General features: G+C 51.1%; 46 protein-coding genes and 1 other annotated feature (2 of these 47 cut by a window edge). Of the genes, 44 read left to right on the top strand and 2 right to left on the bottom strand.

All coding sequences use genetic code 11. The annotated features are described in order from the left end of the window. The 18 genes from pfkA to FYJ45_RS10680 all read left to right on the top strand — a co-directional run. On the top strand, positions 1-866 hold the 3' portion of the coding sequence (gene pfkA / locus FYJ45_RS10760) for a 6-phosphofructokinase (RefSeq protein WP_021639676.1). It extends 109 nt beyond the left edge of the window; the window shows 866 of its 975 coding nt (coding positions 110-975); the start codon falls outside the window, past its left edge; the stop codon is at positions 864-866. Between the two features lie 135 nt (positions 867-1,001). Further along, a complete protein-coding gene (locus FYJ45_RS10755) occupies positions 1,002-2,345 on the top strand; it encodes a TrkH family potassium uptake protein (protein ID WP_021639678.1) in 1,344 nt (447 codons plus the stop codon). Positions 2,346-2,369: 24 nt separating this feature from the next. Next, positions 2,370-3,023, top strand: coding sequence for a potassium channel family protein (locus FYJ45_RS10750; RefSeq protein ID WP_154464573.1), 654 nt, complete (start codon positions 2,370-2,372; stop codon positions 3,021-3,023). Between the two features lie 24 nt (positions 3,024-3,047). After that, positions 3,048-3,824: a TrmH family RNA methyltransferase gene (locus FYJ45_RS10745; RefSeq protein ID WP_154464572.1), complete on the top strand. Its 777-nt coding sequence runs from the start codon at positions 3,048-3,050 to the stop codon at positions 3,822-3,824. Positions 3,825-3,879: 55 nt separating this feature from the next. Next, positions 3,880-4,674 carry a pyrroline-5-carboxylate reductase gene (proC, locus tag FYJ45_RS10740; protein WP_154464571.1) on the top strand — a complete coding sequence of 265 codons (795 nt, stop codon included), beginning with the start codon at positions 3,880-3,882 and terminating at the stop codon, positions 4,672-4,674. 360 nt (positions 4,675-5,034) lie between these two features. Further along, entirely contained in the window at positions 5,035-6,072 is a 1,038-nt protein-coding gene (locus tag FYJ45_RS10735) for a cell wall hydrolase (RefSeq protein WP_154464570.1), read from the top strand. A 144-nt stretch (positions 6,073-6,216) separates the two neighbouring features. After that, complete coding sequence (locus FYJ45_RS29565) at positions 6,217-6,432, top strand: hypothetical protein (RefSeq protein ID WP_195841775.1); 216 nt, start codon at positions 6,217-6,219, stop codon at positions 6,430-6,432. Between the two features lie 34 nt (positions 6,433-6,466). Continuing rightward, positions 6,467-7,735, top strand: a complete 1,269-nt coding sequence (locus FYJ45_RS10730) for a cell wall hydrolase (protein ID WP_195841774.1) — start codon at positions 6,467-6,469, stop codon at positions 7,733-7,735. A 164-nt stretch (positions 7,736-7,899) separates the two neighbouring features. Beyond that, positions 7,900-8,343 carry an NfeD family protein gene (locus FYJ45_RS10725; RefSeq protein ID WP_021636802.1) on the top strand — a complete coding sequence of 148 codons (444 nt, stop codon included), beginning with the start codon at positions 7,900-7,902 and terminating at the stop codon, positions 8,341-8,343. 1 nt (position 8,344) lies between these two features. After that, on the top strand, positions 8,345-9,268 hold the full coding sequence (locus FYJ45_RS10720; protein ID WP_035322126.1) for an SPFH domain-containing protein: 924 nt from the start codon (positions 8,345-8,347) through the stop codon (positions 9,266-9,268). A gap of 201 nt (positions 9,269-9,469) precedes the next feature. After that, the gene (gene argF, locus FYJ45_RS10715) at positions 9,470-10,462 is read left to right on the top strand and encodes an ornithine carbamoyltransferase (RefSeq protein WP_154464568.1); all 993 of its coding nucleotides are present in this window, start codon (positions 9,470-9,472) and stop codon (positions 10,460-10,462) included. 45 nt (positions 10,463-10,507) lie between these two features. Continuing rightward, entirely contained in the window at positions 10,508-11,527 is a 1,020-nt protein-coding gene (locus FYJ45_RS10710; protein ID WP_154464567.1) for a biotin--[acetyl-CoA-carboxylase] ligase, read from the top strand. A gap of 204 nt (positions 11,528-11,731) precedes the next feature. Beyond that, entirely contained in the window at positions 11,732-12,112 is a 381-nt protein-coding gene (locus FYJ45_RS10705) for a DUF6145 family protein (RefSeq protein ID WP_021636806.1), read from the top strand. Positions 12,113-12,126: 14 nt separating this feature from the next. Then, positions 12,127-12,897, top strand: a complete 771-nt coding sequence (locus FYJ45_RS10700) for a type III pantothenate kinase (RefSeq protein ID WP_021636807.1) — start codon at positions 12,127-12,129, stop codon at positions 12,895-12,897. A gap of 81 nt (positions 12,898-12,978) precedes the next feature. Further along, complete coding sequence (gene dusB / locus FYJ45_RS10695; RefSeq protein WP_154464566.1) at positions 12,979-13,935, top strand: tRNA dihydrouridine synthase DusB; 957 nt, start codon at positions 12,979-12,981, stop codon at positions 13,933-13,935. Positions 13,936-14,074: 139 nt separating this feature from the next. After that, the gene (locus tag FYJ45_RS10690; protein WP_154464565.1) at positions 14,075-14,881 is read left to right on the top strand and encodes a hypothetical protein; all 807 of its coding nucleotides are present in this window, start codon (positions 14,075-14,077) and stop codon (positions 14,879-14,881) included. A gap of 201 nt (positions 14,882-15,082) precedes the next feature. Next, the gene (greA, locus tag FYJ45_RS10685) at positions 15,083-15,565 is read left to right on the top strand and encodes a transcription elongation factor GreA (RefSeq protein WP_154464564.1); all 483 of its coding nucleotides are present in this window, start codon (positions 15,083-15,085) and stop codon (positions 15,563-15,565) included. A 404-nt stretch (positions 15,566-15,969) separates the two neighbouring features. Then, positions 15,970-17,928: a right-handed parallel beta-helix repeat-containing protein gene (locus FYJ45_RS10680; protein WP_154464563.1), complete on the top strand. Its 1,959-nt coding sequence runs from the start codon at positions 15,970-15,972 to the stop codon at positions 17,926-17,928. Between the two features lie 229 nt (positions 17,929-18,157). Here FYJ45_RS10680 and FYJ45_RS10675 read toward each other — a convergent pair whose 3' ends face one another. Both FYJ45_RS10675 and FYJ45_RS10670 read right to left on the bottom strand, forming a co-directional pair. Then, positions 18,158-18,799 carry an SGNH/GDSL hydrolase family protein gene (locus tag FYJ45_RS10675; protein WP_195841776.1) on the bottom strand — a complete coding sequence of 214 codons (642 nt, stop codon included), beginning with the start codon at positions 18,797-18,799 and terminating at the stop codon, positions 18,158-18,160. Between the two features lie 74 nt (positions 18,800-18,873). Then, the gene (locus FYJ45_RS10670; RefSeq protein WP_154464562.1) at positions 18,874-19,791 is read right to left on the bottom strand and encodes a dihydrodipicolinate synthase family protein; all 918 of its coding nucleotides are present in this window, start codon (positions 19,789-19,791) and stop codon (positions 18,874-18,876) included. A gap of 318 nt (positions 19,792-20,109) precedes the next feature. On the opposite strand from FYJ45_RS10670, the gene FYJ45_RS10665 reads away from it, so the two are divergent. From FYJ45_RS10665 to rpsL, 26 genes are all read left to right on the top strand, one after another. Beyond that, positions 20,110-20,811: an N-acetylmannosamine-6-phosphate 2-epimerase gene (locus FYJ45_RS10665; RefSeq protein WP_154464561.1), complete on the top strand. Its 702-nt coding sequence runs from the start codon at positions 20,110-20,112 to the stop codon at positions 20,809-20,811. A 121-nt stretch (positions 20,812-20,932) separates the two neighbouring features. Then, a complete protein-coding gene (locus FYJ45_RS10660) occupies positions 20,933-21,382 on the top strand; it encodes a YhcH/YjgK/YiaL family protein (RefSeq protein ID WP_276892698.1) in 450 nt (149 codons plus the stop codon). A 30-nt stretch (positions 21,383-21,412) separates the two neighbouring features. Next, positions 21,413-22,306: an ROK family protein gene (locus FYJ45_RS10655; RefSeq protein ID WP_154464560.1), complete on the top strand. Its 894-nt coding sequence runs from the start codon at positions 21,413-21,415 to the stop codon at positions 22,304-22,306. A gap of 8 nt (positions 22,307-22,314) precedes the next feature. Continuing rightward, on the top strand, positions 22,315-23,163 hold the full coding sequence (locus FYJ45_RS10650; protein ID WP_276892696.1) for a MurR/RpiR family transcriptional regulator: 849 nt from the start codon (positions 22,315-22,317) through the stop codon (positions 23,161-23,163). Between the two features lie 222 nt (positions 23,164-23,385). Next, positions 23,386-23,721, top strand: coding sequence for a transcriptional regulator (locus FYJ45_RS10645; RefSeq protein ID WP_009256204.1), 336 nt, complete (start codon positions 23,386-23,388; stop codon positions 23,719-23,721). Positions 23,722-23,736: 15 nt separating this feature from the next. Continuing rightward, a complete protein-coding gene (gene glf, locus FYJ45_RS10640; RefSeq protein WP_154464558.1) occupies positions 23,737-24,861 on the top strand; it encodes a UDP-galactopyranose mutase in 1,125 nt (374 codons plus the stop codon). Between the two features lie 173 nt (positions 24,862-25,034). Continuing rightward, a complete protein-coding gene (locus tag FYJ45_RS10635) occupies positions 25,035-26,666 on the top strand; it encodes an acyl-CoA carboxylase subunit beta (protein ID WP_154464557.1) in 1,632 nt (543 codons plus the stop codon). A gap of 219 nt (positions 26,667-26,885) precedes the next feature. Next, the gene (locus FYJ45_RS10630; RefSeq protein ID WP_154464556.1) at positions 26,886-34,385 is read left to right on the top strand and encodes a non-ribosomal peptide synthetase; all 7,500 of its coding nucleotides are present in this window, start codon (positions 26,886-26,888) and stop codon (positions 34,383-34,385) included. Positions 34,386-34,443: 58 nt separating this feature from the next. Continuing rightward, positions 34,444-36,321: a sensor histidine kinase gene (locus tag FYJ45_RS10625; RefSeq protein ID WP_207708414.1), complete on the top strand. Its 1,878-nt coding sequence runs from the start codon at positions 34,444-34,446 to the stop codon at positions 36,319-36,321. Beyond that, a complete protein-coding gene (locus FYJ45_RS10620; protein WP_154464554.1) occupies positions 36,318-37,829 on the top strand; it encodes an HD domain-containing response regulator in 1,512 nt (503 codons plus the stop codon). Before FYJ45_RS10625 ends, FYJ45_RS10620 begins: the two co-directional genes overlap by 4 nt. Beyond that, positions 37,826-39,487: an AMP-binding protein gene (locus tag FYJ45_RS10615; protein WP_154464553.1), complete on the top strand. Its 1,662-nt coding sequence runs from the start codon at positions 37,826-37,828 to the stop codon at positions 39,485-39,487. The genes FYJ45_RS10620 and FYJ45_RS10615 overlap by 4 nt, the downstream gene beginning before the upstream one ends. A 13-nt stretch (positions 39,488-39,500) precedes the next feature. After that, positions 39,501-39,728, top strand: a complete 228-nt coding sequence (locus FYJ45_RS10610; RefSeq protein WP_021636827.1) for an acyl carrier protein — start codon at positions 39,501-39,503, stop codon at positions 39,726-39,728. Further along, entirely contained in the window at positions 39,729-40,397 is a 669-nt protein-coding gene (locus FYJ45_RS10605) for a 4'-phosphopantetheinyl transferase family protein (RefSeq protein WP_154464552.1), read from the top strand. It abuts the gene before it with no gap. A gap of 567 nt (positions 40,398-40,964) precedes the next feature. Beyond that, positions 40,965-41,114: a 50S ribosomal protein L33 gene (rpmG, locus tag FYJ45_RS10600; RefSeq protein ID WP_009256180.1), complete on the top strand. Its 150-nt coding sequence runs from the start codon at positions 40,965-40,967 to the stop codon at positions 41,112-41,114. A gap of 29 nt (positions 41,115-41,143) precedes the next feature. Then, positions 41,144-41,350, top strand: coding sequence for a preprotein translocase subunit SecE (gene secE, locus FYJ45_RS10595; protein ID WP_021636830.1), 207 nt, complete (start codon positions 41,144-41,146; stop codon positions 41,348-41,350). A gap of 15 nt (positions 41,351-41,365) precedes the next feature. Continuing rightward, the gene (gene nusG / locus FYJ45_RS10590; protein ID WP_021636831.1) at positions 41,366-41,884 is read left to right on the top strand and encodes a transcription termination/antitermination protein NusG; all 519 of its coding nucleotides are present in this window, start codon (positions 41,366-41,368) and stop codon (positions 41,882-41,884) included. A 145-nt stretch (positions 41,885-42,029) separates the two neighbouring features. Next, a complete protein-coding gene (rplK, locus tag FYJ45_RS10585; protein WP_021636833.1) occupies positions 42,030-42,455 on the top strand; it encodes a 50S ribosomal protein L11 in 426 nt (141 codons plus the stop codon). An 89-nt stretch (positions 42,456-42,544) separates the two neighbouring features. After that, the gene (gene rplA, locus FYJ45_RS10580) at positions 42,545-43,234 is read left to right on the top strand and encodes a 50S ribosomal protein L1 (RefSeq protein ID WP_021636834.1); all 690 of its coding nucleotides are present in this window, start codon (positions 42,545-42,547) and stop codon (positions 43,232-43,234) included. A gap of 124 nt (positions 43,235-43,358) precedes the next feature. After that, a complete protein-coding gene (locus tag FYJ45_RS10575) occupies positions 43,359-44,684 on the top strand; it encodes a CapA family protein (RefSeq protein ID WP_235930754.1) in 1,326 nt (441 codons plus the stop codon). Between the two features lie 21 nt (positions 44,685-44,705). Then, positions 44,706-45,836 carry a DUF6709 family protein gene (locus FYJ45_RS10570; protein WP_154464551.1) on the top strand — a complete coding sequence of 377 codons (1,131 nt, stop codon included), beginning with the start codon at positions 44,706-44,708 and terminating at the stop codon, positions 45,834-45,836. A gap of 20 nt (positions 45,837-45,856) precedes the next feature. After that, positions 45,857-47,707 (top strand): hypothetical protein, encoded by a 1,851-nt coding sequence (locus FYJ45_RS10565; RefSeq protein ID WP_154464550.1) that lies wholly within the window; start codon positions 45,857-45,859, stop codon positions 47,705-47,707. A 102-nt stretch (positions 47,708-47,809) separates the two neighbouring features. Continuing rightward, positions 47,810-47,958 (top strand) — a sequence feature (ribosomal protein L10 leader region). Between the two features lie 84 nt (positions 47,959-48,042). Beyond that, positions 48,043-48,609: a 50S ribosomal protein L10 gene (rplJ, locus tag FYJ45_RS10560; RefSeq protein WP_154464549.1), complete on the top strand. Its 567-nt coding sequence runs from the start codon at positions 48,043-48,045 to the stop codon at positions 48,607-48,609. Positions 48,610-48,664: 55 nt separating this feature from the next. Continuing rightward, positions 48,665-49,042 carry a 50S ribosomal protein L7/L12 gene (gene rplL, locus FYJ45_RS10555; protein WP_021636840.1) on the top strand — a complete coding sequence of 126 codons (378 nt, stop codon included), beginning with the start codon at positions 48,665-48,667 and terminating at the stop codon, positions 49,040-49,042. Between the two features lie 349 nt (positions 49,043-49,391). Beyond that, the gene (rpoB, locus tag FYJ45_RS10550) at positions 49,392-53,252 is read left to right on the top strand and encodes a DNA-directed RNA polymerase subunit beta (RefSeq protein ID WP_021636842.1); all 3,861 of its coding nucleotides are present in this window, start codon (positions 49,392-49,394) and stop codon (positions 53,250-53,252) included. A gap of 77 nt (positions 53,253-53,329) precedes the next feature. Beyond that, a complete protein-coding gene (gene rpoC, locus FYJ45_RS10545; RefSeq protein ID WP_021636843.1) occupies positions 53,330-57,049 on the top strand; it encodes a DNA-directed RNA polymerase subunit beta' in 3,720 nt (1,239 codons plus the stop codon). A gap of 403 nt (positions 57,050-57,452) precedes the next feature. After that, positions 57,453-57,671: the 5' portion of a 30S ribosomal protein S12 gene (gene rpsL / locus FYJ45_RS10540; protein WP_009256158.1), read on the top strand. 201 nt of this gene lie beyond the right edge of the window; 219 of the gene's 420 nt are visible here — the first part of the coding sequence; the start codon lies at positions 57,453-57,455; its stop codon lies beyond the right edge, outside the window.

Raw genomic sequence — 57,671 nt, 5'->3', positions numbered from 1 at the left:
AGGTAAAGGGAATCAAGAGAGGCTATCAGGGCCTTTTAAATGAAGAAATCGTGGATATGCAGGCCCGCAGCGTTTCCGATATCATTCAGAGAGGCGGAACCGTGCTGGGCACAGCCCGCTGCCAGGAATTTAAGACGGAGGCCGGACAGAAGAAGGGTGCGGAAATCTGCCATAAGCATGGCATCGACGGTCTGGTGGTTATCGGCGGGGACGGCTCCTATCAGGGAGCGCAGGCTCTCTCGCGTCACGGCATCAACACCATAGGCCTTCCCGGCACCATTGATTTGGATATTGCCTGTACGGATTATACGATCGGGTTTGACACGGCGGTGAATACGGCCATGCAGGCAATCGATAAGGTAAGGGACACCTCATCCTCCCATGAACGCTGCAGCATTATTGAGGTAATGGGCAGGAATGCCGGTTATATTGCCCTCTGGTGCGGTGTTGCCAACGGCGCGGAGGATATCCTTCTTCCTGAAAAATACGATTATAATGAGCAGAACATCATCAACAACATCATCAACAACAGAAAACGGGGCAAAACCCATCATCTGATTATCAATGCGGAGGGTATCGGACATTCCACCTCCATGGCAAGAAGAATCGAAGCAGCCACAGGTGTGGAAACCAGGGCGACGATCCTGGGCTACATGCAGCGAGGCGGAAGCCCTACCTGTAAGGATCGCTATTATGCCTCCATTATGGGCTGCCTTGCGGCGGATATCCTCTGCGAGGGTAAAACTAACCGGGTTATCGGTTACCGCCACGGCGAATTCCAGGATTTTGACATCGAGGATGCGCTGGCAATGCAGAAGGATATTCCGGAATACGAATACAGAATCAGCAAGCTGCTTGCAATTTAAGAATGCTGAATCAGAAAGGAAATAAAGGCGTCCGGTGTGAACCGGCGCCTTCCTGTTTATTCCCGCGGCCTGTTTACGGGGACTTAACAGAAGGTAACTGTGCGGGACTTAAACAGTTACGATGGAAGATTAATTATGCTGACTAAGAAAAAACAGAAAATGCCGTATACCAGAATGCTTGCCCTGGGCTTTGCCCTCATTATACTGATGGGAGCGCTTCTTTTATGCCTCCCGGTTTCCACCCGCAGCAGGGAATGGATGCCCTTTCTGGACGCCCTGTTTACGGCTACCTCGGCCACCTGCGTGACCGGTCTGGTGGTGGCGGATACCTATCAGAACTGGAGCCTGTTCGGACAGCTGGTCATTTTGACCCTGATACAGATCGGAGGCCTGGGCTTCATCACTATCGGCAGCTATATCGCGGTCCTTTTGAAAAAGAAAATCGGGCTGAAGGAAAGGGAGGCCATCCATGAAAGCGTGAGCACCATTGAACTGGCCGGCGTGGTAAAGCTGGTCCGCAAGATTGTGATGGGCACCTTTGCCTTTGAGCTGACAGGCGCCCTGCTGCTATCCATCCGCTTTGTGCCGCAGTATGGGTTCTGGAGAGGCTGTTATATGGGGATTTTCCATGCGATTTCAGCTTTCTGCAACGCCGGCTTTGACCTGATGGGCAGAAATGAGGCTTACAGCTCGCTGGTGGCGTATGAAGGGGATATCCTGGTGAATCTGACCATTATGGCCTTGATTATAATCGGCGGGGCAGGCTTCCTTGTCTGGGATGATATCCACAGAAACAGACTGAATTTCAAAAAATATCTTCTGCACACCAAGATCGTACTGATTACCACAGGGATCCTGATTTTCGGCGGAGCCCTGCTTTTTTACCTGATGGAAAAGGACAATGTGCTGGCCGGAATGAATGTCAGGGAGAGGATTTTGGGCTCCCTGTTCAGCTCGGTAACGCCCAGGACTGCGGGCTTTAACAGTGTGGACACCGCCGCGCTGAAGGATTCCAGCAAATTTTTAACGATGGTTCTTATGTTTATCGGCGGCAGCCCCGGTTCTACGGCGGGCGGCGTGAAAGTGACCACTGCGGTCGTCATGGTTCTTTCCACCATAGCCATGGTGCGGGGGACCCATGGAGTCAATATTCTGGACAGACGTCTGGAGGAGAGCGCGGTAAAGAGAGCCAGCGCCATTGTTACCATCGACCTGGGACTGGCCGTGGCAGCGGCCCTCATTATCATGTCGGCGCAGCCGCTGAAGCTTTCGGACGCGCTGTTTGAGGTGTTTTCCGCCATTGGGACGGTGGGAATGACAACGGGAATTACCAGGGAACTGGTGCCGTTGTCCCGTATCGTCATCATTTTGCTCATGTACTGCGGCAGGCTGGGAAGCCTGACCTTTACCCTTGTTTTTGCCAGAAGCAAGCCGGAGCCTCCGGTGAAGCAGCCGGTGGAAAAAATTGTGGTGGGATAATTCTAAGGAGGATAAATAATTACTATGAAATCTATGCTTGTTATCGGTTTGGGGCGTTTTGGGCAGCATCTTGCCTCCAACCTTCTCGACCTGGGAAATGATGTCATGATAATTGACAGTGATGAAAGGAAGCTGGAAGGCCTTGTTCCCTACGCTACCAGCTCCAAAATCGGGGACTGCACGAATCCTGAAGTGCTGCGCAGCCTTGGAATCGGCAATTTTGACGTGATTTTTATCTGTATCGGCACGAACTTCCAGAGCAGCCTGGAAATTACCAGCCTGGTAAAGGAAATGGGCGGAAAGCATGTGGTGAGCAAGGCGACCAGGGATATTCAGGCCAAATTCCTGCTGCGCAACGGCGCGGACGAGGTTATTTATCCGGAAAAGGATATTGCCGAGCGCTGTGCGGCCAGGTTCAGCATGGATAATGTGTTTGATTATATTGAAATCTCTTCCAAATACGGTATTTATGAAATCAGCCCGTTGAAGGAATGGGTGGGCAAATCCATCCGGGAATCTAACATTGCGGCGCGCTACCGCGTTACGATCATCGGGATTAAGAAGGAAGGCTGCGAATCCCACATCATGCCCTCTGCGGATGATTTCATAGAGGATGGGGAGCATCTGATTGTGCTTGCTTCCCACGAGACTGCCAGAAAGCTGTTAAAGCAGCTGTAGGCCGCAGAAAGGCAGGAACAGTTAATGATTACATCGGCATCCAACACCCGTGTTAAAAAAGTGGCCGCGCTGAACCAGAAGGCAAAGGAGCGCAGGCAGGAGGGCAAATACGTGGTGGAAGGCGTGAAAATGTTTCTGGAAGCGCCGGAAAAAGAAATTGAAGAAATATATGCCATGGAAGGCTTTCAGAATGCGGCCTGTATGGAGAAGCTGGCCGGACGTCCCTTTGAAACCGTGTCGGAGGAGGTCTTCCGCAGGATGAGTGATACCGCGGCGCCGCAGGGAATCCTGTGCGTAATGCGGCAGAAAAAATATGCGCTTGCAGACCTTCTTGCAGCAAAGAACCCGCTGCTCATGATTCTGGAGGATATCCAGGATCCGGGCAATCTGGGGACCATATTGCGCACCGGGGAGGGCGCCGGAATCGGAGGCGTTATCATGAGCCGGGAAACGGCGGATATTTATAATCCCAAAACCATACGTTCCACCATGGGAAGCATTTACCGGGTGCCGTTCGTCTATGTTTCCTCCCTGGAGGAGACGTCAGTGCAGCTGAAGGCAGCGGGAATCCGTCTGTTTGCGGCACATCTGAAGGGAAAAAGCTGGTACGACGGCGAAGATTACCGGAAGGGCAGCGCCTTTTTGATCGGCAATGAAGGAAACGGCCTGCGGGAGGAAACCGCCGCGCTGGCCGATACCTATATCAAAATCCCCATGGAGGGTCGCGTGGAATCTCTCAACGCCGCCATGGCATCAGGGATTCTCATGTATGAGGCGGCAAGGCAGCGCCGCGGAGGATGAAAACAATGCACCGGGAAAAAGGACAGAAAGCGGAAGCAATCAGGAAGGAGCGAATATGACAATAGGATTCATCGGACTTGGAAATATGGCCCGGGCCGTCATCGGCGGCATGCTGGACAAGGGTATCGTAAAGCCGGAGGACATCTGCGGCAGTGCGAAAACGGAAGCTACCAGAAAAAAAATGGAGGACAGCTGTAAAATCCGTACCGCATCCTGCAACAGGGAAGTGGCGGAACAGGCGGAAATACTTGTGCTTGCGGTAAAGCCCCAGTTTTTTGAAGAAGTCATTGAAGAAATAAAAGGTATTTCCTGGGAAGGCAAAACGATAATCAGCCTGGCGCCGGGAAAAACCATAGCATGGCTTCAGGAAAAATTCGGACAGAGGCTTCCTGTGGTCAGATGCATGCCCAATACGCCTGCGCTGGTAGGGGAAGGCTGTACGGGCGTCTGCGCCTCACCGGAGGTCGGTTCAAAGGCCCGGGATACGGTGCTGGAGATTCTCGGAAGCTTCGGAAAGGCGGTGGAGGTTTCTGAGAAAATGATGGATGTGGTGGGCGCAGTCAGCGGAAGTTCCCCGGCCTTTGTTTTCCTGTTTATCGAGGCCCTTGCGGACGGGGCGGTAGCGGAAGGAATGCCCCGGGCGCAGGCCTATGAATTCGCGGCCCAGGCGGTGCTTGGAAGCGCGAAGCTGGTTCTGGAAACCGGCAGCCACCCCGGAGAACTGAAGGATATGGTATGCTCTCCCGGAGGCACGACCATTCAGGGGATAAAGATGCTGGAGAAAAATAATTTCCGCGGCACAGTAATGGATGCGGTCATTACCTGTGTGGAAAAATCGAGAAAAATGTAATAATTGTAACAATTAGATAATCTTCTGAAGAAAATCTTAAGAAAAGTTGCTCCCTGCGTAGAAAAAAGTACGCGGGAGCAACTTTTTTGCAATAAAATATTAAGAAAAAAAGAATAATATGTAAAAACTATGTCGAAATAATATAAAAAATAATTGTTAAAACATAAATTTTACTTCCTTATAATATTGATTTAAAGCGCAAAAGTGGTCGAAAACCCTGAGTTTTAGCGGATTGTATTGAGGGGTTGACAAATGGGCATAATGTTGATATGATATCAGACGTAACATTTGTTAACAACTTTGTAACAATTGTGAAAAAGTTCCCACTGACCCAGGGAACGCTGAAATTGGAGGTTATTTATGAACACAAATGGCAGAAGGTTGTGGAAGCATGCTGCCGGATGGCTGACAGGTATTATGGTGCTCAGCTCCGCATGCGGAACAACCGCTATGGCAAATGGTGTGATGCTGGTTGAAACGGCCAGTGTGGCAGATGTCCATGCAGAAGCTGATGATACCTCTCCGGTGCTGGCAACGTTATCCGGGACACAGGCTAAGGTCCTTGAGAACAGCGGCAGATGGATGAAGGTACAGGTCGGTGATATCACCGGCTGGGTGGAAAGCGAGCACCTGACAGACGGCAGTGATACATTAGATGATATCGCGCCGGTAAACCCGGAGGAAACACAGAATCCGGGCGATACGGAAGAGCAGACAGAACAGACACAGGATTTACAGACAGAAGAGACCCATCCCGCCGACACAGCCGCTCAGGACAGAATGTCTGAGAGCAGTTCGAACGGAACCGATTCTGCGGCTAAGGATAACTTCGCGGCTGAAGAAGCGGCAAGGAAAGCAGCCGAGGAAGCGCAAAAGGCCGCGGAAGAAGCGGCAAGAATCGCAGCCGAGGAAGCACAGAAGGCCGCGGAAGAAGCGGCAAGAATCGCAGCTGAGGAAGCACAGAAGGCGGCCGAAGAAGCGGCAAGAATCGCAGCCGAGCAGGCGCAGGCAGCCGCGGTTCAGGCGGCACAGCAGGCGGTTATCGCGCAGTCGGGCGTTACCCCCCAGGATGTGGAGCTGCTTGCAGCGCTCATCCAGTGTGAAGCCGGCGGCGAGCCCTATGTGGGCCAGGTTGCGGTTGGCAGCGTGGTTATGAACCGTGTGGAAGCTGCAGAACATCCAAGCAGTATTCCGGATGTTATCTATGCGGCCGGCCAGTTCAGCCCGGTAAGGAACGGAAGCCTTTCCAGAACCCTTTCCACCGGCGATATCAGTCAGTCCTGCAGACAGGCGGCCATTGAAGCGCTTGCAGGTTCCGAGCCTGTAGGAGATAAGCTTTATTTCCGAAGGGTAAACGGAAGACATGGGCAGGTCATCGGCAATCATGTTTTTTATTAATTGAATAGTAACTGTTCAGTAGGGCGAAAATATTGGATGTTCTGAACTGTTACATTGGATAAAACGAAACAGACAAAAGAGCAAAAGGCGGTTGGAGTATATATTATCCAGCCGTCTTTTTTTCTTACCTGCCACAGGCGGCATATGAAAAATAAGTTATCAACAATAACAGTTGAACTCCCTGGTGTTGTTACTGCTAATATGTCTGTTTTTTTACAAAACTTGACAAATTTTGCAACAATTGTTAACATGTTTGTAATATCTGGCGGGAAGCGGAGCGGAATTAGAAGGCTGTCCCGCGGCGGGAATTATGGAACAGCTATTTTTCAATATCTTATCTGTGCCGCAGAGGCGGCATGAGGGGAAGTGTAAAACACTTTACAGGGGTTATACTATGAAAGTATTGAGAAAACACAGCATTGCATTTTTTATGAGGCGGACGCTGCTGTTTGCCGCCGTATGTATGCTCATGGCAGGGATACAGTCCAGCGCGCAGGGAAGCAGCGGAGAGCGGCTGGGGGCGGGCGTTGCGGAGATCCTGGATGAGGAAGCGGATGTACCCGATTTACAGAACGCGGATACGGATGCTACGGAGAAGGACGGGGAAAAGGATATCCTTATTGCCGAAGCCCTGCAGACAGGCACCGTGGGAGAAGCGGTGATTACCGACAGAATACCTGGCGGAGAAAAGGCCGTGGAGGAAGCGGCGGATACGGATTGCGATCTGGTTATGGCCAACGTGTCCAATACGCTGAATGTAAGACAGGAGCCGGACGAGGAAGCGAAGAAGGTAGGCTACCTTTACGCGGACTGCGGCGGGACGGTACTGGAAAGAAAGAATGGCTGGACGAAGCTGAAATCAGGTGACCTTACCGGCTGGGCCAAGGACGAATTCCTTTTGTTCGGACAGAAAGCGCTGGAGGAGGCTAAGAAGGTGGGGAGAACGGTAGCCACGGTTACCGGAGATACTCTGCGTATCCGTAAGGAGCCTGCGGCCGATGCGGCGGTATACGATCTGGCTGCAAGAGGAGAAATTTTCCGGATAGTGGATGCGGGAGAGCTGGAATTCAGCGACGGCATCCGGCTGAATGCAGATTGGGCGGCCGTGGACTACGAAGGCCGCACCGGTTATGTGTCTGCAGACTACATCACTGTGGATTTCGAACTGGACGAGGGTGAGACTCTGGAGGAAATAGCGGCAAGGGAAGCTGCACAGAAGGAAGCCCAGGCCCAGACCCTGCTTCAGGCGCGGGATGGGAAGGCATTGGAAAAAGCAGGACGTACAGGCGGCAGAAATATAGAAAACTCAGGCGCAGTGCCTGCAGGGACCAGCGATGCTGTTCTGCTGGCGGCGCTGATCCAATGTGAAGCGGGAAGCGAAATTTATGAAGGACAGCTTGCGGTAGGCGCGGTGGTAATCAACCGGGTGAAAAGCGGTTCCTACCCCAACAGTGTTTCCGGGGTTATCTATGCATCCGGACAGTTCGGCCCTGCGGGAACCGGCAAGGTAGCCAGGCTCATCCAGAGCGGAAATATTAAAGCCAGCTGCCTCCAGGCGGCCAACGAGGCTCTGGCAGGCTCCACAAATGTGGGAACCGCCACCCATTTCAGACGTGCAGGCAGCCGGGAAGGCATTGTTATCGGCAATCATGTATTCTGGTAAAGGATGCTTTGTATAAAAGGCGGCGGCAACCGCCCAAGCAGGGACACGAACAGGGTGTGAACAGTAACGGGACTGCAGCATTGCGTCCATCGGCCTGAAACAAATGATTGAATATCTTTTTATTATATAGTATTATGTAGGAAAGCCGAAAAGGAGGGATTTGTATGAACCAGGTTGTATTCTGGCTGATTTTGCTTATTATTCTGGTTGCCATTGAGATTGCAACTATGGGTCTTACCACCATCTGGTTTGCGGGCGGAGCATTCGTCGCAATCATAGCAGCGGCTTTCGACGCACCGTTGTATGTGCAGATAACGTTGTTTCTGAGCGTGTCGGTGGTGCTTCTGCTTTTCACAAGACCGATCGCAATGAAGTATTTTAACAGAGACAGGATCAAGACCAACGCGGAAAGCCTGATAGGCAAGCAGGCTATTGTCACAGAGGAAGTGGATAACCTGATGGCCGCCGGCACGGTAAGCGTGGATGGACAGGAATGGACCGCCAGGAATGTGATGGACGGTGTGAAGCTTCCCAGGGGAACCATCGTGATTATACGCGCCATCAGCGGGGTCAAACTAATCGTAGAAGAAAGAAATGAGGGAATGTAGTATGGCTGGAGCAATTGTGCTGTTAATTATTCTTGTACTTATCATCATCCTGCTGGCATCATGTATCAAGATTGTACCGCAGGCTCAGGCATATGTTGTGGAAAGGCTGGGCGCCTACCAGGGGACCTGGAGTGTGGGCCTGAAATTAAAAATGCCTTTTATTGATAAGATTGCCAGAAAGGTGAACCTGAAGGAGCAGGTGGTTGATTTCGCTCCCCAGCCGGTTATCACCAAGGACAACGTTACTATGCGGATAGATACGGTAGTATTTTTCCAGATTACCGATCCCAAGCTGTATACCTATGGCGTGGAAAATCCCATCATGGCTATTGAGAACCTGACGGCTACCACGCTTCGTAATATCATCGGCGACCTGGAGCTGGATCAGACCCTGACCTCCAGAGAGACCATCAATACCAAAATGCGCGCGTCCCTGGACGTTGCCACCGACCCCTGGGGAATTAAAGTAACCAGAGTCGAACTGAAGAATATCATACCTCCGGCGGCCATCCAGGACGCCATGGAGAAGCAGATGAAGGCGGAACGTGAAAGACGTGAGTCCATCCTCCGGGCGGAAGGTGAGAAGAAGTCCACCATCCTTGTAGCGGAAGGTAAGAAGCAGTCCGCGATTCTGGAAGCGGAAGGCGAGAAGCAGTCTGCCATCCTTCATGCGGAAGCTGAGAAGGAGAAGATGATTCGGGAAGCGGAAGGTGAAGCGGAAGCTATCCTGAAGGTACAGCAGGCCGCAGCTGACGGTATCCGTTTTATCAAAGAAGCAGGAGCGGATGATGCGGTGCTCAAGATCAAGAGCCTGGAGGCCTTTGAAAAGGCAGCTGACGGCAAGGCGACCAAGATCATTATCCCATCCGAAATCCAGGGACTTGCAGGAATGCTGGCCTCTGCCAAGGAAGTGCTCAATAGCTGACAGCAAATACCCCGCGTAAGAAGCGGGGCATTTGAACCCCGTGCAGCCGCCGGGTGGGCGCGTTGACGCGTCCGTCCGGTTCGTTGTACGCGGGAATAAACCGGTAACTATATAAAAGACATGGATAAGTCTCACATCAAAGACGATCAGGATGTGGGACTTTTTCGTCAGAAGGAATGGAGAAAGAGAGGAGAGACTGCTATGGACTTAAAAGGACGTCACTTTTTGAAATTAATGGATTATACGCCGGAGGAGATTACATACCTGCTGGATCTGGCTGCTGATTTGAAGGACAAGAAGAAAAAAGGCATTCCGGTCAATTGTTTCCAGGGGAAGAACGTAGCCCTGATTTTTGAAAAAACAAGCACCAGGACCAGATGCTCCTTTGAGGTTGCCGCCCATGATCTGGGCCTGGGAACCACCTATCTGGATCCTTCAGGCTCCCAGATTGGCAAGAAGGAAAGCATTGCCGATACTGCCAGGGTGCTGGGAAGAATGTATGAAGGAATTGAATACCGCGGCTTCGGACAGGCGATTGTGGAAGAGCTGGCCGCTAATGCGGGAGTTCCTGTATGGAATGGCCTGACCAATGAATTCCATCCCACCCAGATGTTGGCGGATCTTCTGACCATCAGAGAGCATCTGGGCCGTATTAAGGGCGTAAAGCTTGTATACATGGGCGATGCCCGCTATAATATGGGCAATTCCTATATGGTGGCCTGTGCGAAAATGGGCATGCATTTTACTGCCTGCGCGCCGAAGGCATACTTCCCGTCCCAGGAGCTGGTGAACCAGTGTAAGGTTATTGCATCGGAAAACGGCGGAAGCATCACCCTGACCGAGGATGCCATGGCGGGAACCAGGGATGCGGATGTCATCTGCACCGACGTATGGGTATCCATGGGTGAACCGGACTATGTATGGGAGGAGAGGATCAGCCTGCTTTCCCCGTATCAGGTGAATAAAGCGATTATGGACAATGCGGCAAATGCTATTTTCATGCATTGCCTTCCTGCGTTCCATGATCTGAATACGAGGATCGGAAAAGAGATAGGGGAAAAATTCGGCATCAGTGAAATGGAGGTTACCAACGAGGTGTTTGAATCCCCTGCCTCCGTGGTATTTGATGAAGCGGAAAACAGGATGCATACTATCAAGGCGGTCATGGCGGCCTCACTTGGTTATGAATTCTGAAAATAACAGGCAGGCCAAAAACCTCAAAGGAGCGCTGACGGATATATGAAATCGGAAATACTCACCCTGCTGAGAGAAGGAATGCGCAGGGGGAATGCACAGGACGGAAGCCAGGAATATATATCGGGACAGGAGCTTTGCAGCCGGTTCGGCGTTTCCCGCACCGCTGTATGGAAGGTGATGAACCAGCTGAAGGCGGAGGGCTATGAGATAGAAGCGGTACAGAACAAAGGCTACCGTCTGAAGGCCTCCCCGGATGTGGTGGGGGAAAATGAAATCAAAAGCCGTTTTGAGAACCGGGGAGAAGGTCATTGGGCGGGATGCCGCCTGATGTATTTCCCGGAAACGGGTTCTACGAATATCGATGCCAAAAAGGCGGCTGAGGAAGGTGCGCCGGAGGGAACGCTGGTGGTGACGGACTGCCAGAATACGGGCCGCGGCCGGAGGGGACGAAGCTGGGCCTCCCCTAAGGGATGCAATCTCTATTTTACCCTCCTGCTGCGCCCTGAATGCAAGCCGGAGCAGGCCTGCATGCTCACCCTTGTTATGGCTCTTGCCGCGGCGGAGGCTGTGGAGGAGCTTGGCATTAAAGCTGGCATTAAATGGCCCAACGATATTGTAGTGCACGGCAAAAAGGTCTGCGGCATCCTGACGGAAATGAGCGCGGAGCCTGACTACATCCATTACGTGGTCATAGGCTGCGGCATCAACGTCAATCAGATGGATTTCCCGGAGGAAATCAGGGCAACTGCAACGTCCCTTGCCCTGGAAAAAGGGGAAAGGATCACCCGTTCCGCCCTGCTTTTGTCCATCATGGAGCATTTCGAAAGGGCTTATAATAAATTTCGGGAAACCTGGAATCTCACGGCCCTGCTCCCCGCATATCACAGCTATCTTCTGAATAAGGATGCCCGGGTGCGGGTCCTTGACCCGAAAGGCGAATTCTGTGGCACGGCCAGAGGCATTAACGAAGCAGGGGAGCTTCTTGTGGAAAAAGAAGACGGGGAGCTTGCCAGGGTATACGCCGGCGAAGTTTCCGTACGCGGCGTGTACGGCTACGTGTAATATTTGGTAACAGCTCAGGACGGCGGGAATATTGGTGCATAAGCGGGCGTTAAGCCTGCTTATAAGACCATTTATGCACCAATATTTACATCGGATGAACATCCGATGCTTTTTGAATGGCAGAGCCATTCAAGAAGATGCGCCCTCCCGGACAGTTACTATAATGCGTGAAGTAACAGATTATAAAAGACAGGCGGACAGAACATGGAAGAAAGATGGAAAACCGGCAGAACGGAGGACGGGCGCATGCTCCTGTGCGGCGCCAACTCCTATGAGCAGAAATATTATTTTAACCCTGATTTTAACAAACTGCCCCAGTCCGTTCAGGACGAGCTGCATATTCTGTGCGTGCTTTATACTGAGGAAGTGGGCGGTATTTTTACCATACTCTTTGAACCGGACGGCGGCGTGACCCTGGAAACCACGGCTGCTGAAGAGGATTTCCTCTATGATGAGGTGAGCAGCGGGCTTCTTCTGGGTGAAATCAGAAGAAAAAGAAGGGAACTTCTTGAGTCCCTCAGCCTTTATTACAGAGCCATGGTGCTCCATGAAAACGTAGCGGATTTTCTGGATGAAGAAGAATAGAACAGGAGAACAGCATGATATTAGTAATTGATGTAGGCAATACCAATATTACCTTCGGCGTATACGAAGGGAAAAAATTAGTCACCACCTTCCGCATGATGTCCAAGCTGCCCCACACCTCGGACGAATACGGAATGAGCATCAGGCAGCTTCTGATGTTTGACGGAATCTCCAAAGAGCAGATTGAGGGAACCATCCTGGCAAGCGTGGTCCCCAATATCATGCATTCCCTTGTGGGCGGCATTACGCGCTACCTGGGAACCCCGCCCCTCATTGTAGGAGCAGGCACAAAGACCGGTATCCGCATCATCACCGAAAGCCCCAAGGAAATCGGCCCCGACCGTATTGTAGACGCAGTGGCAGCCTATGAAAAGTACGGCGGCCCCGTCCTTGTTCTTGACTTCGGGACGGCAACCACCTATGACTATGTCACTGCAGACGGCTGCTTTGCTGCGGGCATTACGGCTCCCGGCATCCGTATTTCTGCCAAAGCCCTCTGGGAAGATACGGCCAGGCTCCCTGTAGTGGAAATTAAGAAGCCCAAAAGCATCCTGGCCCAGGAAACCATCTCCAGTATGCAGGCAGGCCTTGTCTATGGCCAGATAGGACAGACCGAATATATCGTCAATGCCGTGAAAAAGGAAACCGGCTTGCCGGATATGAAGGTAGTGGCTACCGGCGGCCTGGGCCGTATTATTGCCGACGAAACGGACGTCATAGATATCTACGACGCCGCCCTTACCATGGAAGGCCTGCGTTATATTTACGAAAAGAACCGCAGATAGCTTCACGGATTATCGGATTCCGAAGCAGCCAGACGGGACAATATTCTGGGGCGTCATCCCTCTCATGAAAGGAATGTAAAGATGGCAAAAGTGCAAATTGGCAATGTGACTTTGGAAAACCAGGTATTTCTGGCACCAATGGCAGGCGTAACCGACCTGCCATTTCGTCTGCTCTGCCGCGAAATGGGAACCGGCCTCGTATGCAGCGAAATGGTGAGCGCCAAAGCCATATATTATAAAAACAAGAATACGGAAAGCCTTTTGGAAATCGATGAAAAAGAACGCCCTGTATCTCTTCAGCTCTTCGGCTCCGATCCGGAACTGATGGCGGAAATGGCAAAAAGAATTGAAGAAAGGCCTTTTTCCATTCTGGATATCAATATGGGCTGCCCCGTACCCAAGGTTGTAAATAATGGAGAAGGTTCCGCCCTCATGAAAGATCCTCTTCTTGCAGGAAAAATTATTTCGGCCGTGGCCGGAGCGCTTCATAAGCCCGTAACCGTTAAAATCAGGAAGGGCTTTGACGACAGCTGCGTCAATGCGGTGGAAATCGCCCGTATTGCCCAGGAAAGCGGCGCCGCCGCTGTAGCGGTGCATGGCAGGACAAGAGAGCAGTATTACGCCGGACAAGCGGATTGGGACATCATTGCCCGGGTAAAGGCGGCGGTAAGCATACCGGTAATCGGAAACGGTGATGTGACCGGACCGGAAGCGGCGGAGCGCATGCTGAAGGAAACAGGCTGCGATGCGGTGCTTATCGGACGGGCTGCCAGAGGAAACCCATGGATTTTCCACCGAACCATTCACTATCTGGATACCGGGGAGCTGCCGCCCAGTCCACCAATAGAGGAGGTGCGGGAGATGATGCTGAGGCATGCCGCCCTTTTGACGGAGTATAAGGGAGAATATACGGCTATCCGGGAAATGCGCAAGCATGTCTGCTGGTATACGGCCGGCTATCCTCATTCCGCCAGGCTGAGGGAACGCATCAATGAAATGGAGACAATGCAGGATCTGGAGGAGGTCATCCGCGGCTGAGCCTGTGCAAAGCCATCTTCCGAAAGCTGTCTTTTAAAAATCGCTTTTTGAAAATAAAAAATCGCTGCATGAAAACAGGGCGAACGGCATACCCTTAACCATGGTATATATAGATGCTTTTTTACCCTGGGACAGGGATATGGCAAAAAGAGCCCGGCATACCGGGAAGGGATTTATCCGGCGGCGGATCATGGGAAACAGGCCATTGGAGTGGACCGTTTTAGAGGAGGAAATACAGTTCAGGTTTCACATGCTTCCCGAAGGCTGGATGAAAAAGACAGAAAAGCTCTGCGGACGGCTGTTGGAGGCTGTGGCCGAAGCTGCGGGAGGAAATCAGATCTGGATGGCGCCGGAGCTTAGGAATATCCTGGGAAAAACTAAGGCCGGTGCGGTATTTAGTTCCCTGCCTGTTCCGGAGCCTGCGTTAATGCGCCTTCTCTGGAAGCAGCAGGGATTCTTTCCGTATATGACCATAATTATGCCTGATTTCGGGAAGGAAGACTTTTATGAGGAAATAGAAGCGGAGGCGGAGCTTGTCAGGGAATTTCTGGAAGGTGATTATGACGGGCTGAACGGCCTTTTGCTGGTCAGCCGGGCGCTGGAGGGCGGCCTGCAGATCTCCCTGGAGGAGGAAGTCCCTTACTACAGCCATATCTATCAGGATACGGGACTCCCGGTCATCTGCGCGGGCAGCCCGGCTGTTGCGGGTTCCCGGGGAAGCATATGTATTGATATGCGGCCCGGTTACAGGATTGCGTTCCGCCGTCTGCCGGAAAATACGATCTATCTGGATATGACCTCGGAGGCGGAGAAGGAACGGCTGCTTTGTGCCAAAAGAAAGGATATTTCTTATGTGAGTGCTTTGAATATTCTTGACACTTATGTGAGAAAAAGGTATAATACGAACCGTTACCAGGAGTCTGATGATAATCAGCCGTATAAGTAGAAACGTTTTTACAGACTGCGGAACGCGGAATATGGTCAGACAGTTAAATTGAAGACTAGATGAGGCAGGCGGAACGGATATGGCAATGCTTATGTGAAGGCACTGCCATATTCTAATGCTGACCGTAAATTATAGTATGTCCGTTCCGGCAGGAGCGCGGGCGGGAAAAGGAATCTGCAGGAATAAGAAAGGGAGAGAAACATGGAAGAGAAGAAAAATATCCTTACCTATGAAGGACTTCGCAAGTATGAGGATGAGCTGCACAACTTGAAGGTGGTTAAGAGACAGGAAGTGGCTCAGAAGATCAAAGAGGCAAGAGAGCAGGGCGACCTCTCCGAAAATGCGGAATATGATGCTGCAAAGGACGAGCAGCGCGATATCGAAGCAAGAATTGAAGAGCTGGAGAAGCTTCTGAAGAATGCGGAAGTGGTCGTGGAAGACGAAGTGGATCTGGAGAAGATCAACATCGGCTGCCGCGTTAGAATTCTGGACATGGAATATAATGAAGAAATGGAATACAAGATTGTCGGTTCCACCGAGGCAAACAGCCTGAAGGGAAAGATCTCCAACGAATCTCCCGTAGGCAAGGCTCTTATCGGCGCTAAGGTAGGGGATATTGTAGAAGTGGAAACGCAGGCAGGCACCATCACATATAAGGTACTGGAGATTCAGCGTTCCAACTGATGCCGGAAGAATTTCAGTATGACAGGTTTATATGCTTTTAAGGACACTTTCAGGAGAAAATCTGAGAGTGTCTTTTTTATGATTTTACTTTTTCTTTCATGGAACTGATTGAGTTATTGGACCAATTATTTGATGCAATAAATGAAACAGATAATTTACCGGTGTAGAATCTATTCCTGGATGATGATAATATAATGAATATTTATCTGAAGGATGGCACGAGGTTTTCATTGTTTATCAATAACTATGGACAATGGTGGATGCAACAGCCCTCCTGATACTTCCGCCCGTGTATAGCAAAAAGTGACAGGTCTCCCGCAGTAATTGCGTGGACGGGCGCCTCTTCCTCCTGTATGCTATAGTCAGCAGAAAAATTGCCGCGGTGCGGCAGAATGGAGGAAATAATGAACATAGAATATCATGTATCGGTAAACGGATGCGACCGTGCTGAGGGGAGCAGGGAAAATCCGTTTCGGACAATCTCCAGAGCGGCGGCCATAGCGGAAACCGGCGACAGAGTCATCGTCCATGAGGGCGTTTACAGAGAATGGGTGAAGCCTGCCCATACCGGCTACAGTAATATCAGCCGTATCACCTATGAAGCGGCTGAAGGAGAAAAGGTAGTCATCAAGGGATCCGAAAGGATTCAGAACTGGGAGCAGATGGAAGGGACGGTTTGGAAGGCCGTTGTGCCCAATACGCTTTTCGGTGACTATAATCCCTACCAGGAGATTCTGGGAGGGGACTGGTTCCTTTATCCCTGTGCGGATGGACCGGAGGGATACTGTATCCATACGGGGGATGTATATCTGAACGGGAAATCATTTTTTGAGGCAAAGAGCCTGGAGGATGTGAAGAATCCTGTGATTCGTACGGAAGGCTACAATCCCCCGTGGACAAAAAGGACGGAGCCTATCCTGCATCCGGAGGATACCGTTTACCAGTGGTATGCGCAGGTAGATGAGGAAAATACCACAATTTACGCTAATTTCCAGGGCGCGGATCCCAACCGGGAGCTGGTGGAAATCAATGTGAGGAAATGCTGCTTTTACCCGGAAAAGCCGGGGATGAACTATATTACGGTACGCGGCTTTGAAATGGAACAGGCCGCCTGCCCCTGGACGCCGCCTACGGCGGATCAGCCCGGCCTTCTTGGAACTCACTGGAGCAAGGGCTGGATCATTGAAAACAATATTATCCACGATGCCAAGTGCAGCGGCATCAGTATCGGCAAGGAAGCCTCCACAGGACATAACCTGTGCACCAGAAGGCACCGCAAGCCGGGCTATCAGTACCAGATGGAGGCCGTATTCCGCGCGCTGCAGATTGGCTGGAGCAAGGAAAAAATCGGCTCCCATATCATCCGTAACAACGAGATTTACGATTGTGGACAGAACGGCGTGGTGGGCCATATGGGCTGTGTATTCAGTGAGATTACCAATAACCACATATACAATATTGCCGTAAAGCATGAATATTTCGGTTATGAAATCGCGGGAATTAAGCTTCACGCTGCCATTGATGTGCAGGTATGCCATAACCACATCCACAACTGCACGCTGGGCGCCTGGTTTGACTGGCAGGCACAGGGCACGAGGGTCAGCAGCAATCTGTTCTATGAAAATGATAGGGATCTGATGGTAGAGGTTTCCCATGGCCCTTACATGGTTGATAATAACATTTTTGCCTCTGATTATAACTTTGACAACATTGCCCAGGGCGGCGCGTATGTGAATAACCTGTGCTGCGGCACCATGCGCAGGGAGCCGGTACTGAACCGTTCCACGCCTTACCATTTCCCTCATACCACGCAGGTAGCGGGAACCACGCTTGTTTATGGCGGGGACGACAGGCTGTATCAGAATATTTTCCTGGGAGGCACTAAGACCTACACGGAACAGTCCCTGAACGGGACCGCGGGCTATGACGGCTCCCCCGTTTCCCTTGAGGAATATGTGGAAGAGGTAACCGCCCTTGGCAACGGGGATGTGGAAATGTTTGAAAAGGTAAACCAGCCGGTATTTATCAATGGCAACGCTTATCTTAAGGGAGCGCCGGCCTTTGCCAGGGAGGAAGACAATTACCTGAGCGATGGCGATCCGCAGGTTAAAATTTCGGTGGAGGGAGACAGCGTTTACCTGGAAATGAATGTGGAAAAGGATATGCTTTCCATCCCTACGGAAATTATTGATACGGAAAAACTGGGAATGGTCCGCCTTGTGGAAGCGTCGTTTGACGATCCTGATGGAAATCCGATTGTACTGAATAAGGATTATCTTGGAAAAACCAGAAAAGCAGGCTCTCCGGCAGGACCGCTGGAGGAGCTGAAGGAAGGCTTCAACCGGGTTAAGGTCTGGGGATAAGAGACTGACATCAGGGGCAGGCTGTGGATAAATAACAGAAATCAGGCAAAGCCCTGAAAAAAACAGTGTCACGCACAAAGCCGGTTGAGAACCGCAAAGCTGCATGGCACTGTTTTTTGTGATAATGACCTTAAAAAAGTGATTCAGAAGTGCTAAAATCCATCGCCGAAGGCAATTAAGGAAGGATTCTGGCAGTCACTGTGAGGGGAGACAGTGACAGGGGATGCTTTCAAATAATGGATGGGATCAGCTCAGCCAGCGCACGCGCCAGAAGCTCATGGCTTTTTTTATCCAGATGCATATAATCATTGGGATGCATCCGTATCCCGTCAATGGCGCCGGCGTCCAGGAAGCCGCAGCCAATCCGTTTTGCCAGGTCTTCGTACCAGAAGGCCAGCTGCCTTGATTTCTCCACACAGCCCGGCCCCATTTCATTGGCGGCGGAGGTTGATGCGTAGCCCTCCTCAATCGGGGCGGGAGCGATAAGCAGCAGCCTGGGGCCGCTCCGGAAGGCGCCCGTGGTGGACATGGCTTTGCCTGCCAGGCGTTCCAGCCCTTTGGCGATGTTCTCTGCATTGCAACAGAAGCGGGCTTTCGTGTCATTTGTCCCCAGCATGATAATCAGCAGATCCACCGGCTCATGTGTCAGCAGACACTGGGTAATGGCGGACAGGCCGTTCAAACCTTCGAACAGGGGATCGTCAAAAACGGTAGTCCTGCCGCTCAGTCCCTCCTCCATCACCCGGTATTCATTTCCAAGGTACTGCTCCAGCAGACAGGTCCAGCGTTCCTCCTCACTGAACCGGCCTCCGGTCTGCGAACAGTAGCCATGCGTATTGGAGTCGCCAAAAGCGACAATGGTCTTTTTCATCTTTCCCTCCTGCATATCGGATATCTGACTGCGATACTTCATCAGTCTGTTCCAGTATTAAATATCAGATCTGCCTACCATTTTTTTGTTTCCTCCACAGCGTTGCGTATATCCTGATAGAGGCTGATAATCGCCGGATCCTTTTCGTCAACAGGCAGGAAAGGGAGCCTGGGATCACCGATGTCCACGCCGTCCAGCCGGATAATGGTCTTGCATGCGCCGTGCATGGAAGGGAAGGAGCACAGCCGGTAAATAAATTGTGTTATCTTAATCTGCAGCTGCTGCGCCTTTGCAATTTCCCCTCTGCGGATCAGATCTTCCAGCTTCAGGTACAGCTCTGGCATGGAACCGTAGGTTCCGCCGATTCCCGCATCCGCACCCATCAGCCTTCCGGCGAGATACTGCTCGTCCGGGCCGTTGAAAACAATGAAATCCTCACCGCCGGCCTGTTTGAAGCGGAGGATGTCATGGCAGGGTTCTGAGGAACATTTTACGCCTGCAACCCGCTCGTTGGCAAGCATCCGTTCAAAAAGTTCCATGGAAAGATTAAAACTGGTCAGCTGCGGTATATTATAAATGAAAAAGGGCAGGTCGGCGGCTTCCGTAATTACCGTCCAGTGGCGGTATACGCTTTCCTCGCCCAGATGATAGTAAACGCAGGGCACCGCGCTGGTTGCATCCGCGCCGGCCTTCTGCGCATGCCTTGCCAGCTCCGCCGCATGCCTGGTGTCAGGACAGCCCACATGGACTATAACGGCCATTTGCTCTCCGGCCTCTTCTTTAACCGCTTCCACTACAGCCATTCTTTCCCGGCTGTCCAGCAGAAAACCCTCGCCTGTGCTTCCGCATACATAAAGGCTCTTAATGCCTTTATTAATATAGTAGCGGGTAAGCCTTCTGGCGGCGGCCAAATCCACCTCGCCGGATTTGGTGAAAGGGGTGTTGAGCGCTACGGTTACATTGCGGAAGCGTGATACATCGTATTTTGACATGAATTTTTCCCTCTTTTCTTTTTGCCTGTGTAAATTGTTCAGTAACCTGGCAGTTACCTGTTATTCAATTTTATGGCTTTTTTCAGATGAGGAAATTATAGCATTATGATATGGTGAAAACAACAAAATAAAAGATTTTTCTTTCATTCGTATAATATTGAAAAAATTTTCCGTATATGCTATAGTCGGTTTATACGAAAACACAAAAAAATATCAACTGCAAATCAGGACGATACGTCCAAAACCATGGAAGCTTAACCGGACAGCATCAAAGGCTCTGATTTGTATGCGCGCCTCAGGGCGCAGATGGGAGTAAAGATGACACAACAGGAAATTATGGTTCAGATTCATGGTAAGCTGATTGTATCCTGCCAGGCGTTAAAGGAAGAACCTCTGTACAGCTCCTACATTATGTCACGTATGGCATATGCGGCCATGGAAGGAGGGGCGGCCGGAATCAGGGCAAATACCGTGGAAGATATTACGGCAATTAAAAAGACGGTAACGCTTCCTGTGATCGGTATAATAAAAGAAGTTTATCCCGGCTGCGAAATCTACATAACACCGACAATGAAAGAGGTGGATGCGCTGGCTTCCTGTGGCTGTGAAATTATTGCCGCGGATGCTACGATGCGGCTTCGGCCGGACGGGAAAACCCTGGATGAATTTTTTAATGAAGTACGGAAGAAATATCCGGCTCAGCTTTTTATGGCTGACTGCTCCACAATAGAGGAAGGAATGCACGCGGCTCAGCTCGGCTTTGATTTTATTGGCACCACACTGAGCGGCTATACCTCCTATACGAAAGGGATCCGGCTGCCCGATTATTCCATGATGAAAACGCTGGCGGAGGAATGCGGCAGACCTGTGATTGCGGAAGGCGGCATCTGGTGTCCTGAGGATCTGGGCAGGGCGCTTGACACAGGCGCTTTTGCGGCAGTGGTGGGTACGGCGGTGACAAGGCCCAGGGAGATAACAAGACGTTTTGTACAGGCGATTGCCATGAGAGAGGCAAAGTGACGGAACCTTTTTTCAGAAATGTAACAATGGACTGGAACTGTATGGCAGAAGGCTGTCCGGCCTTTTCCTGCAGTTCTTTTTTGACCGGAGCCATTTAGCGGGGCGGAAACGGAGGAAGACTGTGATTTATGATACACTGGACAGAATCGGAGAATACAGAGGGATGGGAAAGTGGCTTGACAGAGCTATAGATTTTCTGGAAAATACGGATATGGAGAGGCTTCCGTCCGGCAGAACGGAAATAGCGGGAACGGACTGCTTCATCAACGTAATGGAGACGGTGACAAAGGAGGAAACGCAGGCGGATTTTGAAGTCCACAGAAAATATATGGATATCCAGATTGATCTTGAGGGAATGGAAGAAATCCAGATCGGAGGAACCACAGAGGTGGAAAAATTTCCCTACTCAGAAGAAATGGATTTTGGCACCGTATTGTGTGAAAAGAAAGCGGCCTGTCTCCTGGGCCGGGGCCGGTTTATTCTGTGCATGGCGGGAGAACCGCATAAACCGGGTGTGGCGGCAGGAGAACCGGGCCGTTTGAAAAAATGCGTGATAAAGGTAAGGGTATAACTGCGCAAAAGCGTGGGGATGGGAGCAAATATGAAAATTGCGGTGCTGGATATCGGGGGAACTTCTATAAAGGCGGGTACATATGAAAACGGCAGTCTCAGGGATTGCAGGGAATTTGCTACGGATGCGTACCTGGGTGGGGAAAGCGTCATGAGGAAAGCGATAGGGATTCTGAAGGGCTGCTGCGGTTTTGAACGGATAGGAATCAGTACGGCGGGGCAGGTGGATTCTTCCGCGGGGGTGATACGCTTCGCCAATTCCAATATCCCGGGGTATACAGGGACACGGATTCGGGATATAATGGAAAAGGAATTCCGGGTGCCGGTGGCCGTGGAGAATGATGTGAACGCCGCGGCACTGGGAGAAGCGGCATTCGGCGCTGGACAGAGCTTCCGGGATTTTCTGATGCTCACCTATGGAACAGGCGTGGGCGGCGCGGTGGTTATGGACGGCGGCATTTATACCGGCGGCAGCTTTTCGGCAGGAGAAGTGGGCGGCATGGTGGTTCATGGCGGGCAACGTGATGCGGAAGCTGATATTTTCAGCGGCTGCTACGAACGGTACGCGTCCGTCACGGCGCTGGTTAATGCCGCGGGGAAGCTGGACGCTTCACTGACGGACGGCCGGCATATTTTTGCCAGGATTGGGGAACCACAGATCCGGGAAACCGTGGACAGCTGGATTGATGAAATCCTTTACGGGCTGATAACCTTAATACATATTTTCAACCCTCCCTGCGTAATACTGGGAGGCGGTGTGATGAGCCAGACATATATTATAGAAGAGATCCGGAAAAAACTGGGAAAGCAGATTATGCCCAGCTTCCGGGATGTGGTCATCCTGCCTGCGCAGCTTAAGAATACAGCCGGCTTGCTGGGAGCGGGCAAATGCGCGGAAGGAGCGGATACTCTGCATGGAAAGTGAGGGGCAGTGTGAACAGCGACAATTTTATCCTACAGATTAAGGCATCCTACAATCAGTTCACCAAGGCGGAAAAAAAGGTGGCTGATTACGTCATAGCAAACCAGAGCGGTGTGCTGTATATGTCGATTACGGATTTGGCGGATGCATGCAGGGTGGGCGACACCAGTGTGTACCGGTTTTGCCGTACCATGAAGCTCCAGGGCTATCAGGAATTTAAGATGAAAATGTCCTTAAGCCAGGCGGCGGCAGCGCCGGCAAAGCCTTCCCCGCAGGCGCCGTATGACAATCTGGGAAGCATGGCTGAGAAGATTATGGAGCTTCATATGGAAGCGATTAAGGAAACCTACATGCTTCTTGACAGGGATAATTTTGAAAAAACGCTGGATATGTTTGAAAAGGCGGAGCGGGTTCATTTTTTCGGGATCGGCGACAGCCTTCTGACGGCAGAGGAAGCCAGGAATAAATTCCTCCGCGTTACCAACAAGGTAAGCTGCATTACGGATCCCCATATGCAGTCCATGGCGGCCTCCCTCTGCGGCAAGGAAGATTTGATTGTGATTATTTCCTATTCCGGGGCGACCAAGGACAATATCCATGTAGCCAAGGTGGCGAAGGAGTCCGGCACCCGCATTGCCTGTATTACCCATTTTAAAAAATCTCCCCTGACTGCTTACTGTGATTCCATATTGCTGTGCGGCTCCAATGAAGGCCCGCTTGAGGGTGGATCCATGCAGGCCAAAATGAGCCAGCTTTATCTCATTGATCTGCTGTATCAGGAATATTATGAAAGAAATTTCAGGGAATGTAAACGAAATAATGAAGCAACATCCCAATCGGTGGTGGAAAAATTATATTGAAGATGTATGAAATGCGAAAAATTTTACGGACGGTGGCGAAAATCAGTCAGAACAGTTACAGTTTTTGCCTCTTCAGGGCCATTTTATAGCAAATTATGACCAATTTATTAAAATATTCGAAATTTTGTTTATTTTTCAAAAGAAATGTTGCAAAATGAAAGGGAGATAGTGTACAATAATCAATGCAAAACCTAAGGGCTAAAAGATAATGGAGGGATTGAAATGACCAAAGCACAGATCTTAAAAAAAGAAATTCTAAGCCAGTACAGAAGCGTAAGGCAGTTTGCATTAGAAATGCAGATCCCTTATAGTACTCTGGTTACGGCGCTGGAGAGAGGGATTGACGGAATGGCTTACGGCACAGTCATCAAAATGTGCAACAAGCTTAACCTGAATCCGGTAGACTTCAGTTCTCTGGAAAGAGATACTACCATTAGTGAGCAGCTTCTTGAGAACCGCGTTATGCAGTACTACGTGAAGCTGAATCAGGAGGGAAGGGACAAGATTCTCGGCCTGATGGACGACTTTGTACAGATCAAGAAATACAAAGCAAAATAATGAGGGAGATTATCCATGCATTATGATTATCTGATTGTCGGAACAGGGCTGTTTGGCGCCTGTTTTGCATACGAGATGCAGCGGGAGCGCAAGACCTGTCTGCTGATCGACAAAAGAGAGCATATTGCCGGGAACATCTACACGGAAGAAAGTATGGGCATCCAGGTACATAAGTACGGTGCCCATATTTTTCATACCTCCGATAAGGAGATATGGGATTATGTAGGACAGTTCGCGGAGTTCAACAATTACATTAATTCACCCCTGGCAGTGTATAAGGATGAGCTTTATAACCTGCCTTTTAATATGAATACATTCAGTAGGATGTGGGGAATCCGGACGCCCGCAGATGCCAAGGCCATCATTGCGGAGCAGATCAGCGATCTGCATATCGGAGAACCGAAGAACCTGGAAGAACAGGCTCTTTCCCTGGCGGGCAGGGACGTCTACGAGAAGCTGATTAAAGGATATACAGAGAAGCAGTGGGGGAGGGACTGTACCCAGCTTCCTGCGTTTATTATCAAGCGGGTGCCCCTGAGGTTCCGTTATGATAATAATTATTTCAATGATCCTTATCAGGGAATACCCAAGGGCGGCTATACCGCCATTGTGGAGAAAATGCTGGCGGGCAGCGACGTGCGCACCGGCATTACCTACCGGGATTTCCTGAAGGAAAACGAAGAAAGCGCGCAGCCGTGCACCTGGGACAAGGCTCTCTATACAGGAATGATAGATGAATATTTTGATTATTGCCTGGGCGCTTTGGAATACCGTTCCCTCCGGTTTGAAACACAGGAGCTTCCTGATGTGGATAACTTCCAGGGAAATGCAGTGGTCAATTATACGGAACGGGAGGTCCCCTACACCCGGATTATTGAGCATAAGCATTTTGAATTCGGGACACAACCCGGTACGGTGATTACCAGGGAATACCCTGCAGAGTGGCGCAGAGGGGACGAACCATATTATCCGGTAAATGATGAAAAGAATACAAAGCTGTATGCCGGATACCTGGAACTGGCTGGAAAAGAAAAAAATGTGCTGTTCGGCGGCAGGCTGGGGCAGTACCGTTATTATGATATGGATAAGGTCATACGGGCGGCGCTGGATATGGTTCGCAGTGAGCTTGCGGCAGAATAAATCCCGGTTACGAATAGGCTGTTTTTCGGACTGTAAGGATAAAAGTATAAGCACGGCTGAAAAAAAGATTGCACTTTTTTCACGCCGTGCTATAATATTATTTAAATAATTTGAATATCAAACTATTAAATATTCAAATATTTAGATTAACAAGAAATTCAGGAGGACTGCACATGAATTGGGAACAGGCGAACCGGAATCTGGAAGAAAGAAGACAGAAGGCGCTGCTGGGCGGCGGACAGTCTAAGATAGATAAACAGCATGCGGGAGGAAAGCTCACCGCGCGGGAGAGGCTGGAGCTTTTATTTGATCAGGGAAGCTTTGTGGAAACAGACGCTTTTATCGAATCCAGGATTGATGACTTTGATCTGGATAAAAGAAGGGTGCCGGGGGACGGCGTGGTGACCGGCTACGGTTATGTGGACGGAAGGCTTGTTTTCGCAGCCAGTGAAGACTTTACGGTAATCGGCGGAACGTTGGGCGAATATCATTCCATGAAAATCTGCCGTCTGCAGGATATGGCGATGGAGATGAAGGCCCCGCTTGTATGCATCAATGACAGCGGCGGAGCCAGAATTGAGGAAGGCATCAGCTCCTTAAGCGGCTATGCGGGCATGTTCCTGCGTCATACCAAGGCCTCCGGCGTGATTCCCCAGATTGCGGTGATTCTTGGCCCCTGCTCCGGCGGCGCCTGCTATGCGCCCGCTATCTGCGATTTTATTTTCATGGTGAGGGAGACCTCCAAGATGTTCATTACCGGGCCGAATGTGGTGAAGACGGTTATCAATGAGGAAACAACGGTAGAAGAGCTGGGCGGTGCGCAGGTGCATGCCAGGAAGAGCGGCGTTTCCCATTTTACCTATGATACGGAAGGGGAGTGCCTGATGGGAGTGCGAAAGCTCCTGAACTACCTGCCTTCCAATTTTGAAGAAAAAGCGCCGGTCATCCGTCCGGAGGAAAAAAAGGCGCTGGCAAAGAACGTAAATAAAGTGCTGGAGCATGTGGGGCAACTGGGCCGGCGCATCCACAGCGGGAAAAAGGGGACGGAGAATCCCTGCGCCGGGCTGGAAGAGATTGTGCCGGATAATTCCAGGCGTTCCTATGATGTAAAGGAAGTCATTGCATGTGTTGCGGACCGGAACAGCTTCTTTGAGGTGCAGCAGGAATTCGCTCCCAATGCAGTGGTGGGCTTTGCCAGGATGGAGGGGGAAACTGTGGGCTTTGTGGCGAACCAGCCTGCGGTCATGGGCGGCTCCCTGGATTACCATGCTTCCGATAAAATTGCCCGCTTCATCCGTTTCTGCGACTGCTTCGGCCTGCCCATTCTGACGCTGGTGGATGTGCCCGCCTTTTTGCCGGGAACCGCGCAGGAACACAGCGGAATCATCCGCCACGGAGCGAAGGTGCTGTATGCGTATTCCGAAGCTACTGTGCCCAAGATTTCACTGATTATGAGAAAAGCCTACGGCGGCGCTTACATTGCCATGAACTCCAGGGAAATGGGCGCGGACTATGTCTATGCCTGGCCCATTGCGGAGATTGCGGTTATGGGCGCGGAAGGCGCGGTCAACATCGCCTTCAAACGGAAAATAAAGTCCGCTTCCGATCCGGAGGCCATGCGCGCGCAGTGCATCAGGGAATATGAGGAACGTTTTTTGAACCCCTATGTGGCGGCGGCCAGAGGCTTTGTGGATGAGGTGATTAAGCCGGAGGAGACAAGGGAAAAGCTGCTGTGCGCACTGAAGGCCTTCCGGGGAAAGAAGGAAGAGGACCCGAAGAAAAAGCACGGCAATATCCCTCTGTAAGGATAACATTCGGGCAGGAATGATATTACAGTATTAAGTAAGATATTTCTTTTTATTATACAGCGCGTTTTCCCACAATATAGCGAATTACGTTGCTTTTATGCAGAAAAAACGGTATAAATATAATGTGTGCATAATAGATAGCGTCTCCCTGCGGGGGACAGAGGAGTGACTGGTGCCCGGTTTTTCCGGCACTGGTTAAAAAGGACGGGAAAAGCATTGGATTCAGAGAAACATAAAGTATTTGCCCTGTCCAGAAGCCAGCAGAATATCTGGAATCTGGAACAGGCTTATCCAGGGACATCAATCAATCATATCAGTACGACAGTAAGTATTCGGGGCAGGATCGACTTCGCGCTTTTACAGGAGAGCATCCGGCTTGTTTTGAAGGCGGACGCTACGCTGCGGACCCGGATCACGCTTCAGGACGGAAAGCCTGTGCAGTATTTTGCCCCCTGCGGTGAAGAGCGTTTTGATATCTATGATTTTTCCCATACGGATCAGGAAGGAATTGAAAGCTGGGAAACTGCGATGAGCAGGGAGGCGCTTCCGGTATTGGATGCCCCCCTGTATCGTTTTGCCCTGTTTGGGGCAGGGGAAAATAAAGGCGGCATCTTCCTGAAAATTCATCATATCATTTCGGACGGCTGGTCCCAGATGCTGGTGTGCAACCGGATCGCGGAGACTTACCTGAAGCTGCTTGCGGGAGAGAGGCCGGAGCCTTACCAGATCCCGGACTATGAGCTGCATGTGAGGGAGGAAGAGGATTACCTTTCGGGCAGAGCTTACAAGAGGGATTTGGAATATTGGAAGGAACAGGTGGAAAAGGCCGGAGAACCTTCCGTTATCAAGTCTGTAAAAAGTGCCGCGGTCAGCCCTGTGGGGCGCAGAATGAGCTTCCGCCTGCCGCAGGTGCTTAATCATGCCGTTTATCTGTACTGCCTGAACAACAGGGTGGCGCCCTTTGCCGTATTCTATATGGCGCTGGCAATCTATTTCCGGCGTATCGGCGGGGCTTCCCGGTTTACCATCGGCGTTCCTATTTTCAACCGTACCAGCTATGAATTTAAGCAGAGTACGGGGATGTTCGTAAATACCCTTCCCTTTTTTAATGAAATACAGGACGAATGGACGTTTAACCAGTTTAACGAAGAACTGATGGAGGCGTGGTTTGAACTGCTGCGCCATCAGCGCTTTCCCTTTTCCCATATCCTGGAGCTTGCCCGGGAAAAAGGAGACGGGACGGACAGGCTTTTTTCAGTTGCGCTCTCTTACCAGGACAGCAAGGTATATGAGAGCAGGGATGCTTCTGTGGTATTTTCCGGAAGGTGGCACTACAGCGGCTGCCAGGCGGAGCAGCTGTGCATCCATCTGAGCAATATGGAAAGCCATAAGCAGTATTGTGTGGATTACGATTATCTGTCCCAGTTTTTTACGGGAGAGGAGATTGCCGGGCTCCATGAAAGCCTGGTGAATATTCTTATGGAGGCCCTGCATAATCCCGACAGGCCCCTGTGCCGCCTGGCCGTGCTTGGCAGGGAGGAACGGGAAAAGGTTCTCTATACCTTTAATAATACGGAAAAATATCTGGAAGAAAAAGATCTATATCAGGTCTTTGAACAGACGGTTTCTGATTATCCGCAGCGTGTTGCGGCTATTTGTGGTGGGAAAAAGCTGACCTATTCCGGGCTGGCAGAGCAGGCGGGCGTTGTTTCCCGGGGGCTGAACCGTATTTTCGGGGAAGAAAAAGGGGTGGCGGCCATTCTGCTTCCCCGCACCTTTGCGCTGTTTGCCGCATTGATGGGAGCTCTGCGTTCGGGGAATGCGTATCTGCTGCTGTCCACGGAGCTTCCGGCTGGGCGGATTGGGGATATTTACCGCAGGAGCGGCGCGGGCGTGCTTATTACGCATGGGACGCAGGCGGGACGGCTTGGCACAGAGGCGGAGGATATGCGGCTTCTGCTGATGGAGGATCTGGAAGAGGGGCGTTTTTATCCTGACGGGGAGGAGGAAGCGCCGTTTCGGGCAAAGCCGGAGGATCTGGCTTATGTGGTATATACCTCCGGAAGCACCGGGGAGCCTAAGGGTGTGGAAATCACCCAGCGCAGCCTGTTTAACCTTGTAAAGGCCATGGGGCCTGTTTACGGAAAGGGAGCGGTTCTTTCCGTCTGCAATGTGGGCTTTGACGCGTTTACCCTGGAAAGCACGGCCGCCCTTTTAAACGGCAGGACGGTGGTGCTGCCGGGAGAGGAGGAGCAGGAATCCCCGCGCCGGTTGGCGGAGCTGATTGCCGGCTATGGGGTGGGCTTTCTGTCCATAACGCCCTCCCGCCTGACCGCTTTTTTAAGGGATCCCTCCTTTTGCCGGGCCATGAGACAGATGGAACGGATTATATGCGGCGGGGAAGCTTTTACCGGGGAGCTTCTGAAGCTTTTGAAAAATTGTACCAATGCCAGAATCTACAATCAGTATGGTCCTTCGGAAACCACGGTGGCGGTGAGCATGAAGGAACTGGGGGAAGCGTCCTTAATTACCGTCGGCGGGCCGCTTCCCGGCTGTCGCATGTATGTGCTGGATCGGTGGATGAATCCACTGCCGACAGGCGTTTACGGACAGCTGTTTATCGGCGGCGTCTGTGTGGGAAGAGGCTACAGGAACGCACCGGAGCTTACGGAAAAAAGCTTCCTGGAGAATCCATTTGAAGCAGGGGAGCGGATGTATGCCACAGGGGATATCGCCTGCTGGACGGCGGAAGGGGAAATTATGCTGTCCGGAAGGCTGGACCGCCAGGTGAAGCTGCGCGGACTGCGCATCGAGCCGCAGGAGACGGTGGACTGCATTGCCTCTTACCCGGGAGTGAGGGAAGCGGCGGCGAAGGTGCTGGAACTGAACGGCCAGCTGATCCTGGCCGCCTATTACTGTGCGCCGGAGGAAATCCCGGAGGTGGAGCTGCTGGCGTTTGCCGCTTCCCGGCTGCCGAAATACATGATTCCCTCCTGTGTGATCCGTCTGGAGGAAATCCCGCTCACCTCCAGGGGAAAGGTGGACGAGGACAGGCTGCCTGCGCCGGAGGAAAAGACGGAAGCCATGGATGGGACGCAAGACGGGCTTTCATTGCAGATCCTGGAGATTTTCCGGGAGGTGCTGGCGCAGCCGGAGATGGGAATCGAAAGCGACTATTTTCTGTGCGGCGGGAATTCCCTGAATGCCATGGAGGTGCTTGCCGGAGTGGAAGATGCTGTGGGAAGGCGGCTGCGGATTTCCGATCTGTATGCCTGCCGTACGGCAGGACGTCTGGCCCGGTACATCGGCGGGGAAAAGGAAGCGGTGAAAAAGCCGGTGTGGCAGCTGCAGCCCGCGCCCGGCCTGGACCGTTATCCTCTGACTCCCATCCAGCAGGGAATTTATGTCCAGTCCTGCATGGCGCCGGAGAGCTTCACCTATCACATGCCGGGAGCCTTTTGTCTTAAGAAGCCTGTGGATGCCGGAAGGCTGGCGCAGGCATTTGAAAGGCTGATTGCCGGGGAACGGATTTTCCGTACGGCCTTTGTCCAGGAGGATGACGGTATTTTTGCAAAGGTAATGCCGGAGGCGGCTTTTACGCTTGCACAGCTTGAAGGGGATACCCTGGAGCAGGCGGCATCGCTGTTTATCCGGCCGTTTTCCCTGGAAAAAGCGCCCCTGCTGAGGGCGGGCCTGTGGCGGGACGGGGAGGGCACGCAGTTCCTTTTCCTGGATGTGCATCATATTATCGGGGACGGGATGAGCACGCCCCTGATGCTGGAGAGGCTGAACCGCTGCTATGAGGGCGGGGAAGCTGTTTCGGGAGACGTGGATTATCTGGATTACGCTTATTGGCAGTCCCGGGACAGAATGGAAGAAAAAACCACTGACAGGGACTACTGGAGGGAGCATTTGTCTCCTCTGCCGGAGCCTTTGCTTCTGCCTGCGGATAAAACACGTCCATCGCAGTTTGATTATCAGGGGAAAAATTATGCGCACCGCATTTCCCGGGAATTGAGCGGCCAGTGCACGCAGTGGTGCAGGCAGAACGGCATTTCGCCCTACATGCTGTTCCTGGGAGCATACGGTATCCTGCTTTCCGCGGCTGCGGGGAAAAAGGAGCTGCTTGTGGGAACGCCGGTGGCGGGCAGGAATCAAAGGCAGCTGCAGGAAATCTGCGGACCGTTTATCAGTACCATGCCTTTGCGTCTGCGGGTGGACGCAGAGGAGGAAACCGGCAGGTATCTGCAGCAGATCAGGCAGGAGGTAACAGGGATGCTGGAGCATCCGGACTGTTCCCTGGAGGAAATGATCTCCATGCTCGGGCTTCCCAGGACCTTATCCGAAAACCCGCTGTATCAGGCGGCCTTTTCCATGCGTCCCTTTGAGACCGGCAGTCTGACGCTGGCGGGAGAGGCAGTGGAATATGTGCCGCTGTTTACGGGAGCGGCAAAGACAGAGCTGTTCGTAGAACTGGTTTTTGAAAAAGAAGAATACCAGCTGCAGTTTGAGTACGCCTCTTCTCTGTTTGAGGAGGAAACCATACGGCTGTATGGCAGAGGCATGGAAAGCATTGTAAGGGGGCTTACGGACGGAAGCGCGGAAAAAATCCGTGAGGTGCCCATAGTGGATGTGGCCGATCGGATGGAGCTTTTTGAAATTCCCAATTACAGGTATATGCCGTATCTGAACCAGCCCATCCATCAGATGATACGCAACCGCGCCAGAATGTATCCGTCGGAAACGGCGGTGATCTGGCATGGGGAAAAAATAACCTGTCAGGAGCTGGACAGGCGTGCTGGCTCCGTTGCCTGCGGGCTGCATGCAGCCGGGGTAAGCAGAGGTGACCGGATAGGGCTTTGTTTTGGAAGGACGCCTGAGCTTCTGGCCGGTATGCTGGGAATTCTTAAGGCCGGCTGCGCTTATGTGCCTCTGTCCCCGTCCCTTCCGGCAAAACGGACGGACTATATCCTGGAAACGGCGGGCGCGGCGTTTGTGCTCTGTGATCAGGAAAGCAGGGAAAGCCTTGTTAATAAAACCGTGCTTCCCGTGCTTGTTTCTTCTCAGATGGACAGTGGTTCCTGGGAGGAAACGGGCGTGAACGGGGAGGATTTGATCCATGTTCTATTTACCTCAGGCTCCACCGGCAGGCCAAAGGGAGTCATGCTGCGCCACCGCAGCCTGTCCAATCTGTTTGCCAACATGAAAATGCTCATGGCGGATGTGAAAGGGCCGGTGCTGTGTACCGCCAACATGATGTTTGACATTTTTATTGTGGAAAGCCTGTTCCCGCTGGCGATGGGGAATCCTGTGGTCATGGCGGATGAAGAGGAGATGGTGCTTCCCTGGCGGCTGGCGGAGCTTATTGGCGCCACCGGAGCAAAGTTTATGCAGCTGACGGCCTCACGGCTGCAGCTGTGCCTTGGAAATGAAGCGTTCCGGAACGCGGCGTCTGGCCTGAAGCTGGTAATTTCAGGCGGGGAACCGTTGACGGAAACGCTGGCGGAGCAGTTCTTTCGGATTTGCCCGGAAAGCCGGCTGCTGAATATGTACGGCCCTACGGAGGCGGCGGTATGCGCCACTGTGGAGGAGGTGGCGCCGGGAAAAGAAATCACCATCGGCCGTCCCCTTTCCAACTGCAGGGTATATCTGCTGGATGAGGAGCGAAACCCGGTGATGCCCACTGCGGAAGGAGAACTGTACCTGGCCGGGGAAGGTATTTCGGAAGGCTATATCGGACGTGAGGATTTGACGGAGGCGGCCTTTTTCCCGGATATTTACTTCCCGCAGCAGCGGATGTACAAAACAGGTGACCTGGGTCGGCTGCGCGCGGACGGAAGGGTTGTTTTCCTTGGCCGCAGGGACGGGCAGGTAAAAATCAACGGCCAGAGAGTGGAGCTGAGTGAAATTGCCAACGCCATGCTGGAATCGGGGGCGGCTGCCCGGGCGGCGGTGATTCCCGTGGAAAAACCGGACGGGGCGTCGGAGCTGATCGCTTTTTATACGGAAGCGGAGGATGGCGGCGGGGATGCGGAACGCTTGCGTCGGTGGCTGCGCGGCTGCCTGCCGGATTATATGGTGCCTTCCTCTTTCTGCCGGCTGGAAAGTCTTCCTATAACAGATAATGGGAAGACGGATCTGCTGCTTTTAAAGCGGGAGTGGGAAAAAGGCGCGTTTACCGAAGAAAGGACAGCTGCAGCGGAAAAGCTTCCGTCTGAGGAGGCTTCCGTTAAATTTTCTGAAACATATCCGGCAGGATCTTCTGCGGAGCAGGCGGGGAAAATGTCGGTGAAACCTGAAACAGAGGAGAAAATCCTGCAAATCTGGTCGGCTATTCTGGGAAGAAATGACATTTGTGCGGAAAAATCCTTTTTTGAACAGGGCGGAACCTCTCTTGGGGCGCTCAGTGTGCTGAGCAGATATTTCAATGAGGGCATGGAAATGACGATGGCCCAGTTTTATGAAAACCCCACGGCGGCAGCCCAGGCGAAGCTGCTATCCGGGAGCGGGCTGCACAGGGACGACAGGGAGCGGGAGGCGGAATATCCCGCGCAGGTTCCTGCGGCCCCGGCGATTTTGCCCGGCCCGCCCGGTTGGGAAGAAAAGGCGGTGCTTCTCACCGGAGCCACAGGCTTTTTCGGTGCGCATTTGCTGAAGGCGCTGCTTTCACAGAGCGGAACAAGGATTATATGCCTTATAAGGAACGGGGATATTGCCAGACTGCGGGAGACACTGTCCTGGTATTTCGGCGCCGGCTGGACGGCGGCCCAGATGGGACGCATCCGGGTTGCGGCAGGGGATTTATCCAGGTCCCTTTTGGGAATGGAGCGTCCGGAATGGAACCGGCTGGCGGGGGAAATCCGGGCCGTATACCACTGCGCGGCGGACGTGAGGCACTATACTGCCAATGAGCAGGCCTTTCTGGATACCAATGTGGGAGGCACGGAAACGCTGCTTGCGCTGGCAAAAGAGGCGGAAGCCGTATTTTATCATATATCCACAGCCAGCATCGGCGGGGATTTCCTGCGGGAGCATCCGGGGGAGGACGCGGTCTTTACGGAAGCGGATTTTTACATCGGACAGAACTGGGAGGATAATGTTTATATCCGGAGCAAGTTCCTGTCGGAGGCGGCGGTTTACCGTGCCATGAGGGAAGGACTGAATGCACGGGTCTACCGGCTGGGCAGAATTACGGGACGCTGCTCGGATCATGTATTCCAGAAGAACCCGGAAAGCAATGCGGCGTTCCTTCTTATGAGGGCGATCCACTGCGTGGGGGCAATATCCCGCTCCATGTCCTGCCTGGCGGTTGATCTGACGCCGGTGGACTGGTGCGCGGCCGCGGTGCTGGCTCTGTGGGACACGGAAGCCACAGCACTGCATCTGATGAATCCCTGCCCGCCCTCCATGTCCCAGGTGGCACAGCTTCTTGTGCCAGATCTGGAAATCGTGCCGGATGAGGCTTACGGCGGATTGCTCCTGCAGCGGATGAATGATGAAAACAGGGATATCCTGGCGCCGCTTTTGGATTATGTCAACCGTATGAAAACCTCCGGCGCCGCGGTCCGTGTAGAATGCAAAATAACGCAGGAGATGCTGAAAAAGGCAGGCTTTGACAGAAAGCTTCCCGATGCGTCTTATCTGATTGAAGGCTTTGCCGGACTTTTTCCGGTGAATAAAATGCCCACTAAAGAGGGCAGATGGGAGCAAAGGTGAAATGCATTTCACCCTCCCTGAATAATATGCCCGCCAAAGCGGGCAGATGGGAGCAAAAATGATATCTGATTTTTCTGCCGCCATCTTTTTAACGGCGCTGATTGCAATCATATTATTTTTTATCTGGAGTTTTAAAGTAAAAAGGCTTCAGCTAATCCATAAATTTTACCTCATGCTGGCTGGCTCCTACGGACTGTGCGTTATTGCCCTGCTGGGGATGAAGCTGACGAAGCCGGATAATACGTTAGCGCTCATGTTCTGGGATGCCTGGACCAATACTATGGGAGCGCTGATGCCGGTATTCTGCCTCTGCATTGCCCTGATTTTTGTCAAGGGCTGGGAGCAGATGCCAAGGAAAAGCATGTGGCTCTTTTTTATCCCGCTGCTTACCATTCTTGTGGTGTGGACCAACCCGCTGCACCACCTGCATTACCGGGTTTTCTCCACCATTAGAAGCGAGATAGTGTTCGGGCCGTATATTGCGGTGACAGGGCTTTACAGCTGGCTCTGCCAGCTGGTCAGCCTGACGCTGATGATTAATTTCGCACTGCATAACAAGAGCAGGCTTTATATGCTGCAGTGCCTGATGTTTACCATCGGCTGCCTGTGCCCGCTGACGGTGAGCGTGGTGGCTACGGTCACAAGCACCCTGTCCATAACGGCCACGCCTCTGAGCTTTATCGTCACCATTGTGTTAAACGGCATCGCCATATACCAGCTGCATATTCTGGATATCAGGCCAATCGCCATGCAGCGGGTGCTGGACTGGATTTCCGATTGTTATTTGGTGCTCAGTGAAAGCGGCGTGGTCATCAGCTATAACAAGCCCTTTGAAAAAATCCTGGCCTCAGGCTACGGCATTACGGAAAGCAGGTATTTGAGCGACTGTGTGAAAAAGGAGGATGTCTATAAAAAGACGGCAATCTACAACCTCCTTACAGCCGTTTCCTCCTGCCAGGAAAGCGGCTCCACCATCACCTACGAACAGGCGATCACCATTGATTTCGGTGAGGGCACCAGGAAAAATTATTACGTGGTGGATGTGACGCCCCTGTATATTAAGGAGATCCTTTCCGGCTATGTGGCGATTTTCAAGGATGTGACCCAGCTGAAAAAAAGCATGCAGCAGCTGCAGGACAGCCAGGCCAGAATGATGGAGCAGGAACGGCTTGCTTCGCTGGGCCAGATGATAGGCGGACTTGCCCATAACCTGAAAACACCCATCATGAGCATATCCGGCTGTATTTCGGCGGTGGAAAACCTGGTTGAGGAATGCAGGGACAACCTGGAAGACCCGGATGTGACGGCGGACGATTACCGGGAAATATATGGGGAGATGGAGGAATGGTTTGAAAAGGTCCGGGAATCCTCCTCCTACATGTCGGATATCATCACGGCGATAAAGGGGCAGGCGGCCAGCGTCAGCACCAGCGATGAGGTCACTTTTACTACAGAAGAATTGATAAAACGCAGCATGCTCCTCATGCGGCATGAGCTGATGAGCAGCGGCTGCAGTGTGGCAACGGAAATTGAAGACGGACGCATCTATGTGATACGGGGAGATATCAACAATCTGGTCCAGGTGCTCAACAATCTGCTCTCTAACGCCATTTATGCGCAGAAGCAGGTGGGAGGCGGTACCATAACCATAGGTGTGAAAAGGGACGAAAAAGTACTGAAGATTTTTGTGAGGGATACAGGGCCGGGCATCAGCGCAAGGGTGCGTGAAAGGCTCTTTAAAGAAATGGTCACCAGCAAAGGTATCTACGGCACAGGGCTGGGACTCTATATTTCCGATGCAGTAGTCAGAGGAAAATTCGGCGGAACCATGTGGACAGAGGACAATCCGGCAGGCGGCGCTGTCGTGGGCGTTTCCATTCCGCAGAGTGAAGTACAGGAAGAGAACATAACAAAGGGGGAAACTGTAGGAAAATGAGAAAAAACAGGAGAACGCTGCATAAAGATTTCCGAATCCTGACGCTGGATGACGATTATATCATGACATCCACGCTGCAGGCCTATTTCCAGCGCTCCGGCTATTACGTAGATGTGGTGAATGACCCTTATCAGGCAATTGAACAGGTAAGAAACGGAAAATACGATATCCTGCTGCTGGATTTCCTGATGTCTCCCGTTTGCGGAGATCAGGTGGTGGAGGAAATCAGAAGATTCAACAAAGAAATCTACATCATACTGCTGACCGGACATAAAAGCATGGCACCGCCAATTAAAACCATCCGTGACCTGGATATACAGGGCTACTACGAGAAAAGCGACCGCTTTGACCAGCTGGAGCTGCTTGTGGAGTCCTGCGTAAAATCCATTTCCCAGATGCGTATCATACAGAATTATAAAAACGGCCTGTCCCTCATGATGGAGGCCCTGCCCCAGATTTATGATCTGGACAACACCCGTTCCATTTATGAAAGCATTCTCAGTATCACCCTGAATATTTTCCAGGGAGACAGAAGCTTTTTCATGATATCGGATTTTACAGCCTCCCAAGGGGAAAATGAACTGCACATCCTGGGAGATATCACTGAGGAGGAAGTGAGGGATATTGTAAAAAACGCACATTTTGACGGGCAGAAGGTTATCACCCTTGCTGATATGCTGCTTGCGCCCATCGAGGATGAGGAGCATAAAATCATAGGAATCCTGGGAACCGATCCGGGCGTATCCCCGGAATACGTCCAGGTGCAGATGATGGAAATCTATATCCGCCAGATATCCTCAGCACTGCATAACAGCCAGCTCCACCGGCTGGTCAGCACCAAGAATGAAGAACTGACCAAGGCTTACGAGCAGCTGAACGAAAGCTATGTGGAAATCATCAATGCCATGCGAACCATCGTGGATGAAAGAGATATTTACACCAGAGGCCATTCCGACAGGGTTTCCGCCATTGCGGCAGATATTGCGGGACAGATGAAAAAGGATAAACATACCATAGAGAGAATCCGTCTGGCCGGCCTGTTCCATGACATCGGTAAGGTCGGCATTTCGGATAAAATTCTCTTAAAGCCGGACAAGCTGAACGAAGAGGAATATGCGAACATCAAAAAGCATTCCGGCAAGGGCGCAAAAATCCTTTCCGCCATAACCCTGTTCAACGATGTGGTGCCCATTGTCCGTTCCCATCACGAATGGATTGACGGCAGAGGATATCCGGATGGACTGAAGGGGGATGCAATACCCGAGGAATCCAAAATTATTGCCGTTGCGGATTCCTTTGACGCCATGACATCCCACCGGCATTACCGAAGCAATCTGTCCCTGGCACAGGCCCTGGACGAACTGCGGCGGGGAAAAGGGACACAGTTTTCACCCGAGGTGGTGGACGCCTTCCTGGAAATGCTGGATGAAATGGGTGAGGAAAAAGCAATGGAGAAATACGGAACCGGCAAAGCAGTTGAAGAAGAAGAAGAAGGAGAAAATGAATGAAAAATTTCCCGCGCAATCAGGTAACCCATTATGATACCTTCGATGCCTTTATGGAGGGAATAGAAAAAGAGTTCGGTGACAGACCCGCGATTTCCTGGTTCCTGAGAAATAAAACGGAAATGTGCCGCAGCTTCCGTGAGACTGCGGAGGATGTGAGACAGCTGAAGGAGGCCCTTTACCACCGCGGCCTGGCCGGTAAAAATATCGCCCTGGTAGGGGAAAACAGCTATGACTGGATCATCACCTACCTCGCCGTCGCCGCATCCGGCGGAATTGCGGTATGCATAGACGCGGAACAGGCGGACGACAGCATCTGGCAGATGATGCAGATGGCCGAGGCTGAGGCCGTATTTGCCTCCGATGTCTGCCTTCCCATCTGTGAAAGCATTCCCGAAGGAAAAGAAAGAATCCGGCTGTTTGCCATGCTGGGCGAGCAGAAGGGCAGCAGTGCGCTAACCTGCCGCAGCCTGCGGGAGGAAGGCAGGGCGCTCCTGGCAGACGGAAAGCAGCCATGGCGCTGTATGGATATTGAAGCAAGACAGACCGCAGCCATTGTTTTCACCTCAGGAACCACCAGCGCTTCCAAGCCGGTTATGCTCAGCCATCAGGCCATCCTGCATAATGCCAGCGATTCCAGCGTATATGTTTCCGCAGAACAGCGGGTTTTCTCCTCCCTGCCCTTTTACCATACCTATGGCATGACCTGCGCGGTGCTGGCCACTATGGTCAGAGGGGCCCAGCTAATCATCAACGGTGATCTGAAAACAGTCATGCGCGATCTCCATCTGGCCCATGCCGACTCCATGCTCACCGTCCCCCTCATGATCGAAGCCATCCATAACCAGCTGTGGCTGAATGCGGAGAAGGAAGGCAAGGCCGACGGCCTGCGCCGCCTGCTCAAAATCCATAAAATCCTGCGCAGGGTCGGCATCCATAAGTGCAGTAAAATCCTGGATGAGATCCGTGAAAAATGCGTTGGCTCCCTGCACATCATCATATGCGGAGGCGCCCACCTGAGCCGGGAAATAGCAGAAGAATTCCTCCTGCTGGGAATTCTCGTCCTCCAGGGCTACGGAATCACCGAATGCTCCCCCCTGGTGGCGGTAAACAGCAACTATTCTTACGATATGGACTCCGTAGGCTACGTGCTGCCATGCTGCGAGGTGAAAATCGTGGATGAGGAAATCTGGGTCCGCGGAAAATCCGTTATGAACGGCTACTACAAGGCTCCTGAGCTTACCGCCGAGGTTATGGAAGGCGAATGGTTCCGTACCGGCGACCTGGGCCATCTGAGCAGGGAAGGCTTCCTTTATATTACCGGCCGCAAGAAAAACCTTATAGTTTTTAAAAACGGCAAGAAAGTTTCCCCCGAAAAGCTGGAAGAAAAAATCAGCGTGATCCCTTTGGTAAAGGATGTTCTCGTTTACGGGGCCGCCAGCGGTGCATCCGCCGACGACGTAAAGCTGGCCGCCAGCATATACCCTGATCCGGAACGCGCCAAGGGCCTTTCTTCCTATGAAATACTGGAACAGCTCCAGGCGGAAATCAACAGCATAAACGAACACCTGCCCATTTACCAGCAGATCCAGATGGTAAATATCAGGGAGCAGGAATTTTCAAAGACAGCATCAAAAAAAATAAAAAGACATATGGTCTGAAAGGAGATTTATCGTGCTGGAACTCATTCAGAAGATTGTTTTCCACGTTACCGGAAAAACGAATCTCAACTATGAAACGGACTTCGTCCAGGATCTGGGCCTGAATTCTTTTGAACTTATGAATATTGTAAGCGCATTTGAGGAATATTTTGATACGACGATACCCACCCGGGACGTCTGGAAGCTGCATCAGGTAAAGGACGTCATCGCCTACATGCAGGAAAGAGGACTTGAAGTATAAATGGAAACACAAAAAGGGGAAATCGTCCTCTATATCTACCATATAAAAGGAAACAAAAACGAAAATAAAAATGAAAACGGAGCCTCCGGCAAAATACTGGCAGAGGATACGCCCAAACAACAGGCAAAGCTCCTTTCCTCTGCCCTCCTCGCCCGCGCAGCCACCCACTACCTGACGCAGCACAGCCCCGCCTGCCTTTCATTTGCCCCCGGCCAGCCGCCCGCCCCATCCTGGCGCACACAAAAAGGCAGCCATGGCAAGCCCTACTTCCCCGACTGCCCCTGGCTCCACTTTTCCATCAGCCACAGCGGCGAATACTGGGCCTGCGCCATGGCTCCCACTGAAGTGGGCCTGGATCTCCAGCTCCACACCAAAGGAAGAAAAGAACGCATATCCTCCCGTTTTTTCCACCCCCAGGAAAACGAATACCTCCGACGCTGCGCCTACCGTGACTTTTTCGACATCTGGGCCGCCAAAGAAAGCTACGTCAAATACACCGGCCAGGGCATCGACGAAAACTTCGCCTCCTTCACCGCCGCCGCCCCAACCGCCCCCGCCGCCGAAATCAACGGCGCCCAACTAAAATCCATCCCCTTCCATCCAGACTACAGCCTCTCCCTCTGCGCCCCCCGCATCGACAACGTCATAATTCATTACGAAACGCAGTGAGTGACACAATCGGCCGGACACAGGCATCTCTGCGAGCGCCCAGCATATCACATAAGTTCAGGGCGGCCGGGATTTTGTATGAGGCTTGGGCGGCGGAGCGGTGGCGGGGCAGGGGGCGGACGGGGGAAGGGCGGGGGCCGGGTTTTTCATGGGACCATCTTCAGGCCATGGAGATGAGACTTAAAAATTGTGGAAGGACCCTGACACAATTTTTCGCCCAAGGCTCATCGCAATGCCCGGCCTGACTGGCCCATGAAAAACCCGGCCCCCGCCCTTCCCCCGTCCGCCCCCTGCCCCGCCACCGCTCCGCCGCCCAAGCCTCATACAAAATCCTCCCTCCCTCCTCTAAAAAAGCTTGACTTTCGGCGGTACTGTGTGCTATAGTCATAAGGCGAGATGAGATTTAGGTCTTTTTTTTATGCTTAAAATTCCGAAAAGACCAGTTATGTCAATAGCCCGTGAGGGTGTTGACCACGGGCGGTTGTCGGCGTTCAGAGAATGAATCAAGACGAGAAGCTTACGTGAGACAATATAGGTTAACAGAGAAAAAGGTGGAGGTGGAATACCATGCGTACAAGAATCACATTGGCATGTACAGAGTGCAAGCAGCGTAACTACAACACAACAAAGGATAAGAAGACACATCCTGACAGAATGGAAACAAGCAAGTACTGCAGATTCTGCAAGAAGCACACAACGCACAAAGAAACCAAATAATCAGCCAGACGGACAGAGAGGTGCAGGTAATGGGAAATTCCTCAAGTGAAGAAAAGACGTCCAAGCCGAAATTCTTTGATGGTGTGAAAGCAGAATTCAAGAAAGTCACATGGCCGGACAGAGAACTGCTGTTGAAACAGTCCGCCGCTGTTGTAGGAATTTCAATTGTACTCGGAGGCATCATTGCCGTTTTGGACATGATCCTTCAGTATGCAGTTGATTTCCTTGTAAAATAACAGTGGGGTGAACGTATGGCAGAAGCAAACTGGTATGTGGTCCACACTTATTCCGGATATGAGAATAAGGTAAAGGCCAACATTGAAAAGACAATTGAGAACAGGCACCTGGAAGAAGAAATTCTGGAGGTCCGTGTCCCCATGCAGGATGTTGTGGAGATGAAGAACGGAGCTAAGAAAACAGTCCAGAAGAAGATGTTCCCCGGCTATGTCCTGATTAACATGGTCATGAATGATGATACCTGGTATGTCGTACGTAATACCAGAGGCGTGACAGGGTTTGTAGGACCGGGAAGCAAACCGGTGCCGCTTACAGAAGCGGAAATGAAGCCGCTTGGCATTAAAACGGAGAATGTTTCCATTGATTTTGCAGAGGGCGATACCATCGTCGTTGTTGCAGGAGCATGGAAGGATACGGTCGGGCTTGTGCAGAGAATTGACTACGGCAAGCAGACCGCTACGATAAATGTAGAGCTGTTCGGAAGGGAAACCCCTGTGGAAATCAGCTTTGCAGAGGTTCGTAAATTACAATAGTCTGACGTTTAATGGAGAAATCCGTTAAACTGTGGAAGCAGTGCCCTGGCTCCGCCGGAGGTTTCCCGGAAGGGGACGGGCCGCGCGTTTGAAACGCGTGCATTATGGCTGCGCCATACCACATTATATTTAGGAGGTGCCTGACATGGCAAAGAAAGTTACAGGATACATCAAGTTACAGATTCCTGCTGGTAAAGCGACACCAGCTCCCCCGGTTGGTCCTGCTCTTGGACAGCACGGTGTTAATATCGTTGAATTTACCAAGCAGTTCAATGCAAGAACAGCAGATAAGGGAGATTTAATCATCCCTGTTGTAATTACTGTTTACGCAGACAGAAGCTTCAGCTTTGTAACAAAGACTCCGCCTGCTGCAGTACTGCTGAAGAAAGCATGCAATCTGAAGTCCGGTTCCGGTGCGCCGAACAAGACCAAAGTTGCAACTATCTCCAAGGACAAGGTTAAGGAAATCGCAGAAATGAAGATGCCTGACCTCAATGCTGCCTCTCTGGAATCAGCTATGAGCATGATCGCCGGTACGGCAAGAAGCATGGGTATTGTAGTAGAAGACTAAAACTGATTAATTGGGAGCAGTATTCCGGCCCGGAGCCTTCCGCGCCGAAAACAAAAGTACTGCGTTAATAACCAACGGAGGAATTGAAAATGAAACATGGTAAAAAATACAGCGAAGCTGCTAAATTAGTAGACCGCGCTACCGCTTATGAACCCACCGATGCCATCGCATTAGCAAAGAAAACAGCAACAGCCAAATTTGATGAGACCATCGAAGTTCATATCAGAACAGGCTGTGACGGACGTCATGCTGAGCAGCAGATCCGTGGTGCTGTTGTGCTTCCTAACGGAACCGGTAAAACCGTTAAGGTTCTGGTATTCGCCAAAGGAGATAAAGTAAACGAAGCAGAAGCTGCCGGCGCAGATTATGTTGGCGGCGATGAGCTCATCCCCAGAATTCAGAATGAAGGCTGGCTTGATTTTGACGTTGTTGTAGCTACTCCTGATATGATGGGTGTAGTTGGACGTCTTGGTAAGGTTCTCGGACCGAAAGGCTTAATGCCCAACCCGAAGGCCGGTACCGTAACAATGGACGTTACCAAAGCTATCAACGATATCAAAGCCGGTAAGATCGAATACAGACTTGATAAGTCCAACATCGTTCATGTGCCGATCGGAAAAGCTTCCTTCACAGAAGAAAAGCTGGAAGAGAACTTCAACGCTCTTATGGATGCTATCGTAAAGGCAAAACCTTCAGCTCTGAAGGGACAGTATTTAAGAAGCATCACCCTGGCTTCCACAATGGGCCCTGGCGTAAAGGTATCTGTTGCTAAATATTAATTTTATAGATGAAGAAACAGGCGCAGCCGGATTGAACGGCTGCGCTTTTTTTGTTCCTGGAGAAATATGTGCGGCAGAATTTTACAGGCTTGACGTAATGGCGTTTACCCCTGATAATAATAGCATGGAAAGAAAGACTGAGGTACAGAGGGGGATTGTACTGCAGAAAAGAAAGAAGGTGATGGACATGGCAGGGAAAAGAAAGAGAAGAAAGAACGGGAGAGTAAGCATCTTTTTGCTGACTATGCTCATCACCATTGCCGTGGGCAGCGTGGTATTGCTTGTGAGCTGGGCTTTCCTGGGAAACAGGGGAATGGTTCTGGCGGCTGTGACCGTGGAGGGTGAAGTGTTCTCGCTGTTCGGCGGAAATGACGCGGAAACGGAAACGGCCGCAGAAACAGAACAGGGGAAGTATGCGGATATCCTCAATAACCCGGAGCTTATGGCACAGCAGAACATCTATACTATAACGCCTGCGGCTGAAGGCGAGGTATCCCTTGTTTTTGCCGGCGATATTCTGTTTGATGACGGCTACAGCATTATGGCCAAAATGAAGAGCAGAGGACAGGGGATTGAAGGAAGCATTGATTCCGGACTGCTGGGAGTGATGCGGGACACGGATATTTTTATGGTGAACAATGAATTTACCTATACCAAAAGAGGCGCGCCCACTCCGGGAAAGGCCTTCACCTTCCGGGCCGATCCGGCCCATGCGTCGCTTCTGCATGACATGGGGGTGGATCTGGTGTCCCTTGCCAACAACCACGCCTACGATTACGGCGAGGTTTCCCTGACGGATACGCTTGATACGCTGCAGTCCATCGGGATGCCCTATGCAGGGGCGGGCAGGAATCTGGCGGAGGCGGTGCGGCCCGTCTACTATATCGCCGGAGATTTAAAAATTGCCTTTCTTTCCGCAACACAGATAGAAAGAGTGGACAACCCCGACACCAAAGGGGCCACGGAAACCTCTCCCGGTGTATTCCGGTGCAGGGATGTGGACATGCTGCTTCAGGCTGTTTCGGAAGCAAAAGCAAACAGCGATTTTGTGGTTGTCTACATTCACTGGGGAACGGAAAGCACCACCGAGCTGGACTGGGCGCAAAAGGAACAGGCGCCCCGGATTGCGGCTGCCGGGGCAGATTTGATTATAGGCGACCATCCCCATGTCCTTCAGGGGATAGACTATATCGGGAATACGCCGGTTATCTACAGCCTGGGCAATTTCCTTTTTAACTCCAAAACACAGGACACCTGTCTTGTAAGGGCGATCCTGGATGAGGAATCGGGCAGCCTGAAAAGCTTCCAGTTTATCCCGGCTCTGCAGAAGGACTGCAGGACAACAATACACGAGGGAACAGAAAAAGCCAGAGTCATCGGCCATATGCGCAGCCTGTCACCAAAGGTGCAGATAGATGAGGAAGGCTATGTTGCTGTTCCGGAAAACTAGAGAAATACGAGGGAAGAGAAAATGTTGGACATACTGAAGAAAAAGTCAAGAAAATCCTTGACGATAAGAGCTATTATATCTATCGTTGTTGTCATCGGCCTTCTGGCCCTGACTAAATTCGCTGTTTTTGATGTGATTACCGGTCCCGCCGAACTTGACGTAACCGCCGATCCTGAGCAGTATGAGGGGAAATACGTAACGATTGAGGTGGAAAATTTCCTTACGGATTATGTGGAGCACACCACCACAACGACAAATACCAAAACCGGTTCCAAAAGCACTTCGGTGGATGGAAACAGCTATATTGTTTTCAATGCGGTTGATGATTATGAAAACAATTCTTCCATCTGGTATTACTATAGTATTTATATGAAAAAGAGCCAGAAAAACGAGCTTTATGACCTGATTGACGATACCTGGAATTACTGGGGCGATGAAACCAATACGGTGGCTCCTCCGGCAACGCTGAAGGTAACCGGTACATGGACGAAGCTGGAATCACAGCTTGAGAGGTATTACAAAGAAACATTAACTGAGATGGGCATCGAGGAAAGCAGCTATGACGTGGTTTACCTTTATACAATTGACACCGCCAAAATCGGAGGACAGTCGGTGGTATTCTTCTGGGTATGCATGGCGGCGGCGCTCCTCCTTCTGATTTATTTCATCGTTAATGTTGTTGGTATTTTCAGCAACAGGTATGCTGGCAAAATCAATACCTACCTGCACAATAACCCTTCCGTATCCCTGGCTGCAATTGAAGCGGATTTTGCCCAGGCCCATCCGATAGGAAAGAATACATGGGTTGGCAGAAAATGGACGGTTTACGTAGAGGGGCCCAAGGCGAACATACTGGCCAACAGGGACCTGGTATGGGGCTATTATTTCAAGCAGACGGGAAAATACAGCGTCAGCCAGCTCCGCGTTTTTAATATGGCAAAGAAAATGATCTCCATCAATCTTTCTGAGGATGAAGCGCATGAGGCACTGAAATACTATGCCGAGGAACAGCCGCATATGATCGTGGGCTATACCAAGGAGCTGGAAACCAGTTTCCAGAAAAATTTTACTGAATTCCTGAATCTTAAGTATAATCCTGCCATTAACGCAGAGCAGGCAGATCCGTATTTCGGGAATAACACCAGTTTTTAACTGACAGTACAGGAGGCCGGATGAACCGATATACTTTTTGTTTCACCAAAAAAGAACTGAAGGAATTTTCCATACGGGCGGTTCTGGAGCAATATCGCAGACGGGGCCGTGTCTGGGTGATTCTCCTGCTGCTTTGCGTGCTGGAAGCGTTTATCAGCCCGGCCTTCAGCGTTGTTATCCTGTTTTTGTTTGCGGCGGCGCTGGGAGTTGATATGTTTCGCACCTGCCGCTTCCTGGAAAAGGAACATTTCCTGGAAAAACGGATTCTGTGGGTGGAGGACGGCCTGCTGAAAAGCAGTGCGTGCGGCGCAGGGGAAATACCCTGCAGCCGCATCAATATTATAGTAAAAAGCAAAAACCTTCTCATGCTGGGGTATTCCCAGTCGAAAAGGCAGATTGTATGGTATCCCCTGCCTTTGCGTGTGTTTGAAAACGCCGGGGAGCTGGAGCGGTTCCGGGAGCTTTTCGGAAAACCGGAAAACCCCGCCGCAGGCTGGAGCGCCGGAATGGGGCGGCAGCCGCAGACAGGCGCTGTGTTTTCCTTTACATTTCCGGTGGATGAGGAAAAGTGGATTTCCATTTATAAGAATGCCTTAATGACCATCAATTCCGGAACGCTTGGCTTCCCGCAGAATATGAAGACCTTTCTTGGCGTATATGGCGTTGTATTTGTCGTGGCAGGCTTGTTCTGGTTTTTCAGGTCTGGCGACCATACGCCAGTGTTTCCGGCGGCGCTGTTTCTCATGCTTGTTTTCCTCATGCTGTTTCGGTGGAAGTCGGACCCGGAAAAAACTATCCGCAAACAGGTGAGGAACGGTACCCTGCAGAACGATATTTACGGCGTCTGGGAACTTCATTTAATGGAGGAAGGCGTCATACAGATCATGGCGGGCCGGAGCAGGAGCTTCCTAAAGTGGGAGGAATTCGGCTGGCTGGTGGAAACAGATGAAGAATTTTTTCTGTTTAAGAAGAATAAAGTTCAGTTCATACCGATTCTGAAGGAAGGGATTCAAAGCTATCAGCAGGCGGAAGCCATGTGCAGGTTCTGTGAAAGCAGGGGGATTGCCGGCCTGCCGTCAAAACGCATGAAATATCTGCCGGGCTGGTTTTTTTACGTTGGCCTGGCCTTTGTGCTGCTGGCCATGTTTGCGGTCGGGATCTGGAGCGGCTTTGCCAGAGACAGACAGCGGGCGGAAGCGCAGAAAGAAGCGGCCGCCTATGCGGATAATGAATGGACGGAAGCCTTTGACCCTGCGGACTATCCTGATTATGTGCCGCTGGACGGACAGGTAGAGACGCTTCGTTCCCTTGGATTTTCCATCACGGATCAGCTGGCGGACAGGGTGCGTGGGGTGATGGAGGATGACATGACGCGTGTGTATGTGGAAGGCTATCCCTATACCTGGCTTCTGACTGAGCTGGGCGTGCCTTCCAGGGATGAAAACGGCCGGGTTTCCGGTTATCCGGAGGAGGTGTTCTGGTTTGATTTTGAAGGCTGGGATATCAGCAACGATTATACGGAGGTGCTGGAGGGAATGCTGGCGCTTGCCGGGGACAGCCCGCTGGAGGATGTGACGGAGATCTCGGAGGATACCGAAAATATGGATTGGGAAGCCGGCAGCGGAAGCATAACGGTTAAGCTTCTGTGGAAAGGGCGTAGCTGCTCCTGGGATATGGATGTGGAGTATGACTGGATCGATCCGGATATCCTTGGGGTATTCAACGGGTTGCTGGAACAGACGGATGCGGCGGAGCGTTTTTATGTCATCGGGGATAACGGGCAGGGAGCGCTTGTATTTTACCGCACTGCCGAATGGGCGCAGGCTTTTGAAAAAGCCACCGGCCTTATGCCTGAGGCCCCTGTTGTCTGAAGCTGATGGAAAAATAAAGCACAATCAATGTATTCAAAAAAAGTGTCAATATAAAACACAAAAAAATGTTGACAAACATTACAGCATGTGATAGTCTGAGAAAGGTCGCAAGCGGCCATGCCGAAGACAGCAGGTACCGGTATTCCGGTATAAGAAAACAGCGCCTGCCGAGGAAAAGAGTTGACGATTGTAACGGTTTATCCGTAACTTATCCTCTCTGTGTCTTCGCAGAGAGGTTTTTTTATATCCGGCTGCAGCTCAGGCTGACGGCACCGGCGTAAACTCCTTTTCGGCACTGAACTTGTTTTCAGAAAAATCTATAAGGAGGTAAAGAAATGGCAAAGGTTGAACTTAAAGCACCTGTAGTTGCAGAGATTTCCGAAGCGATTAAGGATGCGCAGTCAGTCGTACTGGTTGACTACCGCGGACTTACCGTAGAACAGGATACAGCTCTTCGTAAACAGCTTCGTGAAGCGGGAATCAACTACAAAGTTTACAAGAACACAATGATGAACTTTGCTTTCAAGGGAACAGACTTTGAAGCACTGGCACCTTTCCTGGAAGGACCCAGCGCAATTGCAATTTCCAATACGGATGCTACCGCACCCGCCAGAGAACTTGCTAAATTCGCAAAGACTGCAAACAAGCTTGAAATCAAAGCCGGCGTAGTAGAAGGCACTATGTATGATGCGAAGGGAATGGCGGAAATCTCCCTGATTCCTTCCAGAGACGAACTGCTCTCCAAACTGCTTGGAAGCATCCAGTCTCCTATTACCAACTTTGCACGCGTTATGAAGCAGCTGGCTGAAAAAGGCGGCGCCGGAGCATGCGAAGCACCCGTAGCACAGGAAGAAGCAGCAGAGGCACCCGCAGCAGAAGCTGCACCTGAAACTGCTGAATAATCAGTACATTAGCAGATAAATCAATTTTAAACAAATTAAATGGAGGTAAAATAAAATGGCTAAATTATCCACTCAGGAAATTATTGATGCAATCAAAGAATTATCCGTATTAGAATTAAATGATCTTGTAAAAGCATGTGAAGAAGAATTCGGTGTATCCGCAGCAGCAGGCGTTGTAGTTGCAGCAGCAGGTGCCGGCGCAGCTGAAGCAGCTGAAGAGAAGACAGAATTCGACGTAGAGCTGACAGAAGTTGGCCCTAACAAGGTTAAGGTTATCAAAGTTGTTCGTGAAGTAACCGGTCTTGGCCTGAAAGAAGCTAAGGACGTTGTTGACGGCGCTCCCAAGGTTGTTAAGGAAGCTGCTTCCAAGCAGGATGCTGATGACATCAAAGCTAAACTGGAAGCTGAAGGCGCTAAAGTTACTCTTAAATAATCGGAGTATCTTTCGAAAACGAAATGACTTGTCAGGAACCTTTGCCTGCTGCTTTATGCCAGCACGGCAGAGGTTTCTTTTTATTTATCCACAATATTACAAAAATTTTGGTTGACTTCCCATTTTTCTTGTAGTAGAATGGATAGTGCACTATTGTGGTAAGTTATGCTATTTTTGTGCGTAAAACCGATAAACTAATATCAAGCTGCCTGTTGGCGGGTTACATTACTGCCTGCGGCCGCCTATTCGTTTGCCATTCAGAGGGTGTGACATCAGGTTTTTCTGCGGTAAAGAAGTGCCTCCTTGGGAACGAATGGCAAACAAATCATAAGAACGGGGTGAAATGTCAATGGAAAAGAACAGAATACGTCCAATTGCCACCGGCAAGAATATGCGTATGAGTTATTCACGGCAGAAGGAAGTTTTGGAGATGCCGAACCTGATTGAAGTTCAGAAGAATTCCTATCAGTGGTTCCTCGATGAAGGCCTGAAAGAGGTCTTTGACGATATCTCTCCAATAGAAGATTACAGTGGCCATTTAAGCCTGGAATTCGTGGATTTCGAACTGTGCGAAGACGATGTGAAGTATTCTATCGAGAAATGTAAGGAAAGAGACGCCACATTTGCGGCCCCCTTAAAGGTTAAGGTACGTCTTTACAATAAAGAAAAAGAAGAGATTACAGAGCATGAAATCTTCATGGGCGATCTGCCCTTGATGACTGAGACAGGAACCTTCGTTATTAACGGCGCAGAACGTGTTATCGTCAGCCAGCTTGTTCGTTCCCCTGGCATTTATTATGGAATCGGCCATGATAAGATCGGTAAGAGGCTTTACAGCTGTACGGTGATCCCCAACCGTGGTGCGTGGCTGGAATACGAGACGGATTCCAACGACGTTTTCTACGTTCGTGTGGACAGGACGAGGAAAGTCCCGATCACGGTTCTGATTCGTGCGCTGGGTGTCGGTACCAATGATGAAATCAGAGAACTGTTTGGTGATGAACCCAAGATTGAAGCGAGTTTTGCCAAGGACACTGCTGAGAATTATCAGGAGGGTCTGTTAGAGTTATATAAGAAAATACGTCCCGGCGAGCCTCTCAGCGTGGAAAGCGCGGAGAGCTTAATCAATGCCATGTTCTTCGACCCCAGAAGATATGATTTGGCGAAAGTCGGCAGATATAAATTCAATAAGAAGCTGATGCTCAGAAACAGAATCCGCGGCCATATCCTGGCTGAGGATGTGATTGACACCACAACAGGGGAGCTTCTTGCCGCAGCGGGAACCAAGGTGACGGCTGAACTGGCGGACACCATCCAGAACAGTGCGGTTCCTTTTGTATATATTGAGACAGAGGAGCGCAATGTAAAGGTGCTCTCCAGCATGATGGTTGACATCACACATTATGTGGACTGTGATCCAAAAGAACTGGGCGTTACCGAGCTGGTATATTATCCTGTCCTGGCGCAGATCCTGGAAGAGTATTCTGCGGATCCGGAAGAGCTGGCAGAGGCCATCCGGAAGAACATCCATGAGCTGATCCCGAAGCATATTACGAAGGAAGATATCATCGCTTCCATTAACTATAACATCCATCTGGAATACGGCATCGGCAACGATGACGATATCGACCATCTGGGCAACAGGCGTATCAGGGCTGTGGGCGAGCTGCTCCAGAACCAGTACCGTATCGGTCTGTCCAGAATGGAAAGAGTGGTCCGTGAAAGAATGACCACGCATGATGCGGAAGAAATTTCTCCGCAGGTTCTGATCAACATTAAACCGGTACAGGCTGCCGTGAAGGAATTCTTCGGTTCCTCCCAGCTGTCCCAGTTCATGGATCAGAACAACCCGCTGGGCGAGCTGACCCATAAGAGACGTCTGTCCGCTTTGGGACCCGGCGGTTTGAGCCGTGACCGTGCCGGATTCGAGGTACGTGACGTACATTACTCCCATTACGGAAGGATGTGCCCTATCGAGACGCCTGAAGGACCCAACATCGGTCTGATCAACTCTCTGGCATGTTATGCAAGAATTAACGAATACGGTTTCGTGGAAGCACCCTACCGTAAGATTGATAAAACGGACCCGATGAATCCCAGGGTTACCGAGGATGTTGTCTATATGACAGCTGATGAAGAAGATAATTACCATGTGGCACAGGCGAACGAGGCCCTGGATGCGGAAGGGCATTTCGTGAGAAATACCGTATCCGGCCGTTACCGTGAAGAGACGCAGGAATATCCCAAGACCATGTTTGATTACATGGATGTATCTCCCAAGATGGTGTTCTCCGTAGCTACAGCCCTCATTCCTTTCCTGGAAAACGACGATGCCAACCGTGCGCTGATGGGATCCAACATGCAGCGTCAGGCGGTGCCGCTGCTCACCACGGAAGCGCCGGCGGTAGGAACCGGTATGGAAGTGAAGGCAGCCGTTGACTCAGGTGTCTGCGTTGTTGCCAGAAAGCCCGGTATTATCGACTATGTATCCTCCAACCTGATCAAGATGACCTGTGATGACGGTGAGAAGGTTGAATACCATCTTACAAAGTTTTCACGAAGCAACCAGAGCAACTGCTACAACCAGAGACCCATCGTATTCAAGGGCAACCATGTTTCCGCGGGCCAGGTAATCGCAGACGGCCCTTCCACTTCAGAAGGCGAGCTGGCGCTGGGCAAGAACCCTCTCATCGGTTTCATGACCTGGGAAGGTTACAATTACGAGGATGCTGTTCTTTTAAGTGAGAGACTGGTACAGGAGGATGTATATACATCCGTCCATATTGAAGAATACGAAGCGGAAGCCAGAGATACAAAGTTGGGGCCGGAAGAAATCACAAGAGACGTTCCCGGTGTGGGTGATGAAGCCCTGAAGGATCTGGACGACAGAGGAATTATCCGCATCGGTGCAGAGGTCCGTGCAGGCGATATCCTTGTGGGCAAGGTAACTCCCAAGGGAGAAACCGAACTGACGGCTGAAGAAAGGCTTCTGCGTGCCATTTTCGGTGAGAAGGCAAGAGAAGTAAGGGATACGTCCCTGAAGGTGCCTCACGGCGAATACGGTATCATTGTGGATGCCAAGGTATTTACGAGGGAAAACGGCGATGAGCTTTCTCCCGGTGTGAATCAGGCAGTGCGTATTTACATCGCACAGAAGAGAAAGATTTCCGTAGGTGACAAGATGGCAGGCCGTCACGGCAACAAGGGTGTTGTTTCCCGTGTGCTTCCCGTGGAGGATATGCCTTACCTGCCCAACGGACGCCCGCTTGATATCGTACTGAATCCTCTGGGCGTGCCTTCCCGTATGAATATCGGACAGGTACTGGAAATCCATCTGTCCCTGGCAGCCAAGGCACTGGGCTTTAACGTGGCAACACCGGTATTTGACGGCGCCAATGAAAATGATATTATGGATACCCTTGACCTGGCAAACGATTACGTGAACCTGGAATGGGAAGAATTTGAAGCAAAGCATAAAGATGAGCTGCGTCCTGAAGTATTCCAGTACCTGTCTCTGAACAGAGATCACAGAGAACTCTGGAAGGGCGTGCCCATCAGCAGGGACGGAAAGGTAAGGCTTCGTGACGGCCGTACCGGAGAGTATTTTGACAGCCCGGTAACAATCGGACACATGCATTACCTGAAGCTGCACCATCTAGTAGACGATAAGATCCATGCGCGTTCCACCGGCCCTTATTCCCTTGTAACACAGCAGCCTCTGGGCGGTAAAGCGCAGTTCGGCGGCCAGCGTTTCGGGGAAATGGAAGTTTGGGCGCTGGAAGCATACGGCGCTGCTTACACTCTGCAGGAAATCCTGACAGTGAAGTCCGACGATGTCGTGGGACGTGTGAAGACTTACGAAGCCATTATCAAGGGTGAAAATATCCCTGAGCCCGGCATTCCGGAATCCTTCAAGGTTCTGCTGAAGGAGCTGCAGTCTCTTGCGCTGGATGTTAAGGTTCTGCGTGAGGACAATACGGAAGTGGAAATCATGGAAACGGTGGACTACGGTGATACGGATTACCGCTACGAAATCGAAGGTGACTCCAAAGGTTATGAGAAGTATGAAAAAGATTCTCTTGGCGAACTCGGTTACCAGCATCAGGAATTCGACGATAAGAGCGGAGAACTGGTGACTGCTGAAGAAGAGGAGCCTGAAGATGACCTGGAATTCGATATAGATGAGAATTTCGAGGAAATCGAAGAATAATCTGCATCTGTATGGAAAATGAACGGCCTGCGCAGGGCAGGCCCGTTCATCCGGAATAGTTTTGGAAGGAGTGCACAATGTCTGAAACAACTACAAAAAATGAAGTATATCAGCCGATGACGTTCGATGCCATCAAAATCGGCCTGGCTTCTCCTGAAAAGATCAGGGACTGGTCCAGAGGTGAGGTACAGAAGCCCGAAACCATCAACTACAGAACGCTGAAGCCGGAAAGAGACGGACTGTTCTGTGAACGAATTTTCGGGCCTACCAAGGACTGGGAATGTCACTGCGGTAAATACAAGAAAATCAGATACAAAGGTGTTGTCTGCGACAGATGCGGTGTTGAGGTTACCAAGTCCAGCGTCCGCCGTGAGCGTATGGGACATATCGAACTGGCTGCGCCGGTTTCCCATATCTGGTATTTTAAAGGTATCCCCAGCCGTATGGGACTGATTCTGGATCTTTCCCCCAGAGTGCTGGAAAAGGTACTTTACTTTGCTTCCTATATCGTACTTGACCGTGGCGAAAGCAACCTGGAATACAAGCAGGTGCTTTCCGAAAAGGAATACCAGGACGCAAGGGAAACCTGGGGAAATAAATTCCGGGCGGGCATGGGCGCCGAGTCCATCAAAGAGCTGCTGGAAGCTATTGACCTTGAAAAAGAATCCGAAGAACTGAAAACAGGGCTGAATGAGTCTACCGGCCAGAAGCGTGCGAGAATAATCAAGCGTCTTGAGGTTGTGGAAGCTTTCCGCGAATCCGGCAACCGTCCGGAGTGGATGATTCTGGATGCCATCCCGGTAATTCCTCCGGATCTTCGTCCTATGGTACAGCTGGACGGCGGACGTTTTGCGACCTCCGACTTAAACGACCTGTACCGCAGGATTATCAACAGAAATAACCGTCTGAAAAGACTGCTGGAGCTTGGCGCTCCGGATATTATCGTCCGTAATGAAAAGAGAATGCTTCAGGAAGCAGTTGATGCCCTGATCGACAACGGCAGAAGAGGCCGTCCGGTAACAGGACCCGGAAACAGGGCGCTCAAATCCCTTTCCGACATGCTTAAAGGTAAGTCCGGCCGTTTCCGTCAGAACCTGTTGGGCAAGCGTGTTGACTATTCCGGACGAAGCGTTATTGTCGTAGGTCCCGAACTGAAAATTTATCAGTGCGGTCTGCCTAAGGAGATGGCAATCGAGCTGTTTAAGCCCTTCGTTATGAAGGAACTGGTGGCCAGAGGCATTTCCCAGAATATTAAAAATGCCAAGAAGCTGGTGGAAAGACTGGATTCTCAGGTATGGGACGTTCTGGAGGATGTTATCAAAGAGCATCCCGTTATGCTGAACCGCGCCCCTACACTGCACAGACTGGGTATTCAGGCATTTGAACCCATCCTGGTGGAAGGTAAGGCTATCAAGCTGCATCCGCTTGTTTGTACGGCTTTCAATGCGGACTTCGACGGTGACCAGATGGCTGTGCATCTTCCTCTTTCCGTGGAAGCGCAGGCAGAGTGCCGTTTTATGCTCCTTTCACCCAATAACCTGCTGAAGCCCTCCGATGGCGGCCCTGTTGCCGTCCCTTCCCAGGATATGGTACTTGGTATCTATTACCTGACACAGGAAAGACCCGGAGCCAAGGGCGAAGGAAAGTGCTTTAAGAGCCTGAATGAAGCAATTCTGGCTTATGAAAACCAGGCGCTGACCCTGCATTCAAGAATTAAAGTTAAAATTACAAAGCAGATGCCTGACGGCACTGAAATGTCTGATATCGTAGAATCTACGCTGGGCCGTTTTATTTTCAATGAAGTCCTTCCTCAGGATCTGGGCTTTGTGGACAGAAGCGTTCCGGAAAATGCTCTGAAGCTGGAGGTTGACTTCCACGTAAGCAAGAAGGGGCTGAAGCAGATTCTGGAAAAGGTTATCAATATCCATGGTTCCTCCAGAATGGCTGAGGTGCTGGATGATATCAAGGCAACCGGCTACAAATATTCTACAAGGGCAGCCATGACAGTTTCCATTTCCGACATGACCGTTCCTGAAAAGAAGCCGGAAATGCTGGCAGAAGCGCAGGCTACCGTTGACCGTATTTCACAGAACTTCCGCCGCGGCCTTATCACAGAGGAAGAGCGTTACCGTGCGGTTGTGGAGACCTGGAATGAAACGGATAAAGAGCTGACGGACGTTCTGCTTGCAGGACTGGATAAATACAACAATATTTTCATGATGGCCGACTCAGGTGCCCGTGGTTCCAACCAGCAGATCAAGCAGCTGGCAGGTATGCGTGGACTGATGGCCGATACAACCGGCCGTACCATCGAGCTGCCCATCAAATCAAACTTCCGTGAAGGTCTGGACGTACTGGAATACTTCATGTCCGCGCACGGCGCACGTAAGGGTCTGTCCGATACGGCTCTGCGTACCGCTGACTCCGGATACCTGACCAGACGTATGGTTGACGTATCACAGGAGCTGATTATCCGTGAACTGGACTGCTGTGAAGACAGACCGGAAATTCCAGGCATGGAAGTTAAGGCTTTCATGGATGGAAAAGAAACCATCGAAGGCCTGAAGGACAGAATTACCGGCAGGGTTTCCTGTGAGGAAATCAAGGATCGCGATGGTAATGTCATTGTTAAGAAGAACCACATGATCACTCCCAGCCGTGCGGAGAGAATTCTCAGCGTTGGCGTAAATGATAAGGGTGAACCTGTGGAAAGCGTGAAAATCCGTACTATATTAAGCTGCCGTTCCAGAAACGGAATCTGCGCCAAGTGCTACGGAGCCAACATGGCTACCGGTGAAGCGGTGCAGGTTGGTGAAGCAGTCGGAATCATCGCTGCACAGTCAATTGGTGAGCCCGGCACCCAGCTGACCATGCGTACCTTCCATACGGGCGGTGTTGCCGGTGATGATATCACACAGGGTCTTCCCCGTGTCGAGGAGCTCTTTGAAGCCAGAAAGCCCAAGGGACTTGCGATTATCGCAGAGTTCGGCGGTGTGGCGGCCATTAAGGATACAAAGAAAAAACGTGAAGTTATCATAACCAACAGTGAAACAGGCGAATCCAAAGCCTATCTGATCCCTTACGGTTCCAGAATCAAGGTTATGGACGGCCAGATACTTGAGGCTGGTGATGAACTGACCGAAGGTAGCGTTAACCCCCACGATCTGTTGAAGATCAAGGGTATCCGTGCAGTGCAGGATTACATGCTCCGTGAAGTACAGCGTGTATACCGCCTCCAGGGTGTTGATATCAGCGATAAGCATATCGAGGTTATCGTTCGTCAGATGCTGAAGAAGGTGCGTGTGGAAGACAGCGGTGATACCGAATATCTGCCCGGCACACTTGTGGATGCTCTGGATTACGAAGACCTGAATGAAGAACTTGTGGCAGCTGGCAGACAGCCGGCGGACGGCAAGCAGATTCTTCTTGGTATTACCAAGGCGGCTCTTGCAACCAACTCCTTCCTGTCGGCAGCATCCTTCCAGGAAACTACCAAGGTTCTTACCGAAGCTGCAATCAAAGGAAAGGTTGACCCTCTGATCGGTCTGAAGGAAAACGTAATTATCGGTAAGCTGATTCCTGCCGGAACCGGTATGAAGCGCTACCGCGACGTGCATCTGAGCACCGACGACACGCTGAATGACATGCTGGATATGGACGATGAATTCGATTTTGACGAAGGCGTGGAGGAAGACGTCCTTCCGGATGAGGAAGAGGATATCATAACTGCAGAAGAAACGGAAGAAATCGATGAAGATGAGGATCTGGCAGTTTCTGTTGCAGAGGATAATGAGTAATTAGCTGATTAAGAATGAGAAGCTGTCTCATTTATAATGTAAACGTACCCAGACAGGCATGGAGAATTTTCTATGCCTGTCTGCGTTTACAGCGACGCGTGTTATTCCTCAGGAAATGAAAAGCAAGCAGAGTGTTACAGTCCAGTCAGATCCGCGCTATTGGCTGCGCAGGACAGCGCTTCGTGCTGACCGTAAGAAAGTGAAGGAGGCACGTTTGCGTAAAATTTTTGAGAATTAGGCGTAAAAGTCGCTCATTTACCATAAAATACCTGTAAATTTAAAGAAAATCTATTGACAATGCATTCTGAAGCACGTATACTATTCTAGCGTGCATTTGAATGCATTTTTTTCTTATGCATGCATATAACGACACATTAACCTATACCGCAGGAGGTGAAAAAGAATGCCAACATTTAACCAGTTAGTCAGAAAAGGACGTCAGACATCTGTAAAGAAGTCTACCGCACCGGCTCTCCAGAAAGGATACAACTCCCTTCACAAGAAAGCTACGGATGCTTCCGCTCCTCAGAAGAGAGGTGTCTGCACCGCTGTTAAGACAGCTACTCCTAAGAAACCTAACTCAGCTCTTAGAAAGATCGCCAGAGTTCGTCTTTCCAACGGA

Source organism: Eisenbergiella porci (assembly GCF_009696275.1).
In the GTDB taxonomy this organism is placed as follows: domain Bacteria; phylum Bacillota; class Clostridia; order Lachnospirales; family Lachnospiraceae; genus Eisenbergiella; species Eisenbergiella porci.
Note: the sequence above shows the minus strand (reverse complement) of the source record. Positions and strands in the feature narration are given on the sequence as shown.

What these genes read in the sequence shown, in the direction of transcription:
- glf (WP_154464558.1), top strand. Translation starts at nt 23,737, where the DNA reads ATGCATTATGATTATCTGATTGTCGGAACAGGGCTGTTTGGCGCCTGT.
- FYJ45_RS10570 (WP_154464551.1), top strand. Translation starts at nt 44,706, where the DNA reads ATGTTGGACATACTGAAGAAAAAGTCAAGAAAATCCTTGACGATAAGA.
- FYJ45_RS10745 (WP_154464572.1), top strand. Translation starts at nt 3,048, where the DNA reads ATGATTACATCGGCATCCAACACCCGTGTTAAAAAAGTGGCCGCGCTG.
- FYJ45_RS10690 (WP_154464565.1), top strand. Translation starts at nt 14,075, where the DNA reads ATGGCAAAAAGAGCCCGGCATACCGGGAAGGGATTTATCCGGCGGCGG.
- rpoB (WP_021636842.1), top strand. Translation starts at nt 49,392, where the DNA reads ATGGAAAAGAACAGAATACGTCCAATTGCCACCGGCAAGAATATGCGT.
- rplJ (WP_154464549.1), top strand. Translation starts at nt 48,043, where the DNA reads ATGGCAAAGGTTGAACTTAAAGCACCTGTAGTTGCAGAGATTTCCGAA.
- FYJ45_RS10720 (WP_035322126.1), top strand. Translation starts at nt 8,345, where the DNA reads ATGGCTGGAGCAATTGTGCTGTTAATTATTCTTGTACTTATCATCATC.
- greA (WP_154464564.1), top strand. Translation starts at nt 15,083, where the DNA reads ATGGAAGAGAAGAAAAATATCCTTACCTATGAAGGACTTCGCAAGTAT.
- FYJ45_RS10670 (WP_154464562.1), bottom strand. Translation starts at nt 19,791, where the DNA reads ATGTCAAAATACGATGTATCACGCTTCCGCAATGTAACCGTAGCGCTC.
- proC (WP_154464571.1), top strand. Translation starts at nt 3,880, where the DNA reads ATGACAATAGGATTCATCGGACTTGGAAATATGGCCCGGGCCGTCATC.
- FYJ45_RS10635 (WP_154464557.1), top strand. Translation starts at nt 25,035, where the DNA reads ATGAATTGGGAACAGGCGAACCGGAATCTGGAAGAAAGAAGACAGAAG.
- FYJ45_RS10730 (WP_195841774.1), top strand. Translation starts at nt 6,467, where the DNA reads ATGAAAGTATTGAGAAAACACAGCATTGCATTTTTTATGAGGCGGACG.
- FYJ45_RS10705 (WP_021636806.1), top strand. Translation starts at nt 11,732, where the DNA reads ATGGAAGAAAGATGGAAAACCGGCAGAACGGAGGACGGGCGCATGCTC.
- FYJ45_RS10645 (WP_009256204.1), top strand. Translation starts at nt 23,386, where the DNA reads ATGACCAAAGCACAGATCTTAAAAAAAGAAATTCTAAGCCAGTACAGA.
- FYJ45_RS10615 (WP_154464553.1), top strand. Translation starts at nt 37,826, where the DNA reads ATGAAAAATTTCCCGCGCAATCAGGTAACCCATTATGATACCTTCGAT.
- FYJ45_RS10750 (WP_154464573.1), top strand. Translation starts at nt 2,370, where the DNA reads ATGAAATCTATGCTTGTTATCGGTTTGGGGCGTTTTGGGCAGCATCTT.
- FYJ45_RS10710 (WP_154464567.1), top strand. Translation starts at nt 10,508, where the DNA reads ATGAAATCGGAAATACTCACCCTGCTGAGAGAAGGAATGCGCAGGGGG.
- rplL (WP_021636840.1), top strand. Translation starts at nt 48,665, where the DNA reads ATGGCTAAATTATCCACTCAGGAAATTATTGATGCAATCAAAGAATTA.
- FYJ45_RS10700 (WP_021636807.1), top strand. Translation starts at nt 12,127, where the DNA reads ATGATATTAGTAATTGATGTAGGCAATACCAATATTACCTTCGGCGTA.
- rplK (WP_021636833.1), top strand. Translation starts at nt 42,030, where the DNA reads ATGGCAAAGAAAGTTACAGGATACATCAAGTTACAGATTCCTGCTGGT.
- FYJ45_RS10575 (WP_235930754.1), top strand. Translation starts at nt 43,359, where the DNA reads ATGGAAAGAAAGACTGAGGTACAGAGGGGGATTGTACTGCAGAAAAGA.
- rpoC (WP_021636843.1), top strand. Translation starts at nt 53,330, where the DNA reads ATGTCTGAAACAACTACAAAAAATGAAGTATATCAGCCGATGACGTTC.
- FYJ45_RS10655 (WP_154464560.1), top strand. Translation starts at nt 21,413, where the DNA reads ATGAAAATTGCGGTGCTGGATATCGGGGGAACTTCTATAAAGGCGGGT.
- FYJ45_RS10735 (WP_154464570.1), top strand. Translation starts at nt 5,035, where the DNA reads ATGAACACAAATGGCAGAAGGTTGTGGAAGCATGCTGCCGGATGGCTG.
- FYJ45_RS29565 (WP_195841775.1), top strand. Translation starts at nt 6,217, where the DNA reads ATGAAAAATAAGTTATCAACAATAACAGTTGAACTCCCTGGTGTTGTT.
- FYJ45_RS10755 (WP_021639678.1), top strand. Translation starts at nt 1,002, where the DNA reads ATGCTGACTAAGAAAAAACAGAAAATGCCGTATACCAGAATGCTTGCC.
- FYJ45_RS10605 (WP_154464552.1), top strand. Translation starts at nt 39,729, where the DNA reads ATGGAAACACAAAAAGGGGAAATCGTCCTCTATATCTACCATATAAAA.
- FYJ45_RS10675 (WP_195841776.1), bottom strand. Translation starts at nt 18,799, where the DNA reads ATGAAAAAGACCATTGTCGCTTTTGGCGACTCCAATACGCATGGCTAC.
- FYJ45_RS10680 (WP_154464563.1), top strand. Translation starts at nt 15,970, where the DNA reads ATGAACATAGAATATCATGTATCGGTAAACGGATGCGACCGTGCTGAG.
- rpmG (WP_009256180.1), top strand. Translation starts at nt 40,965, where the DNA reads ATGCGTACAAGAATCACATTGGCATGTACAGAGTGCAAGCAGCGTAAC.
- FYJ45_RS10725 (WP_021636802.1), top strand. Translation starts at nt 7,900, where the DNA reads ATGAACCAGGTTGTATTCTGGCTGATTTTGCTTATTATTCTGGTTGCC.
- argF (WP_154464568.1), top strand. Translation starts at nt 9,470, where the DNA reads ATGGACTTAAAAGGACGTCACTTTTTGAAATTAATGGATTATACGCCG.
- FYJ45_RS10620 (WP_154464554.1), top strand. Translation starts at nt 36,318, where the DNA reads ATGAGAAAAAACAGGAGAACGCTGCATAAAGATTTCCGAATCCTGACG.
- FYJ45_RS10665 (WP_154464561.1), top strand. Translation starts at nt 20,110, where the DNA reads ATGACACAACAGGAAATTATGGTTCAGATTCATGGTAAGCTGATTGTA.
- FYJ45_RS10565 (WP_154464550.1), top strand. Translation starts at nt 45,857, where the DNA reads ATGAACCGATATACTTTTTGTTTCACCAAAAAAGAACTGAAGGAATTT.
- rplA (WP_021636834.1), top strand. Translation starts at nt 42,545, where the DNA reads ATGAAACATGGTAAAAAATACAGCGAAGCTGCTAAATTAGTAGACCGC.
- FYJ45_RS10625 (WP_207708414.1), top strand. Translation starts at nt 34,444, where the DNA reads ATGATATCTGATTTTTCTGCCGCCATCTTTTTAACGGCGCTGATTGCA.
- dusB (WP_154464566.1), top strand. Translation starts at nt 12,979, where the DNA reads ATGGCAAAAGTGCAAATTGGCAATGTGACTTTGGAAAACCAGGTATTT.
- secE (WP_021636830.1), top strand. Translation starts at nt 41,144, where the DNA reads ATGGGAAATTCCTCAAGTGAAGAAAAGACGTCCAAGCCGAAATTCTTT.
- nusG (WP_021636831.1), top strand. Translation starts at nt 41,366, where the DNA reads ATGGCAGAAGCAAACTGGTATGTGGTCCACACTTATTCCGGATATGAG.